Genomic DNA, 57,671 nt, shown 5'->3' with positions numbered 1-57,671 from the left:
CAGCGAATATCATCAACAACTACAAGATTCAACTGGTCATCAGTTATTTAGTTTGGACGAGTTCAGCGATAATGACGAAGTCCATGCCCGCCCGATATCATCAGGTCCTGCCGCTCCCGAGGAGGAAGTACAGCAAGATGACTTCCAACAAGCCATGGTTCGGGCGATTGATAGTCTGCCTGAACGCGAGCGATTGCTGATGAGCCTGTACTATAATGATGAGCTGAATTTGAAAGAGATTGGAGAAGTTCTCGGTGTCAGTGAGTCGAGAGTCAGCCAGATTCACAGTCAGACTGTGATCAGGCTTCGATCCAAACTTCGTGATTGGGTTATGTGAAAATTGGAGGTTAGACTTGGATAAAAATATGAAGATCCTGATTGTGGATGACTTTTCCACAATGCGACGGATTATAAAGAACCTGTTACGTGATTTGGGCTTTAATAATACGCTGGAAGCTGATGATGGCATCACAGCACTCCCCATTCTGGAAGCTGGTGGTATCGACTTTCTGATTACCGACTGGAACATGCCCGGTATGCAAGGTATCGATTTGCTGAAAACAGTACGTGCAGATGAAAAGCTGGCGACACTTCCGGTACTAATGGTAACGGCCGAAACCAAACGTGAACAGATTATCGAAGCTGCCCAAGCCGGGGTAAATGGTTACATTGTCAAACCATTCACTGCCGCGACTTTGAAGGAAAAAATCGAAAAGATTTTTGAACGACTCAACGCTTAAGGGACAACGTTATGGCTTCGCATAATAAACAGCTGCAGCTAGACGCTGCCCATGCACTCATCGATGCGCTAGAAGCAAACAATGAGACTGCGGTTCACCAGCAACTCACTATCCTCACCCAATCACACGAAAATGAATTATTTCAGGAAGTAGGCAAACTCACACGGGAGTTGCATGAAGCACTGAATAATTTCAATATCGACTCGCGTCTAGTCGATATGGCACAAAACGATATGCCCGACACCCGTGAGCGTCTGAACTACGTCATCACCACAACAGAAGAAGCCGCCCACAAAACCTTGGGGTATATCGATAACACCTTACCTTTGGCTCAAGAACTCCGCGAAACTGCCGAAAAGATAGATGAGAGTTGGCAGCGTTTCCGCAATAAAGAAATGACGGCGGATGAGTTCCGAGTTCTGGTTAAAGAAATCGAAGCTTATTTACCTACCGTCAAGCAACATGCCGATCAGGTGCATGCAAATCTGTCGGAAATGACGTTAGCTCAGGGCTTCCAGGACTTAACCGGACAAGTTATTCGTCAAGTTATTGCCTTGGTAGAAGAAGTGGAAAGAAATCTGGTGCAGCTGGTCAAGGTAGCCGGTAAGCAGCAGACAGCTGAAGCTAAAAAAGAAAAAGTTGACCCTATTAAAGCCGAAGGCCCGCAGATAAATTCACAGGACAAACATAACGTGGTGAATAACCAAGACGATGTGGATGACTTGTTATCTAGCCTCGGTTTCTGAGGATGTAATGCATGACGCTGGATACAGATGACGAAATCCTGCAGGACTTTCTAGTCGAAGCGGAAGAAATTTTAGAAGGCCTGAATGAGCAATTGGTCGAGCTGGAAAACCAGCCACAGGATGCTGATTTACTCAACGCCATCTTTCGCGGCTTCCACACCATTAAAGGGGGAGCCGGCTTTTTAAGCCTTGATGCCATGGTGGCCTTGTGCCACAAGGGTGAAGATGTTTTTAACCTGCTTCGGCAGGGGGAAAGAGTTGTCGACGCCGACATGATGGATACCTTTCTGAAGGTACTCGACAGTCTAAACAGCATGTTTTCCGAGTTAAAAGCTGGGGAGTACCCTACCGCTGCCGATCCTGCCATTTTGAGTCAATTAGCCACCTATCTTAATCCAGATAAGGTTGCATTTACTGCACCTGAACCCGAGCCAGAACCCGCTGTGATAACTGAATCTAAATCCGCCCCATCCGATAGTGATGAAATCACAGATGACGAATTTGAGTCATTACTCGATCAATTGCATGGAAATGCTGCTCCGGGCAGCCAGGAGGTAGCTTCCGAAACAAAAGCAGCGGCCAGCCCTGCTAAAGCGTCATCACAGTCTGACAGTGACGATATTACTGAAGAAGAATTTGAAGCCCTACTGGATGAACTACAGGGTAAAACTAAATCAACCTCCCCTGCACAGACAGCAGCTCCCATCGTAGAGAAAACGGCTGAGCCTGAAAAAACACAGCCCGAACCTCAAAAATCAGCAGCCGCAGCAAATACTGAAACCAAAAAAGACAATACAGCGCCGAAAGCTGCACCCGCTAAACAAACAGCAGATACCAGTGTTCGCGTAGATACCAGCCGCCTTGATGAAATTATGAATATGGTGGGTGAGCTGGTGTTAGTAAGAAATCGAATCAACACGCTCGAAGCCGCATTCGAAAATGAAGACATGGCCAAAGCTGTGAATAATTTGACGGTGGTGACAGGTGATTTGCAAAGTGCGGTAATGAAAACCCGCATGCAGCCTATCAAAAAGGTGTTCGGCCGTTTCCCCCGCGTTGTTCGCGACCTCGCCCGCAGTCTCAAAAAAGATATTAATTTAGAGCTACGCGGTGAAGAAACCGATCTGGACAAAAACCTAGTCGAGGCGCTGGCAGATCCACTGGTGCATTTAGTTAGAAATGCCGTCGACCATGGGGTTGAAATGCCTGATGTGCGAGAAGCCGCAGGCAAACCAAGACAAGGTAACATCGTGCTTGGTGCCGCTCAGGAAGGTGATCATATTCTGCTGACGATCACCGATGATGGTGCGGGTATGAACCCAGAAGTATTGCGCCGTAAAGCCGTTGAAAAAGGCATGATGGATGAAGACAACGCATCAAGACTGACTGAATCAGAATGTTTTGCTCTGATATTTTCACCCGGCTTTTCAATGAAACAGGAAATCTCTGATATCTCTGGCCGCGGCGTGGGTATGGATGTGGTTAAAACCAGCATATCCAAACTCAATGGCGTGATTGATATCAAATCAGAAATCGGCATCGGCACCACTTTATCAATCAAAGTACCGCTTACTTTAGCGATTATGCCTACGCTTATGGTCATGTTGGGCGATCAGATTTTTGCGTTTCCACTGGTTAACGTCAATGAAATTTTCCATCTGGACTTGAGCAAAACCAATGTCGTCGATGGTCAACAAACGATTATGGTTCGCAATAAAGCGCTACCATTATTTTATTTACGTAAATGGCTGGCAAAGAATTTCAACGAAACAGATAAACCTGAAATCGAGCATGTTGTCATCGTCAATGTCGGCACACAGCGAGTTGGTTTTGTTGTTGATCAACTGCTAGGTCAGGAAGAAGTGGTGATCAAACCTCTGGGTGCTCTATTACATGGTACAAAAGGACTGGCAGGTGCCACCATAACGGGTGACGGCCGTATTGCTTTGATTCTTGATTTCCCCGAGCTTATGAAAGCCTATGCAAATCGCGGTTACTAGGACATATCGTGACGGTTAAGGTGCTCATCGTTGATGACTCAAGTTTCTTTCGCAAGCGTCTGGCTGAAATTATAGATGCCGATCCTCGCTTGGAAGTAGTCGCCACAGCTAATAATGGTGAAGAAGCCTTAAAACAACTGCAGATTCATAAGCCTGATGTGGTAACCATGGACCTGGAAATGCCGGTGATGGATGGCATCACCGCTGTACGCAAAATCAAATCCCTTCGTGCCACCCCCGTTTTAATGTTATCTACATGGACTACGGAAGGTGCCAAAACCACATTAGATGCATTAGAAGCCGGTGCTACTGACTTTTTGCCAAAACGATTTGAAGATTTGTCCAGCGATCGTAGTGAAGCACAGAGAAAATTGTGCCAACGTGTTTATCAGTTAGCCAATGGCTTTCATGCCAGTCTACAAACACCGTTACAACAAGACATTGTCACACAAACAGCCACTGCGCCGGCTCGTAATAACGCGCCGATTAACAAGCCTGATCTGGTGTTAATCGGGACTTCAACAGGTGGCCCTGTCGCATTACAGAAAGTGTTAACCGTATTACCGGCATCGTTTCCCTGCCCTATCCTGTTGGTACAGCATATGCCTGCCAGTTTTACGCCGTCATTCGCCGAACGACTGGATGCGCAATGCCAGATTCACGTCAAACAGGCCGTAAATGGTGAATCATTGCAAGCCGGTACAGCCTATCTGGCACCTGGTGGCCAACAGATGCTGCTGAAAGGCCGGCCGCAACGACTCTATCTGAGCATAGAAGATGGCCATGATGCGCAGACGTATAAGCCTTGTGTGGATCTGACGTTTAATTCCGTCGCGCCTATTTGTGGTGATAAAACGCTCGCCATTATTCTGACGGGTATGGGCAGTGATGGTAAAGAAGGATGCCAATCCATTAAAAACAAAGGCGGGGAAATCTGGGCTCAGGATCAAGCAACGAGCACCATTTATGGTATGCCTATGGCGATTGCCAAGGCCGGCTTAGCGGATAAAATTCTCGATCTAACGTCGATAGGCCGACAACTCGGAGAGCTACTTTAATTATGGATATTCTGAGTATTCTCGGCCTGATCGTTGGTTTTGGTGCCATTTTGCTGGGCCAACAACTTGAGGGTGGTCATCTCGATACCATTCTCAATGCTGTTGCTATGCTTATTGTTCTGGGCGGTACGCTCGGCGCTGTCATGCTGCAAACACCAATGAATACTTTTGTTCGTGCCATGCGTATGTCGATATGGATTTTCACGCCTCCCTCGCAATCTCCCAGTGTGGTGTTAGAAAAAATACTGGAATGGAATCAAATTGCGCGTCGTGAAGGCTTGGTTCGGCTCGAATCTGTGGCGATGGATGAAACCGACCTTTTTGTACAAAAAGGCTTACAACTGATTGCTGACGGGGCTGAACCTGAGTTGATTCGAGAAGTGATGGAGAATGATCTCGACATTCAGGAAAGTGACGATATTCAGGCTGCGAAAGTATTTGAAGCCATGGGTGGCTACTCCCCCACGATTGGTATTATCGGCGCAGTGATGGGCTTAATTCATGTGATGGGTAATCTTGCCGATCCATCATCGCTAGGTTCGGGGATTGCTGTTGCTTTTGTCGCAACCATTTACGGTGTTGCACTCGCTAATCTGTTATTTCTGCCGATGGGCAATAAACTAAAATCTGTCGTGGCGCAACGCAGTCGCATACAAATGATGATGATTGAAGGCCTGATTGGAGTCGCAGATGGCGATAACCCTCGTAATATCGAAAGTCGTCTTCAGGCCTACCTGAACTGAGTGGCTTATGGCGCGCCGGAAGAAACATGAAGAACATGAAAATCACGAACGTTGGCTGGTATCCTATGCTGACTTCATCACCTTATTGTTTGCTTTTTTTGTTGTGATGTACTCAATTTCTTCTGTTAATGAAGGAAAATACCGGGTGTTATCGGATACCCTCGAAGCGGTATTTTCCGATCCTGTGCGCAGTAAAAATCCAATTCAAATTGGCGAAATCAGCCGTGGCGAAGGCAAACTTACTGCTGAACCTGGAGAGCCAGAAAAAGCCGATTACAAAATCGATCTACCAGAAATTCCTCATCGACCGCCCCCTGCTACAGAGAACGATATACGCACTATTAAAGAATTAACAAAACAACTTAGCGGTGCGTTGGCTGATATGATTGAAACGGAAGACGTCATCATTAAGCAGGGTGAAGACTGGCTCGAACTGGAAATCAAGTCACGCGTTTTATTTGAAAGCGGTGAAGCCAGACTGGAACGTGCTGCTGTCCCTGTCATTGGTAAAATCGCTGATATTTTGCAAACCTCTGCCAATCCCATTCAGGTAGAAGGCTTTACCGATAACAACCCCATTAATACCAGTCGTTTTCCCTCGAACTGGGAATTGTCGGCAGCGCGTGCCGCCAGCGTTGTACATTTATTAGACCGCTATGGCATTCAGCCTGATCGTATGTCGGCCATCGGTTACGGCGAATACAAACCCATTGCAGATAATGCAACCGAAGAAGGACGTCAGAAAAATCGACGGGTTGTCTTAGTCGTATTAGGTAGCGATAAAAGTCGCCGTGATCTTGATATTTTTGATACCAATGCAGGCCAAGTCATCAGTTCAGAAAATAACATTGATAACAGCAGCTCACTGCCCCCGATTAGTATGATTGAATTCCCCGAACCAAACACACAAGCTGAGGCTCAGCCATGACTGTTTGGGCGATATGTAATCAAAAAGGCGGGGTCGCCAAAACCACAACCGTGATCTCTTTAGCGAGCTTACTGGCACAGCGTGGCGAATCAACCTTAATTCTTGATCTGGATCCGCATGGCTCACTCACCACTTACCTCGGCTATGACCCGGATGTCATAGAAACCAGCATCTACACTTTGTTTCAGAAGCTCGACAACACACCTAAGGACGCGATATTCCAGAGTCTGAAAAAAACGAGACATGACAATTTGTTCTTATTGCCCGCATCAACGGCAATGGCAACACTTGATCGCCAACTTGGGGCGCAACAAGGCAAAGGATTGATTATTCGCAAAACATTAAGCTTCTTTAAGGATCGATTCCAGCACGTGTTTATTGATTGCCCACCGATGCTTGGCGTGTTGATGATTAATGCTCTGGCAGCCTGCGATAAATTGCTGATTCCGGTTCAGACCGAGTTCTTGTCACTGAAAGGCCTCGAGCATATGTTGCACACCGTCTCGATGATCAACCATTCACGTCACACTGAGCTACCCTACCTGATCGTGCCAACTATGCACGATAATCGAACAAAAGCTGCGAATGATTGTTTACAACAGCTCTATCAGCAGTATGGAAAACACGTCTGGGATCATGTGGTGCCCGTTGATCCATCGTTCCGTGAAGCCAGCAAACTGGGCATGCCACTGCCTGAAATGAATATCAATGCAGAAGGCAGTCAGGCATACCAGCAACTACTAACCGAGTTAATACAGCCTCAAGCTAAGTTTTCTCATGGCTAATAAACCAATCCACGAACAAAGTCAGGCGTTGAGTGCCTACTTCGACGACATGTTGACAACGCCGGCCACGACAACTGAAGCCACATCAGCCACAGAATCAGTCATAACGGAAATACCTTCAAATGACTCAGCGGCACAGCCTGAAATGGTTAATGAGACGCCACTATCAGAGGTTGACGAACAGCCGGAAAACCTCAGAGTCTTACTTTGTGATATTGACGGGCTTAACTTAGCCGTGCCCGTCTCCGAAGTTAATAATATTGTACGCTGGCCTCAGCAAGGTCTGAACGTGCTGCCGGAAAAGCCTAGTTGGCAACTTAGCGTTATCAACCAGCCACAAACTAGTCAGGTTATTGATATTCGTCACTTGCTCCAGACAGAAACCCGGTTGAAGCCTATACAAGCGAATTATATTGTTCTTATTGATGATCATCGCTGGGGCATTGCTTGCCATCATATACAACACATCATCACCTATCAGGCCGATAGCATCAATTGGCTCGATCAGCAGTCACAGCCTAGTTGGCGTCGAGGCGTTATCACTGAAGGTGATTATCAGATTATTGATATTCCAGCGCTTTTGCTCACATTAAAGCAAAGTTAACTGGCATGAAGTCTGCATTGATTTTATTATGCGTTGTCAGAAAAATGACAATATTGAGTAAGGGTAATACGGCATGAGCCAAAACGAAAATACAGCTGAAGACCCAATGTTGCAATGGGTAACCTATCAGTTAGAAGACGAATTTTACGGCATCAACGTAATGCAGGTTCAAGAGGTCTTACGGCTGATGGAAATTGCCCCAGTGCCCGGTGCGCCATCTTATGTGCTGGGTATTATTAACGTTCGCGGTAATGTCGTAACGGTGATCGATACACGAGCCCGTTTCGGCTTGAGCACAAAAGAGCCAGATGAAAGCTCTCGCATCGTTATCGTTGAGGTATCTGGCCACGTGATTGGTATGTTGGTTGATAGCGTTGCTGAGGTGGTTTATTTACGTCAATCAGAAATTGATACTGCCCCCAACATCAGTGACGACAGCTCACGGTTTATTCAGGGGGTCTGTAACAGAGAAAAGTATCTTCTTATTCTGGTCGATGTGAATAAGTTGCTGAATGATGAGGAAATATCAGATATCAACGAATTATAGGCTTCCCCCTTGGCTGATGAAATAAAACCCACCCAGCCAAGTTCGCCCAGTCCTCTGGTGTCCCCCTCGCCAGAGGACGATCGGCGTAAACAAAGACGGCCGCAGCAGCAAGACGCTGAGGATAAAAAAGATAAGCCGAAGCCAAAAGATGATGGCAAAGGCGGACAAATAGATGAGTATGTTTAACTGCGCCCGAGTAGCGCAAGGAGCTAAATCATGACGATATATGTTGTGATCACTGTAATGAGTGCTGTGTTTCTCGTCCTTGGATTGGCAACCATGCGCTTGCTCAAACTGTATCAACTGCAAACGGAACGAATTCGAACACTGCAAAACCAAATGTCAGCCTTGTGTGAAGGTGCATCTGGTACCGATGAACGGATTTTACAATTCGAGCAGACCTTAATTAAAATTCGGGATCATCAGCACTCTCTGGATCTTCGTGCGAATAGCCAGCCGGGCTATGATCATGCTATCCGATTGGCACGAAAAGGAGCCGGTGTTGAACAGCTTATTGATAACTGTAATTTAAGTGATGAAGAAGCACATTTGATCAGCCGTCTGCATGGTCGTGATACTGATCATGCTGGCATGCACTAGTCTTTGTCAGGAATGATGGATTGCGGCTTACCGACTAAGTACCCTTGCACAAAATCGACACCGTAGCCTTTTAACAGGTTAAGCGTGCTTTCGCGTTCAACAAATTCAGCGACTGTTTTTTTACCTAGGCTATGGGCTATATCAATCATTGATTTAACCAGTAATTGATCAACGGGGTCGTTATCCAAGTCAGTGATGAAACCGCCATCAATTTTTAAAATATCGACCGGGAAATGTTTCAAATAACTGTATGAGTTAAAACCAGCACCAAAGTCATCCAAGGCGAAACGACAGCCCAGTGAACGTAGGTTTGTCACCATGCGTTTGGTTTGTTCAAAATTTGATATCGCCGAGGTTTCAGTGATTTCAAATACAATGCGTTCGGGATCAATCTCCGTCTCTTTCAGTTTTTGCTGGATCAAGCGATACAAGTTTTCATCCAGAAACACATTACCCGACAGATTAACCGCAAACGAAATGCTGTCAGGCATACCGCAAAGTAAATCAAACGCTTTGGCGACCACCCAGAAATCAATCTGATGAATGAGTCCCATCGCCTCAGCAACCGGTATGAATTCCTTCGGATAATAGACCACACCGCCGTCACCACGCATCCGAATCAAACATTCATAATGCGTTATAGCACCGCTATCTAAAGCAAAAATCGGTTGAAACTCTAGTAAAAAGTTTTCCTCTTTAAGCGCAGCTCTGATACGCGGTGCCCACTCCACACTGTGTCTGAGCGTATGCATTTCGCGATCTTCCGGGCTATAGAGATGCACACGATTACGGCCGCGTTTTTTGGCCGTATAACACGCCTGATTAGCATGGGATAATACCTCGCCGACCGTTGTCGCATCTTGACGCTGAATCAGTTTAATACCGATACTGGCGGACAGGTGGTAATGATGGCCGTGATGTTCGAAGCTATAACCATCAAACAAATTACGCAGTCCTTCTGCTTGCTGTATAGCCATTTTTTTATCGGTATTATCAACCAGTACCGCAAATTCATCTGAGCCAATACGAACGAGGGTATCGTTCACTCGAAAATAACGTCTCAGTGAGTTAGCCACCTGCACCAATAAAGTATCGCCTGCTTCATGACCTTCTGCATCATTTAGCACTTTGAAGCTGTCCAAATCGATATAAAACAAAGCGCTGGTGCTCATGAAGTTACGCACTTGCGTCAAACTCAGCTCCAAAGCCTGCTCAAGTCGACGACGATTAGCCAAACCCGTAAGATCATCGTGACTAACCGAAAACTGTAATCGCGCTTCCATCACTTTCAAATTAGCGAGCTCATCTTCCAGATCTAACTGCTGACGATAGCTGATATCGCGTTCGCGTTTTACTGCCAACGCCGTCATTATTGCTGGCGGTAAAGACTCTGCAGTGAGGGGATGGTACAGCATTGATGTCACGCCATGCCCCAGATCAGTCAATACCTGCGCATGATCCCACTGTGATTCTTTGCACAAACAAATGATGGGAATTAAGCGCCATTCATCAAATTGATCCATGACCAGACGTAAATCCTGAAGATTTAGATCGGGCATGTCTTTATCTAGGATTAACAAATCAATATCGCAAATATCGTTTGCTATGCCCTGTCGCATCAGCTGCATAAGCCCATCAAGGCTAGTGGTTGTTTGTATATTGCTGAAACCACTGACTTCAAGCAATGTTTTGGTGAAGGCTGTTTCAGCAAGTGCTGTGCCGCCAATGATAATTTTAGCGTCAAGGAGATCAGAGACGGCTTCGGTAGATGCCGGGTCGCTGATTGTCTGGTTTGGTGCTGTTGTCAGCGCCAAACTATCCCTGATTTTCGTATTCATCTGAATATCGTTCGCTATCTCATGTCGACAGAATGTTGTACATGAAATCGACGATATCGGTTTTATTTATAAAAATCAACACTTAATGCTATTTTCATAATGCTATTTATAAAGTGTTGCAAATATGTCACGTGATGCATAACTACTATTTTGTCTGTTGCAGGGTAAGCCTAATTCGTATTTTCCCCTTTCTTTACAGGAACTTTGCCCGAAACCAGATAGGCATATGCAATGACTTCTGCTATAACCCGATACAGCATGGGGGGAATTTCTTCGCCGAGATTTAAATCACTTAATAATTCAGCAAGCAGCGCATCTTCTTTTAATGGAATATTGTGTTCTCGAGCGATCCGCAATATCTCTTCAGCGATGGCTCCTTCGCCAGACGCGGTGACCGTGGGCGCATTGTCACCATCATATTGCAGGGCAATGGCTCGTAGAATATCGTCGTTCTTATTCATACCGAAATATCCAGTAAGTGTTCACCCTGTGAAGGCTGAATATCAGTGGTTAAGGGGCTAATAGCCCCCTGTCGGCAACTTAAATGACTGATTGAAATATCAAGTTTCTGTAAACGCTGATTCAACTCATCAAGATACTGAGATAAAACAGTCGCACTCTCCTCTCGCTCAGCCAGAATCACGACTTTGATATCTTGCTTATGTAGGCTGATGCGCGCTTGCATCGGGCCAAGATTTTGCGTTTCCAGATTAAGTTGCACCTGCCAAATAGCCTCTTCTCCGGCGGTTAAATCGGGAGAATGTTGTTCCAGCCTCAATTGCAGCATTTCCAGTTGCTGTTTATCTTTAACCGGCAAATCAAACAGCCAGACATTGACGTTATTTGGCAGATCACTCTCTCTTGCCATCGACAGTTGATTAAACTGGATGCGCGCAGTGGCTGACTCCACTTCACGTAATAAATCACGCATCATCTGCCATTCCACAAACCGGACTGCATTCTGTGCTTGTGAAGTCTGACCATCTCGAGCATTGATAAACGCTTGTACACCGCTTAGATTCTGATTTTGTGTGGTGGTTAAAGACAAAGGTGCCAATGAGGTTTCACTGCTGCTAGTAGCACCTCGCAAGCTCGATAATAAGCCTAATAGTAACTGCATCGGTGTCTGGCCTTTACTCGCTAAGGCGGCTTGTACCTGTGCTGGAAGTTGACGTAAATCCTGAGGGGTGGTGGCGAGTTGTTTCAGCGCTGATTGCACCTCAATGGGCAATTTTTTCATAATATCGGGACTATCCACTAACCGGTTCAATGCAGGTTGTTGGACCTGCTGTTTTAATACTTCAGCCAATTGCAATAAATTGGCTTTAAAATCTTGGCCCGTGGTGACAGATCGCGGATTAGTTTTTAAAAAGCTTTCTAAAAACACACCACTATTGTTAATGGTTTGTTTTATGGCCTCGGGCTGCTGCAACGCTGTTTTATCAGTCACCCCTTGAAACAGTCGTGTTATTTCTTGTCTTATTGCTTGCGGTAATACTGGTTCTGTAATTGATTTATTCAGCGTCGCTAACGGCGTTGCCGTTCGATCAATCTGCGGTATCAAACGACGCTGATAACTTTGTATCTGCTCAGCCCGTGTTGGACTATCAGAGCGAAGCGTTATTGTTAGTGGTTGAGTTTGCATGACTTCAATAGCAAGCTTATCGCCTAGTTTGAAGCTTTGTTTTAGTGCGCTGATATCCACTTCAATTTGTCGTGGCAATGTCTGAGCCAGTGACATATGAGTATTGGCTGGAGTTGATTTTGCAACGCTGCCGCTATTTGTTATCAAGCTGGGACTAACCAGTAGTCGGTTTTGCGCCAACAACTTGATAACGTCGACTGCAAGCTGCTGGCCCGGCTTTAGGCTGGGATTGAGGCTGGCGAGACGTTCAGCGCTGAGAGTCGTTTCGGCAGGAACAATTGCCAACACAGCACGACCGGCTTCAACAGTTCGTTGTAACTCTATCTTTTGCCCCGGCTGCAGAGGCTGCTGACTGACAAGCTGCAAAACGCTATCTCGTACCTGAAGTTTGACTGACTGGCCACTTAGCTTGGCAATCACCGTCGCTTGTACTCGCTCACCATCGGCCAAACTAGCTAATAACCGAGCCGGTACATCACGGATAACCTCAGCAGAGTTTTGCTGTGAGGAATTTATCTGCATGGAGACACCACAAATTGCAACATGGTGCTAGTATAGCAATGAGATGATTGCTCAGAGCAATGGCAATGAAACCCAAACATGGACAATGGTATATCAGAAAGGATGGCGAGATATCGGGGCCCTTTAATGGGTCGGTAATCATCAACCACCTCATTGTTGGCCGCCTGTCGATGAGAGATGAAGTCTCCGCGGATAAGCGGCACTGGTTGCCGTTACAACATCAAACCCCTCTTCACCCAGATACACCGGATACCGATAAAGCAAAACGTCATTTAGATGAACGCACCGGGCTGGATCGTCGTGAACAGCAGGTCACTCTTCCTCCCGAGGCCAAACAACGCCGGGGAGAACGACGTGCTGATGAGGCCGACATCGAGCTGGAGCGGCGCGAACTGAGACGGATGTTGATGCAAAAGTATCGTAATCGCCATGAGCGTATGTGGTGGCCTTTAGTGATCACTTTTCTGGCTTTAGTTGCGATCACCTTTCTGGCTGTGTTCTATCCAACAACGATTCCTGTGCCACTTCCCAACTGTGCAGCGCCACCGTCGCCTGAAGTTAACTGGAATAACTGTCTCAAATCTGACAGCCAACTGGCTGGCGCAGACCTCACATTAGCCAAGCTGAGAAACGCTGATTTGACCGGTGCTAATATGAGCAATGCAGCCCTTTTCGGTGCTGATATCGCTTATTCAAATTTGCGGTTTTCTGATTTAAGTTACAGCAATATCGAGAAGGCTATTTTGATAGGGAGCAACCTGACACAAGCGGATTTATCCTATGCCAATTTAACTCAGGCAGACTTATCCTATGCGGATTTAACCAATGCGAATTTAAGTAATGCCGTTTTAGATGGCGTACGCTTCGATCATGCCATCTGGCTCAACGGCCAAATATGTGCACCCGAGTCTCTCGGTCAGTGCTTGCCATTAGTCGAGTAAATCACGAAGCTGCTTATCCTGAGTCGGTGCCAAACTGAGTTGGGCAACAATGCTTCCCATCAAGGCAAGGAACATATCCCATTGTGTATCCCAATTATCACCTTGCGTACCGAGAAAGGCCTCTGCGGCCTGCGCATTAATAATAGCCGCCCACCACTCAATAAACTCATAACAGGCACTGATAGCAAGACTCACTGCACAGATTAAGAAAAATAGCCATTTACCGCGTTGTAGTAGTGTTGTTCGCAGCAACAACTCTCTGGCTATCAAAGCAGGCACTATACCTTGCACAAAATGCCCTAGCCGATCATAGTGATTACGGGCTAGATCGAAACTGTCTTGAATCCAGTTGAATAAGGGGTTTTCAGCATAGGTGTAATGGCCACCGACGATCAGAATCAAGGCAAAAACTGCAATCAAACGAATGCTTATCAGTGTTAGCGGGAAAGACTTATGGGTAATCAGCAGAATTGGAATAGCAATCATCACCGGCACAGTTTCCATAAACCAGGTCAGACGATCTGCGACAGGATCCATCGATGAGTAGACCAGACAGGCCACCACAAGCAACAGCCAGAGTAGTTTTTCTTGTTTTTGCGTCATGTGCTTCAGGCTCCTTCCCGGCCTCAGCAGTGACGACTCACCGTTGAGACAAACTCAGTGTAAGGTTCTGGGTACTGCGAGTGTGAAGGCAGGAATATCAACATCAAATTTATTGCCATTGTCCCCCACCATTTTGTAGTGGCCCTGCATCATGCCTACTGGTGTATCCAGCATGGCAGCGCTAGTGTAGGTAAATTCCTGCTCAGGCGCCAGATAAGGGTGCAGTCCGACCACACCATCACCTTCGACTTCTTGTTCATGACCATCACCACCGGTGATTTTCCAGTAACGCGACAGTAAACGCGCCGCTTCCTGACTCTGGTTTTTAATCGTAATGGTATAGGCAAAGAGATATCGTGCTTTTTCAGGATCAGACTCCTGATCCAGATAGGTTGTTTCTACATCAACGAGGATGTCGCTATTAAATTCAGTCATAACTTAATTATACATGGCTTTGCTGGCTAATAAGCGAGCACCGTTTAAACCCACCTCAGGATCAAGGATAACTTTGACTGGAATACGCTCCAGTAAGGCTTGCATTCGACCTTTATTTAAAAAAGCCGTCATAAACTCCGCTTTCTCGAGTAGTTCTAGGTTTTTAGCAGCAATGCCTCCCGCAATATAAAGTCCCGCTTTAGGCATCACTGTTAGCGCTAAATTACCTGCCTGTGCACCATAAATCGAAAAGAATAAATTCATCGCTTCTTTTGCCAATGGCTCACCCTTGCGGGCGAATTCACTAATAACGCTGGCTGCATCAGCTTTCATCATCGCCAAGCGGCAATCCGAATCTTCTTCGTACTGACGATAATCGCGCAAAAAATGATAGATCGTTTCCAAACCACTGCCTGACACCAGACGTTCATAGGAAACATGGCCAAAGCGTTCAAACAGATGTTCTAATAAACGCACTTGCGTTCGATCAGTCGGCGCAAAATCGGTATGCCCTCCCTCCGTTGCGAACACCTGCCATTCATCTGCTTGTTGAACTAGATAAGCTTGACCTAAGCCTGTACCTGCGCCGATCAGTGCACGAGGACCTGGTGCTGGTTGCCCGGCATGTAAAGTCAGGAGATCATGCTCTTCCAGCGCCTCGACGCCATACCCGACCGCTTCAAAATCATTGCACAAAATGACCCTAGCGATATCAAAAGTAGTGGTGATCTTATCAGCGTGAATCTGCCAGGGCAGATTTGTCACTTTAGCGCTATTAGCGTTGACAGGACCAGCAATAGCCAGACAGGCAACATCAATCTGATATTGCCCACCAGCTTGTGCCAGAAATGCCGTTAAAATCTGCTCAAAGTCTCGATAGTCAGCGCTGACATAACGTTGACTTGCCAACACCTCGCCTGACACAGCACTGAGCTGTAATAAGGTTTTGGTACCACCGATATCGGCTGCGAGCAGATAGGCCATTATTTACTGTCCTGCTGCGGCTTTGTCCATAAACCAATAATAATCGTTTTCCGGCGCCAAACGCTGAACCGGCAATCCTGTCACTGCTTCCGTCGTTATGTCATTAACAATAGCGGCTTTGGCTTCACCGGCAATAAACACGATGACTTGTCTGGCAGCATTGATGACCGGGTAAGTCATGGTGACGCGCCATGAATCGAATTTCTCAACATAAAGATGAGCGGTTAAGCTATCAGTCACATCCAAAGCAGGCGTTTCCGGGAATAGCGAGGCAATATGACCATCTGGGCCTAGGCCCAACAACAACAAGTCAAATGCTGCGCCATCCATCACTGTTTGCATGGTTTCTGCATAACGTTTAGCTACCTCAGCAGGCTCACCACTTTCTGTTGGCATACGATGGACATTTGCCGCTGGAATGGGAATCAAATCAATCATCGCCGTACGAGCCATTTTGAAGTTACTGTCATCATGGGTTGGCGCAACGCAACGCTCATCACCAAAAAATAGATGAACGCGAGCCCAGTCGATTTGTTCAAGGTACGGTGATGTTGCCAGCTTTTGATACAGACCTTTTGGCGTCGACCCACCTGCCAAAGCCACATAGAAGACACCTCTTTTGGCAATGGCAGCACGTGCCGTCGCAACAAAATGTTCAGCAGCAGCAGTGATAAGGCTAGCCGAATCAGGCAGGATTTTTTTTTCTGCTTTCATGAAATTCCTCAATACTAATAAAAATTATTTTGTTATATCTTAAGCGGCAGTAACGGCATGTTGACCCAGAAGCCATCACCTTTTTACCATCAATTGTGATGTGTGCATGATATATGAAAACTTACTGTAATTGAGATAGTCTTAAAAGCAAATCGGCCTCAAGACAAGGATAGACAAATGAAAAAAGCCCTTTATTTTGCATGCTTCATCATGCTTAGCTCAGTCACGTTGGCAGATGACCACACCAAGCAATACGGTATGGTAAATCTTGACGCTAGCGCGACTAGTGATGTGGTTAATGATGAATTGATCACTCGCCTACAGGTCATTGAAGATGGTCGCGACCCGGCCAAACTCACCAATCTGGTTAATAAAAAAACAGCACTAGTATTGGATGCGGTAAAAAACTTCAATGCGATTAAAGCTGAAACATCGAGCTATAACACACGTCCACTGTATAACGATGGTGAAATCAGCTCATGGCAGGTTACCCAGCAATTAACTCTGGAAACAGGCAACTTTGAGCAGATGAGTCAGTTCATTGCAGACATCAGTTCACTAGCCAATATTCAATCGATGCACTTTCAGGTTTCCGATGCCAAAGCTGAAGAAGTAAAACAAACCTTGCTTAAACAAGCCATCGTTAACTTTAAAGATAAAGCGTCACTGATTACTTCTGAGTTCAACCGTAAAGGCTACGATCTGGTATCACTCTCCATCGATGGCAACCACTTTACCCCAATGCCGGTGATGGAGCGAAGCGCAATGATGTCAGCAGACTCAATGCGTAAAGGTGCTCCAGCCGCTTTATCAGGCGGTAGCAATGAGGTTAGCGTTCAAGTGCGTGGCACCATACAGCTCAACGCTCACTAGATTTGCTTTGCCCTGCCTGCTGGAGCAGGTGGGGCAGCAATGGTGCTTGCACAAAAAAGGTAAATAACACCACACCAAACGCCATCGATTGAATGGTCCACCAATAACTTAACTCGGTGGGTAACGATAACACCAGTGCTAAGGTCACAGCGCCCCTCAAGCCACCTGTTAATAACAAACGCTGATCCATCATGGTCAATCGTGCTTGCGACTTCACAGGTAATAACAAGACTGCGCCCGTCGCTAACAACCCCACTCTGGCAATCAATACTGCTGCAATCGCAATCAACATCGCCAGCCAGTTATCAATAAACATTGTGACCGTTATGGTGACGCCCATAAACAAAAACATCAGCGCCTCAGCAACAAACACATTGAACTGCCAGAAATCATCAACAAATAAAGAAGCTTTAGTCTTGTTCCGTTGCTTAGACAGTTTGTGACTAAGCATCAAGCCTGCCACCAGCACCGTGATGACACCTGACACAAGCAGCACCTTCTCGGCAAGTAAAAAACCCAGATAGGCAGCGACCATGGTGACAACAGCCTGCGAGATATTATCCTGAAAATAGTTCAGCAATAATGCGCCTAATACCCCCATTACGACACCGAATAACAATCCTCCGAAAAACACGGAGAAGAAACGTAATGCAACATCCGGTAGCGACAGCATGAAATCTGGCATCAACGCTAATTGCAGCAACACAGTAAAAGTGACAATAGCCATCGCATCATTCAATAGCGATTCCCCTTCAAGCACAATGCACAAACGTTTGGGAGCACCTAGATCTCGCATCATACCGACTACCGCTGCTGGATCCGTGGCAGACAACAAGATCCCCGTAAGAAGCGCTGCTATAAAGGGAAAGCCTGACGGATGACCAATGCCCCAATATATTAACAACGCGCTGATAGCGGTCGCCAACAGCATCAATGGCAAGGCAAATAGCACGATAGGCAGCCAATGTGCTTTTAATTGAGTGAGGTCGAGAGTGAAGGCTGCCTGAAAAATAAGCAGCGGCAGAAAAATATAAAAAATCAGATCATGAAAAGAGTCATAGCGAATTCCGGTATCAAAGCCAGCTTTCACCACTAACTCACTTCCGATAAAACCTAACGCTATCAGCACAGAGGCAAACGGCATATGCCACTTTTCAGCAATGGGCTTCACCAGCATCGCAAAAAGCAGTAGTCCAGCCAGCCACATTACCGCGATGCTGACTGTCATTCGCTTACGCTCTCATCAAGGAGCAGCCCTAAACATAGCAACATGGCTAACCGCCTGTTTCAAAAAAGAAACTATATCCCTAGCAAAACACAGCCGGGTTGCTTAGGCAAGCCTGATAGATAAACGTTTGCAGCGCTATTTCAGAAACAATTGATAAGCCGGGTTGTCAGTCTCTTCCCAATAACTATAGCCCAGTGAGTCAAGGAAAGTCTGAAAGTCGTGCTGGTATTGGTCTTCGACTTGTATGCCGACTAAAACGCGACCATACGCAGCGCCATGGTTCCGATAGTGGAACAGACTGATATTCCAACGTTTACCAATACGGGTCAGAAACCGTAACAATGCCCCTGGACGCTCAGGAAACTCAAAACGAATCAGACGTTCATTTTCAACTTGTGGTGCATGCCCACCCACCATGTAACGCACATGCAGTTTCGCCATTTCGTTATCAGTGAAATCGACCCAGTCGTAACCGGCGCGATCCAATATTTCAAATAGCCCTTTTCGCTCTTTATCTTTACCATTAATTCTAACGCCAACAAACACTTGCGCCTGCTGGTCATCGGCATAGCGATAATTAAACTCGGTGATGCCACGATCACCCAACGTTTTACAAAATTTTTGGAAACTGCCCGGCTCTTCATCGATCTTGGTGGCAAACAACACTTCACGTCGTTCACCAATTTCAGCCCGTTCCGCCACATGGCGCAGTCGATCAAAATTGATGTTGGCACCGCTATCGATGACAACCATTTTCTGATCCTGCATCGGATTTGTGGCGAGATACTTCTTCACACCAGCAACGGCCAACGCACCTGAAGGTTCTGCAATCGAACGAGTATCTTCGAAAATATCCATGATCGCGGCGCATAGCTCATCACTATCAACCGTGATGACTTCATCCACCGTTTCACGACAGATTCGAAAAGGCTCCTCGCCCACTTGTCTGACAGAAGTTCCGTCGGCAAATAAGCCAACCTGATCCAGTTTTACTCGCTCACCGGCATCTAATGCCGCTTTCAGACTGGCAGCGTCGGCTGGCTCAACAGCAATAATTTTAATCTCAGGCCAGAATGCTTTGATATAAGCGGCGACACCTGCAATCAGGCCACCACCACCGACAGGGACAAAAATCGCATGCAGTGGCTCCGGATGCTGACGAATGATTTCCATCGCAATGGTACCCTGCCCGGCAATCACTTCTGGGTCGTCATAAGGATGGATATAGGTGCGGCCATCCTTTTGCGCAATATCTGTCGCATAAGCACCTGCATCATCATAGCTGTTGCCATGTAGATTAATTTCTGCACCTAAAGCACGAACCGCTTCCACCTTGATTGGCGGTGTCGTCTTTGGCATGACGATAAGTGCAGAAATGCCCATTTTTTGAGCCGCAAGTGCTACACCTTGCGCATGATTACCAGCAGAGGCGCACACCACGCCGCGCGCACGCTCTTCATCATTGAGCTGACTCATTCGGTTATACGCGCCGCGTAACTTAAACGAAAATACCGGTTGTAAATCCTCACGCTTAATCAAAATCGTGTTGTGTAGCCGTTTACTTAGTCGTGGCATCACATCCAACGGGGTTTCATTGGCTACGTCATAGACTCGCGCCTTGAGAATTTTTTCTACGTATTCAGTTAGCATTGCCGCCCAAATCAGTTAGTTATCGTTATCAAAGCGCTTACGTTACCATTGACGGTCATTTATCTCTATAATTGCCGGGATTATTTTTTACGCTATTGCGAACAAGAGGACGCTGACTATGAATGCTGATGAAATGAAAAAACAAGCCGCGTGGGCTGCACTGGAATACATCAAAGGTGATGGCATCGTGGGTGTCGGTACCGGCTCAACAGTGAATCACTTTATCGATGCTTTGGCGACCATCAAAGGCCGTATCGAAGGTGCGGTTTCCAGTTCAGAAGCTTCTACCAAAAAAATGCAGGAATTAGGCATAAAAGTCTTCGATCTCAACGAGTGTAATGAAATTGAAGTGTATGTTGATGGCGCTGATGAAGCCAACTCGCTGCTTGAGCTAGTAAAAGGTGGCGGCGGTGCGTTAACTCGTGAAAAGATCATTGCGGCCGCCAGCAAACAGTTTGTTTGTATCGTCGATGCGACCAAGCAAGTTGATATTTTAGGCAAATTCCCTTTGCCTGTTGAAGTGATTCCGATGGCTCGTAGCTATGTGGCTCGCGAAATCGTCAAACTGGGCGGACAGCCTGTCTACCGTGAAGGCGTTATCACTGACAACGGCAATGTCATCCTCGATGTCCACGGCATGGATATCATGGAACCGATTAAGCTTGAAAAAACATTGAACGATATCGTTGGTGTGGTGACTAATGGCCTGTTTGCGATGCGTCCTGCGGATGTGCTGCTGGTGGGCTCGGAAGATGGTACGCAAACCGTTCACGCTAAATAGTAAAACCCTATGCGCTGACCCTGCCCTGCGGGGTCAGTTTCTTTACCCTTTTTGATTGGCGCTACTATGTTCAGACCGCTCAGTCTTTATATCGGCACACGATACACCCGAGCAAAACGCCGTAATCACTTCATTTCCTTTATTTCTTTAACGTCAATGCTAGGCGTTGCGCTTGGTGTCGCAGCTCTGATTACGGTGTTATCCGTGATGAATGGCTTTGAAAAAGAGCTGAAAGAACGCATTCTTGGTATGACCTCACATGCCTTTATCACCGGTCAAGACGGCACGTTAAGTGATTGGCAACAACTGCAAGCATCATTGCAGGATAATCCGGACTTAGTTGATTCCGCGCCTTTTGTTGAGGGTCAGGCGATGCTGAGCCAAGGCAGCCGTGTGCGAGGCACGCTGGTCAGAGGAATTGACGTTGAGTTGGAAAAAACGGTTTCAACGATTGGTGACAAGGTCATTCAAGGTGAGCTTGAAGCGCTGACTGATGGCAGTTTTGGCATTGTCTTGGGTAAAGATTTGGCTATCGCAATGGGTGTCGCCACCGGTGACAAAATCACGCTTATCACACCCCATGTCAGTCCAACCCCAGCTGGTGTCATTCCACGTCTGAAACGCTTAACCGTTGTCGGTGTATTTGAAATCGGCATGTATGAATATGACAGTTCTTTAGCCATTATGAATATCACTGATGCCGCTAAACTCTTCAAAATTCCGGGCAAGGTGACAGGGCTAAGACTGGAATTTGATGATGTATTCAAAGCGCCGCAGTTACTCCGCAATGTGATGCAAGATGTGTCGACTCAATATCGGGGAGCAGACTGGACTTACCAACACGCCAATTTCTTCCGCGCGTTGAAGACGGAAAAAACCGTGATGTTTGTGATTCTGCTGCTGATCGTCGCTGTTGCCGCCTTTAACATCGTTTCGACCTTAGTCATGATGGTGACCGATAAACACCCTGATATCGCTATTCTACGTACGCTAGGCATGACGCCGGCCAGTGTCATGGGCATATTTATGGTGCAAGGCACCCTGATTGGCTTAATCGGAACCGGTTTAGGGGTGATAGGCGGCGTTGCTTTGGCATTAAATGTGGAAACATTGATTGCCAAACTGGAAAGCCTGATTGGCTACCAATTTCTGCCCGCAGATGTGTATTACATCAGCAGTCTTCCCTCGCAATTACAGTGGCATGATGTGAGTGTCATTGCGATTACCGCGTTTGTTTTATCGATTCTTTCTACCTTATACCCATCCTGGCGAGCATCCCAGGTCAAACCGGCTGAGGCATTGCGCTATGACTGATCAGGCAGTAATTTCAACACAGCAGTTAGCCAAATCGTTTAGTGATGGTGATTTGCAGACTCATGTTTTGGACAATATCAGTCTCACTGTAAACAAAGGTGATCGTGTTGCCATCGTCGGGAGCTCCGGTTCTGGTAAAAGTACCCTGCTTCATATTATGGGCGGCTTAGATTCACCCACAGCCGGACACGTGTGGGTCAATGGTCAGGATATTCATGCCATGCGCAGTAAGGCCGCTTCTAAACTGCGTAACCAGCAACTGGGGTTTGTCTATCAGTTTCATCACCTATTACCCGAGTTCACGGCCGTTGAAAATGTCGCGATGCCGCTTGTGATTGGTGGCATGGCACCGAAAGCAGCTCAGGAAAAGTCACAAGCCTTATTGGAAAAAGTCGGGCTTAGCCATCGCCTGCTTCATAAGCCGAGTGAATTATCCGGTGGTGAACGACAGCGTGCCGCCTTGGCACGTGCATTGATTACGGAACCAGCATGTTTATTGGCAGATGAACCAACAGGTAATCTGGATCATCGTACCGCGCAATCTATCTTTGATTTGATTTTGCAATTAAATGAAGATTTAGGCACGGCATTAGTGATTGTTACCCACGATACTGAATTAGCAGGAAAAATGGACCGTGTGATGACGTTGATGGATGGTCAGTTACAGTCAGGATCGTGATTTATTTTTATGCTGGCGCTGTAACCAACTACGAATAACCACTAAGCGCCAGCCAAGCCTGACAAAAAGTATACCGAGAATGGCAGCAATCGTTCCGCAGATCACACAGCCCACAAGCAGTGGCTGCCAAATGCTCAAAAACTCTTTGCTAAACCATTCCCAAGACAAGCTGAATGCATATTGCCCTACCGGCACCTGCAATACCCAAGCCCCGAGTTTGTAGGCATAAAAGTAAATCGGTGCAACGGTAAATGGGTTTGTAATCCATACCGCCATTGAGGCCACAGGTAGATTGACTCTAAACCAAATGGCTAAAGCAACAGCAAGAAACATTTGCCCCAGAATGGGCATAAAACCAATAAATAGGCCCAACGCCATCCCGCCAGCTACTGAACGTCGGTTCAAGTGCCATAGTCGTGGTTCTGTCAGCCGCTGACCAAACTTACGCAGGTGGGGATGTTCGCGCATCGTGTTGTGATCTGGCATGATGCGTTTTAGGAATCTACGAGGCATCGTGTCTCAGTAACATGCAAAGTCGGGCGTCATTATAGGGATATATGATTAAAACTGCCATGGCATTTTTGCTGGGCTGTCTGCTTTGTCTAAGTCTAAAAGAAATGCCAGCGCCAAATGGTTTCTTGCTGTTGGTCGTCATTATCGTTCTTTGGCTCAGACATACGGTTGGTCTAGCCTTCATTGTCGGCCTGTTGTGGGCAGGATTTCAAGCGCAATCGCAATTGGCTGATCGATTACCCGAGACGCTAGCCGGGAAAGACATTGTCATCAGCGGCGAAATTACGACGATACCGACGGTTCGCGATCGTCTTGTTCGATTTGAGCTTGCTCCCGACTCGTCGGCATATCCCCGTCGCATTCGTTTAACTTGGTATCGCGCTTCAAATCCTTACCCCAACGCCGGTGAACACTGGCAATTCACGGTCAGACTAAAGCCTCCTCGCGGCATGAGCAATCCGGGGAGTTTTGATTATGAAAAGTGGTTATTCACGCAAAGAATCGGTGCCACAGGTTATGTCCGTGACAGCACTTCCAATCAGCTTTTACAACACGCTTCGGTTTGGGACGTAAACAGGCTTCGTCAGCAACTGCAAGTCAGATTAAAAAAACTACTCCCGGACGCTGAACAGCTACCGTTGTTACAAGGATTAGCCATCGGGATTCGTGATGATTTAGACGACTCTCACTGGCAAACGCTCAGACAAACCGGTACCAGTCATTTGTTAGCAATATCCGGTTTACACATCGGACTCGCAGCTGCAATCGGTTTTTTCCTATTGCGGTTTTTATGGAGCTTAATGCCCAGTTTATTACTTCGAGTACCGGCGCACTATGTCGGTGCCTTAGGTGGTGTCATATTAGCTGCATTCTATGCCTGTCTGGCAGGGTTCACTGTCCCTACACAACGCGCTTTTGTGATGGTTGCCACCATCATGTTGGCTTTAGTCTGGAAGCGACCGCTTTACCCTCTGCATGTGCTGGCAGTCAGTTTATTGCTGGTATTGTTCATCGATCCGTTTGCCGTCATCAGTGCTGGGTTTTGGCTTTCCTTTTCGGCTGTCGCCCTCATTGTCTTTACCTGTAGCAATCGCTACCCCAAACAGCGCTGGAACTGGGCTGGCATTCATCTTTGGATCGCCGTCGGCTTGATTCCATTGTTGGTATTGTTCTTTGGACAAATCTCCGTCATCTCACCCATTGCCAATTTTATTGCGGTACCTTTAGTGAGTTTTTTAGTCGTGCCAATCATTTTATTTGGCATGGTCATGCTGATCGTGTCTGAACCCTTGGCGAGATGGCTGTTAAATAACGCCGATTATTTGCTCGATCTCATGTGGCAATGGTTGCGTTTGTTGGCAAACAGTCCTATTTCTGACTGGCATTCGCCTTTTTTACCCATTGTCATGATTGGCTTTGTGGCGATTGCCGTCATTCTGATATTGCTACCTCGTGGCTGGCCGGCAAAATGGTTGGCATTGATTCTGTTACTTCCTATCTGGTTTTATCAACCCGATAAACCAGAGTCTGGTGAATTTTATCTTAGCGTCTTGGATGTAGGACAAGGATTAGCGACAGTTATTGAAACCAAAGATCATGTTTTAGTATTTGATACCGGTCCCAAGTACAGTGCCTACTTTGATACTGGCAAGGCCGTAGTGGCTCCCTATCTAAAGCATCGAGCTATTAACAACGTTGATAAACTTATTGTCAGTCATAGCGACAATGATCATATCGGTGGTGTCGACAGTCTGGCAGACTTGGTAACCATTAATGAGACCTACAGCAGCGATCTGGAAGCACTACCAAACGCAACGCCGTGTCTTGCAGGCCAAGTCTGGTTTTGGAATCAGGTCAAGTTTGAAATATTGCATCCGTTTGAGACCAAGCTTACTTCTAACAATAATAATCGTTCTTGTGTCCTCAAAGTAACGGCCAACAATCGTAGCGCCTTATTACCGGGTGATATTGAAAAAGAGAGCGAATACCGTTTACTAAACCGTTATGGAAAGGCATTAAAGGCGGATATTCTTGTCGTGCCACATCATGGCAGCCGCACATCATCGACGATGCGATTTATTCAGACCGTGGATCCTGAGTATGGCTTGCTTGCTGTCGGCTACCGGAATCGCTATAGATTCCCTGTTGAATCTGTTTTAAAGCGTTATCAAAAACAAGGGACAAACCTACTCAGAACCGATCATCATGGTGCTATATTGTTCCGTGATGAGACGCAGCCGATACGCTGGCGACAACAAAACGCAAAGCTATGGACATCCAAAGCTACTGAGTAGCGTCATTTTCACGTATCATGAGCGCTGTCTAATTTAAACAACAGAGACTGAACTATCATGCTGGAATTGTTTAAAGCTGGCGGTTGGTTAATGATACCGCTGTTCATTTGTTCGGTAATTTCGATTGCCATCATCGCTGAACGTTTTTGGAGCCTACAACAAAAACGTATTGCGCCACCGGAGCTGGTTACGCAAATCTGGCAATGGCTGAAATATAAACAGGTCGATGCCAGCCGCATCAAAGCCTTACAAGCGAATTCACCATTGGGTCAAATTCTCGCTTCCGGCCTGATAAACCGAAACAGCTCACGCGAAATTACCAAGGAAAGCATCGAAGATATTGGTCGACATGTCACTGTCGCTTTAGAGCGAAACCTCAATACGCTTGGAACCGTCGCTGCGATTTCACCACTGATTGGCTTGCTCGGAACAGTTATCGGCATGATTAAAGTCTTCGCCGTGATCACCGCTGAGGGCGTAGGCAACCCGGAAACACTGGCTGGCGGTATTTCTGAAGCCTTAATCACCACCGCAACAGGCTTAGTCGTCGCCATTCCCAGCCTGATTTTCTATCGTTATTTCCGCGGTAAAATCAGTAAACTCGTGGTGGGCATGGAAGAACAAGCCATGCAGTTAATCGAAATTCTGCACGGTGATCGTCAATTTGATCCTGATGAGGAAGTAAGACGTGAATCTATCACCACAACGGTCTGAGGATCCTGATGTCAATCTGACCCCGATGATTGACGTCGTCTTTCTGTTGTTGCTGTTTTTTATGGTATCAACCAGCTTCATCCGTGAAAGCTCACTCAAAGTCAATCTGCCGGAAGCGACGGGTGAAGCGATGGTCGAACAGGATAAGCCAGTTGATATCGTGATTCAGGCCGATGGACAATTTCTTGTCAATGAAGAATCTTTGCCGGTGGTCAGCAGGGAGATTTTAACAAGCGTCCTGAAGCGTGTAGTGGGAGAGCGTGACGATCCTCATATCATTATCAGCGCTGACGCCAATGCTGAATATCAACATATCGTTACCGCGATGGATACTGCTCAACAGCTTGGCTACACCAAACTAACATTGGCGACCAGACAAACCAAACAAGAGACTCCATGACAGAAAACAGTGTCGAGATAAGCGCAGTACAACTGTACAAGCGCCTACTACGCTATGTGAAACCCTATTGGCTGGCATTTAGTGCCGTAGTGCTAACAATGATTGTTTACGCCGCTACCGAAACCGGTGTCGCTGCGTTGATGAAACCACTTATGGATGGCAGCTTCGTTGAGCGTGATCCTGATATCATCAGGCTGATCCCGTTTGCGATTATTGGCCTGTTTATCATTCGTGGTCTCGCTGACTTTTTTACCACCTATGGCCTTGGTTGGATTTCACGTAATGTCATCAAAACTTTACGTGAAGAAATGTTTAACAAGCTACTGGTATTACCGGCGAGCTTTTACGACCACAGTACCTCTGGGCAGTTGATGTCCAAACTGCTCTATGATGTTGAACAAGTTGCCAGCGCAGCCACAGACGCAGTGCTCACCATTATTCGTGACAGCCTGACTATCATCGGGCTTCTGGCGTGGATGTTTTATCTCAACGGATTTTTGTCTTTATTCATCCTAATCACGGTGCCGTTTATTGCTCTATTGGTGTATTTCGTCAGCATCCGTTTTCGCCGAATCAGTAAAAATATCCAGAACTCCATGGGCAATGTGAGTCATGTTTCCGGTGAAATTATTGAAGGTCACCGCGAGATTAAAACATTTGGTGGTCAGGAGTATGAAAGCAAACGTTTTGATAAGGTCAATCAGGGCAACCGCCGCCAGCAAATGAAAAAGATCGCTACCGATGCCATCAGTCAGCCGTTAACAGCATTGATCGCAGCAGTAGGTCTGGCATTGGTAATATACATAGCCACGCTGCCAGAAATGCTGGAAAAAATAACGGTTGGTGGCTTTATCTCGTTTATTACTGCGATGATGATGTTATTAACCCCACTGAAACGTTTAACCAAGGTTAATGCCAAATTACAGGCTGGTGTGGCCGCAGCCGAAAGTATCTTTAAGCTATTGGATGAGAGACCTGAGGTTGATGACGGTCAATTAAGTCTTGAGCGTGCCGAAGGTCATATTGAATATAAAGACGTTAGTTTCAGCTACAGTGATGATAAAGGCAACGTTCTCGATAGTGTCAGCGTCGAAGCCAAAGCCGGACAAACTGTCGCCTTTGTCGGGCACTCAGGAAGCGGGAAAACTACCTTAGTCAGCTTATTAGCACGTTTCTATAATATCCAGTCTGGCGAAATTAGCATTGATGGTTTTGACATCAAACAGCTCAAGCTGGCCGATCTGCGCCGTCAAATTTCACTGGTGAACCAGCAAGTCGTATTATTCAACGATACGATTGCAAATAACATCAGTTACGGCCAAGCTGAAGAAGTCAGCGAAGAAATGATTATTGAGGCTGCCAAATCTGCCCATGCCTGGGACTTTATTCAACGCTTACCTGACGGCTTACACACCCAAGTGGGTGAGAATGGTGTACTTCTGTCGGGGGGGCAGCGCCAACGATTGGCCATTGCTCGTGCATTACTGCGTAACGCGCCTATTCTTATTCTCGATGAAGCCACCTCAGCCTTAGACTCAGAAGCAGAGCGCCACATACAGGCGGCGTTAGAAACACTGATGCAACAACGCACTACGCTGGTCATTGCGCATCGCTTATCGACCATCGAAAAAGCTGATTTAATAGTGGTGATGCATAACGGTGAGATTTTAGAAATGGGGACTCATTCAGAACTGTTAGCGAAAGGCGCGCATTACGCTGAATTGCATCGTTTACAATTTCAGGAACAGTAATCGTTGTCATGCGGTGGTTGACTGACAGTTGGTATCAAACACATCCGCTACGCTGGTTGTTATTGCCGTTAAGCTTCCTCTACCGTCTCGTTATTTTTGTTCGTAAGCAAGCCTATCAACGTGACCTACTGACACGCCACAAGATGCCTGTGCCCGTGATCATTGTCGGTAATATCAGTATCGGTGGTACAGGCAAGACACCCTTTGTTATCTGGCTGGCTGAGCAACTTAAACAGGCAGGCTTTCAACCGGGCATTATCAGCCGTGGCTATGGTGGCCATTCCCCCATCTACCCGTTAGACGTCTCGCCGGACAGCAACGCGAGTCACTCGGGTGACGAGCCATTATTAATTTGTCGCAGAACACAATGTCCGGTAGTCGTTGACCCCAATCGCAGTCAGGCTGCGGTACATCTATTAAGCCAACATCATTGTGACGTGATTATTTCAGATGATGGTCTGCAACATTACGCTTTGCAACGTGATATAGAAATTACCCTTGTTGATGGCTCGCGGCGGTTTGGTAATAAACTCTGTCTCCCCGCAGGACCATTGCGTGAACCAATGTCACGACTGAGCTCTGTCGACTTTGTGATCTATAACGGTGGAGAATCAAACCCGTGTTATCAAATGCAATTAGTTGCAGAGGAATGGATAAACCTTGCTCATCCCGACCAACGCATGCCTTTGGATGCTTTTGCCGGAAAAGAGATCCACGCGATGGCAGGCATTGGTCATCCGCAACGCTTTTTTGATCTGTTGTGTGACTATAAAATGATTGTTCATCCCCATGCGTTTGACGACCACCATGCGTTTAAGGCCAGCGATGTAAACTTTGCCAATGACTTACCGCTTCTGATGACAGAGAAAGATGCGGTAAAATGCCAGCCATATGCACAAAAAAATCACTGGTATTTACCGGTTTCAGCGCGTCTCGATGACAGTCTGATTCAAGCGATTATAAAGAAAATAAAGGATCCAGCTAATGGATAATACGTTACTCGAAATTCTTGCCTGCCCTTCTTGTAAAGGCAGTTTGGCCTATCTCAAAGTGAAGCAGGAATTGGTTTGCAAAGGTTGTCGTTTAGCGTACCCGGTGCGCGATGCTATTCCTGTGATGCTTACCGAAGAAGCGCGCGAGCTTGCCGTAGACGAAGAGGTATAAATGGCTTTCAAAATCGTCATTCCTGCGCGCTATGCATCAAGCCGATTACCAGGTAAGCCTTTACTGGATATTGCCGGTAAACCGATGATTCAGCATGTCTATGAACGTGCTTCGGAGAGTGATGCCGATAGCGTGATCATTGCCACAGATGATGAACGGATTGAGCAGGTGGCGTCACACTTCGGCGCCGATGTCTGTATGACTGCGGCTGATCATCGCTCGGGCACAGATCGTCTAGCAGAAGTCGCCACACTTCGTGGCTTTGCAGATGACGATATTGTCATCAACGTTCAAGGCGATGAACCGTGCCTGCCGGCACTATTGATTAATCAGGTAGCCGCTGATTTAGCCGAGTATCCACAGGCAGATATGGCATCGCTTTTCAGCCGTATTAAACAACAAAAACAGGTGTTTGATCCAAACGTAGTCAAAGTGGTGATGGATGCGCAAGGCTATGCCTTATATTTCAGTCGCGCCCCTATTCCGTGGATGCGAGATCATTTTGATCAAGATAAGCCTTTACCCGAAGAGCTACCGCACTACCGTCATATCGGTCTGTATGGTTACCGTGCGAGCTTTCTCAAATCATATGCAGATATGACACCGTGCTTTTTAGAGACAGAAGAGTCATTGGAACAATTAAGAACCTTGTTTCACGGCAACAAGATTCATATGTCAGAGGCACTGATAAGTGCCGGACATGGTGTTGATACTGAAGCAGACTTAATTGAAGTTCGACAGGTGTTTGCTGAGTAACTTATCTAAACCGGCTGCCACTAATTCGGCATGCAAGTCACCTTCGCCATCAAACACCGGCAAGGTATAGGTTTTTGGCACCGTCCGATGCCCTTCTCCATATTGCGTTGGCTGAATATTGTGGTCATCTTCCAATACTTGCAAGACCAGCTCACAATCATCCAATAACTCAATAATTTCACAACGATGTTGGTGATACGTTACCTGCTGGCCGATTAAGGCCAGCAGATCGGTAGATGGAATATTACTCTTCCTGGGCATGTGTTTTAGCACTCGCTTCGGTTTTGGCTTTGTCTTGATTGCCATTATCATCCGATGCGGATTTTTTTTCTACTTTTGCTTCGTTTTTCGGCTTAGCTTGTTTATTACTTTCACTCGGCGCCGGCTGTTTTTCTTCGCCTGCTTGAGCCTGTTTTTTCTCAGCGGCACTCGCTGCTTCAGCCTTATCTTTTTCGCTCGGACGGCGACGACGGTTACTACTACCACTCGAAGACCGTGTCCGCTTCGGCTTATTAGCTGGCACCTTGTTACCATCAATTTCCGGTTCTTTGTCCGGCTTGATGAGATTACCGTTCACCTCTGGTTCTGGTGACGGCACCGCATTACCATCGACTTCCGGTTTCGGTGTCGGAATAACATTACCTTTATCCGTCTCATTTTTAACAGCATTATCCGCATTGTCTGGACGTGGACGACGACGACGGCCACCACGGCGAGAACGTCTGCCATTGTTACTACGTGGCTTATTTTCTTCACCTTCCGCTGTTTTTGGCTTATTCGGTGTTGCAGGCTGCTGCTTTTCTTCAGCCTCTGCCGTTTCTGGCGCTTTCTCATTACGACGACGAGGCTTACGACGCTCAGCATTATTACTATTGTTGCCGCCATTATTATTGCGACCACCACGACTACGACGATTCTGAGAACGTTTCGTCGTGTCTTGCTCTGATTTTTGCTCAGTCTTTGGTGTCTCGATAGTTTCTTCCTCTTCAGCTTTGCCCGTCAGCACATTCATCAGACGTTTGAGCAGACTAGGTTTTTTCTCCTGTTCCTGCTCACGCTTATTGACAACGGGTGCGGGCGCTGCCGGCGAAATGCCTGTCACTGCGGGTTGCTCCAACACAGGTTTATCACGCAAAACAACTGGTGTTTCCTGATCGGGGGATGAAATCATCTGGTGACTGACTTCACTTTTCACATTGCCATCTTTAATGCGCTCAATCTCATAATGCGGCGTATCTAGATGAGGATTTGGAATCAGCACGATTTTGACGCTGTGGCGCTGCTCAACGGCTTCAACCTGCATACGTTTATCATTGAGAATAAACGTTGCAACAGGTACCGGGAGTTGAACTACTAACTGCGTAATACGATCTTTTGTCGCTTCTTCTTCGACCAGACGTAATACCGCCAGGCCTAATGATTCAACGCCACGAACATGGCCAAGACCGGCGCAACGCGGGCAGATCTCCTGATGTGCTTCTCCCAACGCCGGACGTAATCGTTGACGTGACATTTCCAACAGACCAAAACGTGAAATACGACCGACCTGCACGCGTGCACGGTCAGCTTTTAAGTGTTCACGCAGACGGTTTTCAACTTCACGCTGATTACGACTTGGCCCCATATCAATGAAGTCAATCACTACCAGACCACCCAAATCACGCAGGCGCAATTGACGTGCAATTTCTTCCGCCGCTTCTAGGTTGGTGTTTAACGCAGTCTCTTCAATGTCACCGCCTTTATTGGCGCGTGCTGAGTTCACGTCGATAGAAATCAACGCTTCCGTCGGGTCGATCACTAATGCGCCACCTGATGGCAGACGTACTTCATGACGGAACGCACTTTCAATCTGACTTTCGACTTGATAGCGGGTAAAAAGCGGAACTTTGTCTTGGTATAGCTTGAATTTACTTAGTTCATGCGGCATCACCATGCGCATGAAGTCATAACCTGTTTGGTAAACCTCAGGCGAATCGACCAGAATCTCGCCAATGTCTTTGCGCAAGTAATCACGCAAAGCACGAATGATGATATTGCTTTCCTGATAGACCAAAAACGGTGCACTGCGGTCTTTCGTAGCAACATCAATAGCTGTCCACAACTGAACAAGGTATTCCAGGTCCCACTGCAGTTCTTCTGTCTGTTTTCCAACACCCGCGGTACGCACAATCATGCCCATGCCTTCAGGCACTTCCAATTGACGTAGAGCATCTTGCAACTCAGCCCGATCATCGCCTTCGATACGGCGTGATATGCCACCTGCACGCGGACTATTTGGCATCAAGACCAGATAACGGCCGGCCAGGCTGATGAAGGTCGTTAAAGCTGCGCCTTTGTTACCGCGCTCTTCTTTTTCAATCTGAACGACCAGTTCCTGTCCCACTGACAAGACATCTTGCACGTTAAAACGGCCACTAGAGTCATCACCATTTTCGCGCTTTTTAAAGTAGCTTTTTGAAATTTCTTTGAGCGGCAGAAAACCTTGTCGCTCGGCGCCGTATTCAACAAAAACAGCTTCAAGACTGGGTTCTACGCGGGTAATTTTACCTTTATAAATGTTGCCTTTCTTTTGTTCCCTAGAAGGCGTATCAATATCCAGATCAAACAGGCGCTGGCCATCGACCATTGCCACACGCAACTCTTCTTCATGGGTTGCGTTAATTAAAATTCGTTTCATGCATTAACCTCAAATTGAGGTCCGCATGTCCTATGCATGCCACTTGTAGTGGACGCTGAGCCAATCGGGCTATACAGAACGACACTGTCTGTTTTCAGTAATTAATTGTAAAAATTTTTCCCCATCATGCGCCCTCCATTAGGCGTTCATGAGTTATCCCGTTTCGTTTCGTTTGTCGCAATAGGGTTCTGCGATCCTGACGTTGATACCGGCTTTTTCAGCCGCTTAATTAATTACTTTGTCGCCCTGTCTGTTGCGTCTTTCTAATCATTCTGATGGCAATCAAGACATGGGAACCTGATGTTCTTCAAGGACTCCCGATGAGTCCGCCTGCTGAACCCCTGTTCAGCCGATTCATATTTCTTTACCGGGCGCCGCATCAACCTCAACCCGAGGGCGCGACGCATTTTTAGGTCTTCGTGGTCAAAAGTCGGTATACTGACCTCATTTTACGCACGGACCAACGTCCGAATATAGCAGTCTATTGCCATCTCAGCAACTTCAAATTAAACCAATTCTATGGCAGCCAGCAAACCGCAGTCGCAAAAAGTCCAATTTATCGAGATAAGTCCATCGCAAGCTGGACAGCGCATCGATAATTTTCTTTTAACCTTGGAAAAAGGTGTACCTAAAAGCCGTATCTATCGCGCGATTCGCAAAGGCGAAGTGCGCGTCAATAAAGGCCGAATCAAGCAAACTTATAAAATCCAAGCTGGCGACATAGTACGAGTCCCTCCCTTGCGTGTGGCTGAACGTGAAGCCCCAACGCATGTCAGCGAGTCGCTTAGACAGCAGCTGCTACAGGATATCATTTTTGAAGATGACAGTATGCTGGTACTCAACAAGCCATCAGGCTTGGCCGTCCACGCCGGTAGTCAAATTCAGGTAGGTGTCATTGAGGCTTTCAGAATCATCAAACCGGAGTTAGCATTTCTGGAACTCGTGCATCGTCTGGATCGTGATACGTCTGGTTGCCTGTTGTTGGCTAAAAGCCGTGATAGCCTGCTCAATCTTCAGCAACAGATGTTGTCCGATCAGATAGACAAACGCTACCTGACGCTTCTCAAAGGCATCTTGCCCAATGCTGAAGAATTGGTAGAGCAGCCTCTATTAAAGAATACGGTGTCTTCGGGCGAACGCATGGTAAAGGTGACTCCTGATGGTAAGCGCGCCAAAACCCTGTTTATTCGCCAACAAGATTTGTCGCTGGCCCAGTTAACTGAGGTCAAATTGTATACCGGCCGAACACACCAGATTCGGGTACATGCGGCATGGACGCAGCACCCAGTAGCGGGTGATGATAAATACGGTGACCGTGAATTTAATAAAACACTAAAATCTTTCGGTTTAAAACGTTTGTTTTTGCATGCATGGCGCCTGGGTATTCGGCATCCTGTGAGCGGGGAACCCATGCAGCTAGAAGCCCCCTTACCCACTGCCTTGCAGCAAGTCATCACTAAGCTGGAGCTCACATGAGCAACTATCAACTCATTATCTTCGATTGGGATGGGACCTTAATGGACTCAACCGGTCATATCGTTAATTGCATGCGTCAGGCTATTACCAAACTAGGTCTGGCCCCACTGACTGACACGCAAATCAGTCATATTATCGGTTTGGGTCTCAACGAAGCCGTACAGACTTTATATCCGGCAGGTAATAGTACTTTGTGGACAAGTCTGGCCGATTGTTATCGTGAGATTTGGCTAAAAAATCCTGAACAATCCCCCTTATTCGACAATGCTCGCGAATTACTCCACCACTTGACTGCTCAGGATATCTTCCTCGGCGTTGCCACTGGCAAAAGTCGCCGTGGTCTGGATAAGGTACTTGATGCAACAGGACTGAAAGAATTATTCGTAGCGACACGGTGTGCCGATGAGTGCCACTCTAAGCCACACCCACAAATGGTTACAGAATTGATGGACTTTGTTGGTGTCAATGGCAGCGACACCATCATGATTGGTGATACGGAGTTTGATTTATTAATGGCCAGCAATGCTGGGGCAGATGGGCTCGGTATCACGCATGGCGCGCATGCTGAAAGTACATTGACCGCTTGTGAGCCCAAAGCGATTGTGCATGATTTACACCAAGTTCAAACATGGTTAACTAATCCGCACTCACAGTTTTGATATGATGTAATCTTTTTATTTATTTCAAGGCAGAAACTATGGCGACATTTGGAGATTTTCCGCCAGAACAAGGTGGAAATGAGCGACATACCCCAGCAGGTGATGTCAGTTGGGAGCGTAATGTTTTAAGGGATCTTGCTTTTGCCGCTATTAAAGAACAACGCGCTAAACGCCGTTGGGGCTATGTATTCAAGGCTTTTATTCTGCTCTATCTGGTGGCATTCCTGATATTGAGTTTCAAACCAGCCGGTCTCAAAACAGTTACTGACGCCCACACCGCTTTGATTGATATCAATGGTGTGATTGCCGCTGATGCTGAGGCAAACGCTGACGCCGTAGTCACTGGTATTCGTGAAGCCTTCGACAGCGAAACCGCCAAAGGTCTTATCCTCAGGTTGAACACACCAGGTGGAAGCCCGGTCCAAGCTGGCATCATTAATGATGAAATCCGACGCCTGCAAAAAGAAAAACCTGATTTTCCTGTCTATGCAGTCGTACAGGATGTATGCGCTTCCGGTGGTTATTATATTGCTGTTGCCGCGGATGAAATTTATGCCGATAAAGCCAGCATCGTAGGTTCTATTGGTGTGCGCATGGACAGCTTTGGCTTTACCGAAGCCATTGAAAAAATTGGTGTTGAGCGACGCTCTCTGACCGCAGGTGAAAATAAAGCTTTTCTCGACCCGTTCTTGCCGATGAAAGCGGCCGATGTTGATCATGCCCACGACATGCTTGATAACATTCATCAACAATTTATTACTGTTGTTAAAGAAGGTCGCGGTGAACGCCTGAAAGATAATGACGAGTTATTCTCTGGTCTGTTCTGGTCTGGCGAACAAGCCTTAGAACTGGGGCTTATCGATGGCCTTGCCAGTAGCAGTAAAGTGGCTCGTGAGCTAATCGGTGCTGAAGACATCATTGATTACACGCCAAGACCTAACTATCTGGATCGTTTTGCTGGCAAGCTCGGCGCTGTCATGGCAAATACAATCACAGAAAAATCAACCTGGAGCCTTCAGTAATGAGTGAACCAACCACAACTGATGCACAACAAGCAGATAAAGAAGAGCGCTTTCGTTACGTTGATTTGAATCATCCTCTGATGCAAGTATTGTTTAACCTAGAGCTCAAAACCGCCCAACAACAGGAATCAGATGTATGAGCTTGACCCCGGAATCATTGGTAAATCGGTCACTCGAGCTGGTCTCTCCCCCAAACACCTATCTGCAGTTAAATGCGCTGATTCAAGACCCTAACAGCGCGATTGATGATATCAGTGCGGTGATCAATACCGATCCAGCATTGGCAACACGACTGCTTAAAATCGTTAACAGTCCGTTTTATGGTTTCCCTTCTCAGATTAATACCATTTCCCGGGCCATCACGATTGTCGGTACCCGTGAACTCACCCACTTAGTGCTGGCAACGTCGGTATTAAACTCGTTCAAAGGTATTCCAGATTCGATCATCAATATGGATCAGTTCTGGAAGCACTGCTTTGCCTGTGCTATCACCAGCAAACTGCTGGCCGAAGAGGCTGGTCAACGTGCTACTGAGCGTTTTTTCATTGCCGGCTTGTTACACAACATCGGCAGTTTAGTGTTGTATAAATCAATGCCCGAACTCGCCGGTGAGGCAATCCGCAGTGCTGAATTTGGTCATGAGGTACTGTTCAAGGCTGAACAACGTGTCATTGGCTTTGATCACACTGAAGTCGGTCAAGCACTGGTAAAAGCATGGCGTTTACCGCATTCGCTGGAAGAAGTGGCGCGATATCATCATACGCCCTCCGAGGCTGAAAATTTTCCACTTGATGTGGCCATTGTTCACATCGCTGACATCTTGGTATCAGCGGTCCCGTTTGGGCATAGTGGTGATAATCATGTGCCACCACTGGATCCTGCTGCATGGGAATTACTGGGATTGGATGAAAATCAAATCCCTGATTTGCTACAACAAGTTGCCGTTCAGATAGAGCAACTGACGTCGGTCATGCTGTCTGGCGATTAATCCTTTATGATCTCGCTTTAATTGATAACTTTAAGAGGCTAACAATGAGAACCGTTCTACTTGGTGCCCCTGGCTCCGGTAAAGGCACACAAGGTGTCGTGCTATCCAAAAAATTCAATATTCCTCAAATTTCAACGGGTGACTTGCTGCGTGCTGCAGTCAAAGCTGGAACGGAATTAGGTAAACAAGCCAAAACAGCCATGGACGCGGGTGCATTGGTCTCGGACGATATCGTCATTGGCCTTATTCGTGAGCGTCTGTCACAAGAAGATGCACAAAACGGTTACATTCTGGACGGTTTTCCACGCAATATTCCGCAAGCCGAAGCCTTAGACGCAATGCTCGACCAATTAGGTCAACCACTGCAAGGTGTCGTACTCCTCGATGTGCCTTTCGAAGAGCTGATGCAGCGCCTCACTGGACGCCGTACCTGTAAAGATTGTGGCGCGATTTACAACATTCATTTGTCTCCGCCTAAAAGTGAAGACCAGTGTGATCGCTGTGGTGGGGAGTTATTCCAGCGCGAAGATGATAATGAAGAAACCATCGGCAATCGTTTAAAAGTGTATGAAGAGCAGACTGCGCCACTGATTGGTTTTTATCAAAAACAAGCCAAACTACACAGCATTGCAGGTACTGGCGATATCGATCACATTACCGACCAAGTCGGCGCTGTTTTCGACGAAATTTAAGATGAATCGATCCAGCTCCATGTCGGAGCTGGATTCTTTCTATGGCTACTATTCTCGCTGTCGGTATTGCGACACTCGATATCATCAATACTGTTGCCTGTTATCCCGCAGAAGATGACGAGGTCAGAGCGTTATCACAACAACAGGTCAGAGGTGGTAATGCCACCAATACACTGACTGTGCTGAGTCAGCTTGGCCATCAAAGTTACTGGGCCGGGGTTCTGATTGATGAACCTGATGCCGACATTATCAAACAAGCACTGCATCGTTATCAGATCGACTTCAGCCACTGCCAGTACCTCACTGAAGGTAAGGTGCCCACATCCTACATCACGCTGAATGAGGCAACGGCAAGCCGCACAATTGTCCACCATCGTGATTGCCCAGAGCTTAGTTTCAACCACTTTAAAACACTAAAGCTGGAGCAGTTTGATTGGGTTCACTTCGAAGGACGAAATATCAGTGAGTTGAAAAAAATGTTGGTCTGGCTGAAACAGCATTATCCGGCACTGCCTTGCTCCTTAGAAATCGAAAAGCCACGCAATGACATTGAAGCCTTATTTGAGCTGCCAGACGTGCTTATGTTTTCAAAACCTTATGCCCAAAGTCGAGGCTATGATGATGCGGCGACGTTCCTAGGCAGTCTCGCTGAGACCGCAATAATGAGCTGCAGTTGGGGCGAATCGGGTGCATGGCTGAAACATAACAATGCCATTGTGCATAGTCCCGCCTTTCCCCCTGAGCGAGTCATTGATACCCTAGGCGCTGGTGATACTTTTAACGCTGGTCTGATTTCGGCCTTAGTTCAAAAGCAAACAGCACAACAGGCCTTAACCTACGCTTGCCAACTGGCCGGCAAAAAGTGTGGTCAAACTGGTTTCGATAACTTACTCGCATCCTCATGAAAAAAATTTATTTGTGTCAAAAAAACGAGCTCAAAGAATATCAAACTCGCGGCTTTACCGTAGAGGTTGGAGATGATTCACTGGACTTCTTTCTGCTCAAGCAAGATGGCGGAGTCAGCGCTTATTTGAACTACTGTCCGCATCTGGGTATTCCGCTTAACTGGCAGCCGGATGAATTTATGTCGATGGAAGGCACGCATATTCAGTGCTCGACTCATGGTGCCTTGTTTCAACTTGAAGATGGTTACTGCTTTTCAGGCCCTTGCCGCGGCGAAAGTCTGACCAAACTTAACGTCGAAATCGCTGATGACGATAAGGTTTATTTAGTATCGACGGGTGAAGCCGCTGATAACGCTTCAGAAACCGCCTGACGAAGCACAGCAAGCAGTTCACCGCGACCACTTAACCCCAAGCTAATGGCAACATCACTGATATCACGTTGCTGCATTAGCACAAGCATTAGCGCAGTCTTGGCTTTTGGTTCAACTTTTTCTAAAGCTTGTTTTCCTATGGCGCTACTCAACCACTTCCATAATGCAATCTCTGTCGATTCTAAACTCCGCTGAGCATAAGCGAAGCATTCAATTTGTAACTGTTCGCTGTCTGTTACATGCTGTTCAAACGCTAAAACAGCCTGATTCAGACAAATCAGCTGATTGACTGGCAGCCACTTTAGCTGACGTTGTATTAAATACGGCCATTGCTGACTGAGTGCGTGTTCTGCTTTATCAAATAATGCCTTCCCTCGGCCTGAAATAGGCAACAGCATAAGCACAGAAACACTGCCCGTCACCTGATCCAGATGTTGCCCCAGACGTACTGGCTTGAGACCGTTTTTCAGCCAGAACTCACAGACACGTTCATCCATCGCATAGCTGGTACCAATCAGATCCGTTTTTCCCCGCATCGCTTGTTTTAATTGTGTGAGAAAGAAACTACCTAAACCTTTGGAGTGAAGCTCAGGATGTACGGCAATACGAATGATACGTTTGTAATGATAGTCTCCGGCATCTGGCAAGCCGGCATGCGCTAATAAAGATTGTGGTAATAACTGGCCTTTTAAACGACGTTCACCGGCAAATACCTTGCCTGCCAGATCGGCATCAAGCGCTGGTTCATCGACTAACCATACGGTCGCAACAACGTTATCCTGATAGCGCAGCACTGCGATGCTGATATCGTCACGGTCCAGCATCATCTGTAAATCAGAAGGTCGAGTACGATAATGCGCCAACACCATGAGCCCGAACACTTGTCTTAACAAGGTTTCATTCGCTAACAGCTGCGCTCGCGATAACCACTCAAATTGAACGTTTTGCATGTTAGCTGCAGCCACGGACTCAGCCGCAACAGGTTCGGCATTGAGCAGTAAGGCATCAAAACTAAACTTTTCCAAACGATCATTATCTGCCCAGCGTATCGGCTGGGTGAGAGATAGAGATCGCCAGTCAGGTGTATGCGTATCCAACGTTTTTTTAAACGCTAAAGCAAAGCCGCGACCGGTGCCTTCATAGCCATGTAAGGTGGAGGCAAAGACGACTCGAGCGTAGCTTTGTAAAAGCTGTTCCAGCATGTGTAAGGGAATAGCTGCGGCTTCATCAACAATCAGTAAATCGGCAGCAGGTTTGGTTTTGAGCAATAAGTCAGGGGCGACAAATTCAATTTCACCGTCCTGCCAGTGCAAACCTCGTGGCGTTTTCATTGCCGCTGGCAGTGCCAGGCTAGCATGCTCAAACAAGGCGTCACTATTCGCTTTTGCCGGACCGGTAACGACGAGTTTCGTTTTACCCAGTTTTAATAATGCTGCCGCTGCCATACCCAACAAAGCTGTTTTGCCACGCCCGCGATCAGATGAAATCAGTAACGGGCGACGACGATGCCCAGATACCACTTTTAATACCGCTTCGATCGCTTGCTGTTGCTCAACACTGGGCTGCACGGAAGTGGGTTCTGACGTATCGATATCCAACGCCAGCATCGGTAACGATTCAGGTTGCTTAACATGATGAATACTTTCTGCGTAATCTGCAGCAACCTCAATTAAACGTGCTAACCACAGGCTGTTAAAGGTATTCGGAACTAGCAAAATCAATACGCCACCAGCTTTCAGGCAACCGATGATTGCACCGAGCGCGTCGGCGGAAAATGGCTGACAACAATCAAACACGACCAAGGCCAGCTCACGTCCCAAATACTGTGTTGCTTGTTTTATGGGAACGGCAACACTGCCCGCTTGGTCTGTATCGGAAAGATACAAACGCTGGGTGTCTGAAGCCTTATGATAAAGCGCTAAAGCCTGCTCATTTAACCAGAGGCTTTCACCTTGCAAAATCAGACATTGGCGCTGTTGCATGGAGGGTTAGTCCAGATTAATAGTGTGGTGGTGGTGGTTCATCACTCTGAGCAATCATTTGGGTATGTTGTACCGTCTCTAACTGGGCTTTTAATGCCGCTAACATCAACTCCAGGCGATCAATTTGTTTTTGTTGATCCGTCACTACTTGATTCAGCTCTTCGAGCAAGCCATCCTGAAATGCGAGACGAGTTTGTAAATCCACAATATCGTCATTCATTAGATATCTCCATCATAGGACAGAGCAGGTCCTAACCAGCGTTCAGCGGTTGGTTTATCCCAGCCTTTACGTTGGGCATAATCTTCAACTTGATCCTGATCAATCTTACCCAATCCAAAGTAGCGTGATTCAGGATGAGCGAAATAAAAACCACTGACAGCCGCCGTGGGTAACATTGCATAAGATTCAGTAATCGTCATGCCCGCATTGTTGATGGGATCAATCAAATCCCACAGTAAGCCTTTTTCAGTATGATCAGGACACGCAGGATAACCCGGCGCCGGTCGAATACCTTGATACTTTTCATCAATCAATGCGTCATTATCCAGCTGCTCGTCCTGAACATAGCCCCAGAATTCTTTACGGACTCGCTCATGCATGCGCTCAGCAAACGCTTCAGCTAAACGATCCGCCAAAGCTTTGAGCATGATGCTGTGATAGTCATCATGATCTTCATCAAAGCGCTCGACATGCTCATCAATGCCAATCCCGGCTGTGACCGCAAAGGCACCAATATAATCATCCACACCGCTATCTTTAGGCGCAATAAAGTCAGCCAAGGCAGCATTCGGACGACCAGGTGGACGTTCGGTTTGTTGACGCAGGCTATGTAACGTCATCAACACCTCATTACGACTATCGTCGGTGTAGACTTCAATATCGTCATCATTAATGCTGTTGGCAGCAAACAAACCAATGACCGCTCTGGCTTTTAACCATTTTTCATCAACGATCTGTTTGAGCATTTTTTTGGCATCTTCAAACAGGTGCGTGGCATGCTCACCGACAATTTCATCTTTCAGAATACGGGGGAATTTACCGGCCAGTTCCCATGATTGGAAAAACGGAGTCCAGTCGATGCGTTCAACCAGTTCATCCAATGGATAGTCGTCAAACACCTCTAAGCCTAACTTAGCGGGTTTTGTCGGCTGATAGGCCTGCCAGTCAATCTTGGTTTTATTAGCGCGAGCTTCCGCAATCGGTAATTGTCTGCGCGTACTCTTACGCCCTTTATGACGGGCACGTTTTTCTTCGTAGTCTTTTTTCAGCTCAGCAATAAAGGGCACGCTGGCCTCTTTACTCACCAGCTTTTGCGCCACACCAACAGCACGTGATGCATCTTTCACATAAATACTACAACCGTGATAATTGGGCTCAATCTTAACGGCTGTATGGATCAATGAGGTAGTGGCACCGCCAATCATCATGGGTGTTTCAAAGCCCAGACGTTCCATTTCTTTGGCAACATGCACCATTTCATCAAGTGAAGGCGTGATCAAACCTGACAGACCGATAATATCGACGTTTTCTTCTCTGGCCACATCCAAGATTTTCTGCGCTGGCACCATAACCCCAAGATCAATCACCTCAAAGTTATTACATTGCAATACAACACCGACGATGTTCTTACCAATGTCATGCACGTCGCCTTTAACGGTAGCCATCAGAATCTTGCCGTTATTCTTGCTAGTGTCACCCTCTTCTTTGGCAGCTTCAATATACGGCATCAGATAGGCAACGGCTTTTTTCATTACACGGGCTGATTTGACCACTTGGGGCAGGAACATCTTGCCTTCACCAAACAAGTCTCCCACCACATTCATACCATCCATTAATGGCCCTTCGATCACTTCCAAAGGTTTCGGAAATTGTTGTCTGGCCTCTTCAGTATCATCTTCAACATAATCGGCGATACCTTTGACCAGAGCATGTTCAAGCCGTTTACTGACCGGTAATTCACGCCAGCTTAAATCTTCCTGCTTAGCGGCTGTACCACCCTCACCCTTATATTTTTCTGCCAGTTCCAGCAGCCGGTCGGTTGAGTCGTCACGTCGATTAAGAATGACATCTTCCACCACCTCACGCAGTTCATCTGGCAAATCATCATAAATCGCTAGCTGTCCGGCATTGACAATCCCCATATCCATACCGGCTTTGATCGCGTGGTAAAGGAAAACGGCATGAATCGCTTCACGGACCACATTATTACCACGGAATGAAAATGACACATTCGACACACCACCACTTATCATTGCATGTGGCAGGCTTTGCTTAATGTCATGTGTGGCTTCAATGAAATCAACAGCGTAGTTATTGTGTTCTTCAATACCGGTTGCAACTGCAAAAATATTAGGGTCGAAAATAATATCTTCCGGCGGGAAATGTACTTTTTCGGTTAATACTTCATAAGAACGGGTACAAATTTCACGTTTACGCTCGCGAGTATCAGCCTGTCCCGTTTCATCAAACGCCATCACAATAACGGCTGCGCCATAACGACGAACCAGCTTGGCCTGTTCGATAAAGTTCTCTTCACCTTCTTTCAGACTGATTGAATTGACGATGCCTTTGCCTTGAATGCATTTTAGCCCCGCCTCAATGACTTCCCATTTAGAGGAGTCGATCATCACTGGAACCCGACTAATATCCGGTTCAGCTGCCAATAGATTAAGGAACGTGACCATCGCCTCTTTCGAGTCGAGCATGCCCTCATCCATATTGATATCAATGATCTGAGCGCCATTTTCAACTTGCTGCCGCGCCACTTCCAAGGCGGTGTCGTAATCGCCTTCTTTGATTAAACGGGCAAAACGCAATGAGCCGGTGACATTGGTACGTTCACCGACATTCACAAACAAGCTATCTTCAGTGATATTGAGTGGTTCCAAACCACTTAAACGACAATGATGCAGGTTTTCTTTTGGTTTACGTGGTGTGATGCCCTCAACCGCTTCGGCAATCGCTTTGATATGCGCCGGCGCTGTACCACAACAGCCACCAACGATATTCAAAAATCCAGCCTCGGCCCATTCCTTAATCTGCGCAGCCATCACTTCAGGCGATTCATCATACTCACCAAACTCATTCGGCAGCCCGGCATTAGGATGGGCACTGACGTACGTGGTTACCACATTGGAGAGTTCTTCAACATACTGGCGCAATTGCTCAGCACCTAAGGCACAGTTCAGACCAATACTGATCGGTTGAATATGAGACAAGGAGTTCCAGAACGCTTCTGCAGTCTGACCTGATAAGGTGCGACCGCTGGCATCGGTAATGGTGCCGGATATCATCACCGGCAGGTGGATATCATGATCTTCACAGAATTTATCAATGGCGAATAATGCCGCTTTCGCATTTAAGGTATCAAATACCGTTTCCACCAGTAGTAAATCCGCCCCGCCATCGACCAGCCCGCGAATAGCTTCCGTGTATGCAACCACCAGCTCATCAAAGTTCGTATTACGAAAACCAGGATTATTTACATCGGGTGAAATACTGGCGGTACGATTTGTCGGGCCTAATACACCAGTCACAAAACGCGGTTTCTCAGGGTTTTTGGCAGTAAACTCATCAGCGACTTCTTTCGCTAATTCGGCCGAGACTTTATTCAGTTCATAAACCAGATCTTCCATCTGGTAATCCGCCATCGCGATTGAGGTGCCATTGAAGGTATTGGTTTCGACAATATCCGCACCGGCTTCGAAATAAGCACGATGAATATCACGAATAATCTGTGGCTGAGTTAATGACAATAAATCGTTATTGCCTTTGACATCACAGGGGTGCTCTGCAAATCGTTCGCCGCGAAAGTCTTTTTCTTCCAGCTGGTAGCTTTGAATAAGCGTTCCCATACCACCATCAAGGATCAGGATTCTTTGTTCTAGCTGGGTGCGAAGTTGGTGAAAAGCGGTCATTAAAACGATGTTCCTGTGTGCAGATTAATCTTTGAAAAACCGTGAATTATAACAAATTATCCCCCGCACTATCGCCTTATTCATATAAGCGCATGCCCACTTTGAGGATCGTATCACCATCCACTTCATTCACGACCCAGTGAATGCCATGCCAATCAACTTCATCCCCTACCACGGCATGACCACCGACGCGACGCGAGATAAAATCAGCCAAAGTCAGATGCTCCTGGCGCGCACTCATCGTCAACCCGTAGGCTTTGGCAACGTCTTTCAACATGGCATCGCCATTGAGTACAAAAGCGCCGAAGAACGCTTCAACTTGACGCAGCTGCATTTCGCCGTTGAACAGCTGATTCAAACTGTCCAAGTCTTCTTCACGGCTAATTACACACAAGACATCCCCCATTTTTAAAGTGGTATTGCCTTTGGGGTGAATCATCGCTTTGCCACGGAATAGGCCTGAAATTAAAGCACCAGATGGAAACTTCAGTAAACGGATAGGTTGACCATCCAGACTCTGATTTTCCACTTTATAGACAAACATTTCATAGTCCTGCTCCTGCAGAATACCCAGTGCGCCACGCTGTTTAGGGCTGACTGATTGAGGCACCTGAACCCGCATCCATTTTGCCATGACAGACAACGTCCCTCCCTGGATGAGTAATGACAGCAATACCACCACAAAAGCGACGTTGAAATAGAGTGTGGCATTCTCGACGCCACCAATAACGGGAAAAATGGCTAATACAATCGGCACGGCGCCACGCAGCCCTACCCAGGAAATAAAACTGATTTCACGCCAGCGAAATTTAAAGAAAGGTTTTATCGTCAGTAACACCGCCAAAGGACGGGCAATAAAAATCAGTCCGAGCGCAATGACTAAGGAAGGCAGAGCATAATGAAGCAGTTCATGGGGCGTCACTAATAAGCCCAGCACCAAGAATAAACCTATCTGGCTGAGCCATGCCAAACCATCGTGCACAGGCAAAATATGTTGTATATGTCGACCCGGCTGATTACCAATCAATAAGCCACACAGGTAAATAGCCAAAAAGCCACTGCCACCAATCACACTCGCCAAACCAAACGTTGAAAAGCCCATTGCCAGCGCTAACAAAGAATACAACGCCGGAGCCAGTTCAACTTTACTGAGCATGCGGGCCGTTAGCCAACCACCAGCCAGACCGACGGCAATACCCAGACCAAACTGTTGAATAAAAAAGAAGAAAGAATCCAGCGGCGTTGTAAAATCCCCAATCAGGATTTCAATTAACAGTAAGGTCAGAAAAATCGCCATCGGATCATTAGTACCCGACTCAATTTCAAGTGTCGCGCCAACCCGCTCGTTGATGCTGATACCTTGTCCGCGAAGCATTGAGAACACAGCCGCCGCATCTGTGGAGCCCACAATAGCGCCAATCAACATGCCCTCAAGCAAGCTCAACTCAAACACCCACATGGCAATGGCACCAACCACACCACTGGTCAGAAACACGCCCAAGGTAGCTAATGATAACGCTGGTTTAAAGCCAACCCGGAACGTTTTCAACCGAGTTCTAAGACCACCATCAAGCAAAATCATCGCCAATGCCAGATGACCGATGATAAAAGCTTGTGAGTAATTATCGAACTGAATACCCAGCAGACCATCTTCGCCTGCTAGCATACCCAGCACTAAGAAAATGATGAGTAATGGCAAGCCAAACAATGACGATAGTCGGCTAGCCAGGATACTGAGGGCAATGAGAAACCCACTGAGTAGAAATAAAGTGTTGATTGAATCCATATAGAGGCTTTTAATTTGAGACCTCTCGATTATGCCATAACAGCCTTATTTCATCGTCTATTAACCCGCATTAATGAATTAAATCGTGGTGTCTTCGCTGCCCGTGCCAAAGCTGATCACGCCCTCTTCTTCAACGGTAATAAATGGCAATAAACTTCCTACATCCAGACGTGCTTTAAAGCGGTATGCCAGCGAATCACGTTGGCCAGAGAGTAACTGATTTAATAAACGAGCACTTCCAAGTAAATCCGGACTTGCCTGAATAGAAATATCGGCTGTGCCATAGCCTGGAATATGGGGCAATTCGGGTTCGGCACCACTGAGAATACGCTGACCATCGACTTCCAACGAGTAACTCATCCCTTGCAAGGGTAGATCACGGCGGTTGGGATTGATCACCTGTAAACCAATCCGAAAGCTTGGGGTAGAAGATTTTGTCTGCGGTGCCAGGCTAATTGAGGTGATATTTACCTGTGGCGTTTCGTAACCAGACCACAAGCTCGCACATGCGGTAAGGCTGATAACCACCAAAAACATCAGAAACCGGCTTAAATAGGTCATAAACGTTTCTCTCTTTTGACTGGCACCAGTTTACCTAAGATAAGCAAGGTGAGTCTGATTAAAGCGGATTATACGAACAAAAAAAAGCGCTGCATAAGCTAATGTAAGGCATATGCAGCGCTGATTATTTTTGACGCGTTACTCAGTGAATGTTTGAGGTCAAATCATTCACTCAGACTTGCTTATTCACCCATTTCATGAGCAGGATGTGGGGCATTGGCAGCGTCTTCAGCCTGCTCCACATTCTCTTTATAGTCTTCACTCAAGGGAGCTTTTTTATCTGAATCAGACAATGCTGCCTCACCCATCTCATGGGCTGGATGCTCAGACCCTTTATGGGTATTTTCATGCCCCATTTTATGGGAAGGATGCGGCGCGTTAGCAGCCTCTTTTGCCTCTCTCAGATTTTGCTTATATTCATCACTGAGTTGCTCTTGTTTATCCGAGTCAGACAATGCTGCTTCACCCATTTCATGTGCTGGGTGTGACGCTCCCTCATGTGACTCATGATGTTCTGCGAATGCAGGCGTTGCTGCAAAAAGCAAAGCGAGCAGTGTTGTCATAAATCCTTGTTTCAACATGTTACCTCCTAGTTCGATATTTCAAACATTGTGGTAAGAAACTGATTAACTTCTAACAATTAATCAGCATGTGTCAGTATCCTAACGAAGACTTAAGTTGACTTCAAATTACACAAAAACATCACTTTTTTATTTATAAACAATAGCTTGAACTATTTTTTAGCCTGAATTCAGAAATATCCTGACTCAATTCAAGCGGTGTTTCCCGTTCTCATGAGACAGCTTCCTGCTTAGCTGTTGCCAGCTCAGGAGCATGCCCTATCAGTAAGCGATTAACACCATTGATTAAGGCCTTAATCGCCGCTGTGGTGATGTTTTTATCTTGACCAACCCCAAACACCGTGTCGTTATCGCCTACTTTAACTTCAACATAACTGACTGCTGCCGCATCAGATCCGGCGCTCATACCATGTTCGTGATAATCCGCTACCGTCACGGTCACGCCCAAGTGCTGACTGATAGCTTTCGCGGCCGCATCCAGTGGCCCATTGCCCTGACCGTGCAGCTCTATACGCTGCTCGTCATAGTTGGCAACAATTTTGGTAATCACATTGCTGGTTTCCTCATCAATCACATGACTACTCATGTAGTTGTAGGGCGCTGCCACTTGTAAATAGGATGATTCAAACAAGCTGACGATATTGCTGCTGTTAACCTCTTTGCTGGTTTCATCACTGACTTTTTGCACAATTTTGCTGAACTCAATCTGCAACCGTCGTGGCAACTCAAAGCCCGCAGCCTGTTGCAGTAAGAAACTGACACCGCCTTTACCAGACTGGCTATTGACTCTCACCACCGCATCGTAGCTACGGTTCAAGTCAGCAGGATCAATGGGCAAATAAGGTACTTGCCAATAAATAGCGTTCGTTTGCACGGCAAAGCCTTTCTTGATCGCATCCTGATGCGAACCAGAAAATGCTGTAAACACTAATTCCCCAGCATAAGGGTGTCGGGGGTGAACCGGTAACTGCGTGGTTTCCTCATACATCTGACGAATTTGATCAATATGCGAGAAATCGAGTTCGGGATTAATACCTTGTGAATAAAGATTTAACGCCAACGTCACCAAATCAACATTACCCGTTCGTTCGCCATTACCAAACAAACAACCTTCCACTCGGTCTGCGCCTGCCATGACAGCAAGCTCTGCCGCTGCCACGGCGGTGCCACGGTCATTGTGTGGGTGCACACTCAAAATAATGCTGTCACGATTGTTGAGGTTACGATGCATCCACTCAATCTGATCGGCATAGGTATTCGGTGTCGACATCTCCACGGTTGCCGGCAAGTTAAGGATCATTTTATGCTCCGGCGTCGGCTGCCACACCGCAGACACCGCGTCACAAACTTCTTTAGCAAACTCAACTTCGGTACTGGAAAAGACTTCTGGTGAGTATTGATATACCCATTCGGTTTCAGGCTGCGCTGCCGTCATCTCTTTAACCCAGCGCGTCCCGCGCTCAGCGATAGCTTTAACACCTGCTTTGTCGCTCTTGTAAACCACCTCACGGAAAGTGGGTGAAATCGGGTTATACATATGCAAAATCACACGCCGGGCACCTTTTAATGACGCCACGGTGCGTGCAATCAGATCTTCACGTGCCTGAGTAAGCACCTCAATAGTCACATCATCAGGAATCCGATTTTCTTCGATCAAACGGCGTACAACGTTGAAATCAGTCTCTGAGGCAGAAGGGAATCCCACCTCAATTTCTTTAAACCCAATTTTTACCAATTCGTCAAAATAGCGCAGTTTGGTGTCCACTGACATGGGATCAATCAAGGCCTGATTACCATCTCGCAGATCCGTACTCATCCAAATGGGTGCTTTATCCAGAGTAGCATTTGGCCACTGTCGATCCGTTAATTGAATGGGCTCAAAACGACGGTACTTCTGAGCAGGATTGGTAATCATGGTTGACTCCTGATTGTCATCATCAATGGTTAGCTGAGAAACCTTTCGCGAGTTACTGACATTTCCTGTCGGGTTAACAGGAGGGCTACGAAAATCGACCATCACTTGTGGTGATGTGAGAGTTATCGTGCCAGCGAGAGCTTGTGACTCATTCGCTACCGGTTTCAGGCATGGAGAATAGTATAAAGATGTTCTACTGGAATTAAATTGCTAACATTCTATATAATTCAATTTTTAAGGAATAATATTTCTATAAAATAACTTTTTTTGATATAAATCACCTTACAACCCTGTTATTGGAGAATATCATGTCCAACAAACTGGATCGTTATGACCAGATGATTCTGGATACCTTGCAAAAACAAGGGCGAATTACCAATCAAGAATTAGCAGAAGCAATTAAATTATCGCCCTCCCCCTGCCTGCGTCGGGTCAGACAAATGGAAGAGGAAGGCTTGATTGATGGTTACGTCGCTTTACTCAATGCCAAAAAGCTGGGGCTGACTCTGATGGCATTTATCGGCATCAGCATGGATAAACACACACCCGAACGCTTTGAAGCGTTGGAATCAACGCTTGCCGACTATCCTGAGGTACTTGAGTGCCACCTGATAACTGGCCAATCTGCGGATTACTTACTCAAAGTGATCGTGAAAGATATGGATGCCTACCAGCAGTTTTTACTGAATAAACTGACCCGTATAGAGGGCGTCACCGGTGTACATACTTCATTTGTGATGAAGTCGCCCATCAACAGTACGGCGTTATCTGTCACTTAACTGCTTAGTGAAGACTGCTTTTGCCGTTGCATTTGCCATAAACCGGACACGAACAACAACAGGGCTAACCAAACCAGAATAAAAGTGACTAAACGTGCTTCTGGAAAGTGCTCATCCAACACGAACACACCGATTAAGAACTGAATAGTGGGATTGATATACATTATGAATCCGACAATCGATAAATTGATGCGGCGCGTCGCCATTGCAAATAACACTAACGGCAGCGCTGTTAGAAAGCCTGAGCAAATAAGTAAGAGCGTTGTTTGATTATCTAAACCAAAGCCCATCTGGCTATCTGAAGTAAACAGCTGCCAGGCAATAAACCCCAGCGCTAAAGGTAATAACCAGAGCGTTTCAATGGTAAGGCCATTCAGTCCATCAATCGGATGAACTTTTCGCACCAGCCCATAAAAACCAAATGCAAACGCCAATACGACGCCCACCCAGGGCAGTGTGCCAAATATCCACAACTCCCACATCACGGCGATAAGGGCTAATCCTCCCGCCCAGGCTTGTAACGGGTGTAATGGCTCCTTCAATAAGATTCTGCCCATCAGAAGACTTACCACCGGCATAATAAAATAGCCGAGACTGGCTTCTAATACACGGTGTTGCCCTACCGCCCAAATATAAACCAGCCAGTTCACCGCAATCAGTAGTGAAGAAACACCCAGCCAAATTAGCGTTGTTTTGTCTTGCAGTGCTTTTGCCAGTAATCGGCCACGTAGTAACAGCAAGCTTAGTGACAGCGTAGCGACCAAAGACCAAATAATCCGGTGAGATAATACCTCCACCGGTGACACATGGTTCAGGTAGCTAAAGAAAAGTGGGAATAGGCCCCAGATAGAGTACGCCAGAACAGCGAGCATCAGACCTTGCATAACGATCCTGATAAATTAAACGCTTATGGTATCAACTTTCTCATCAGGGTTCGCTGACAATACCATCCCAAGCGTACTGTTTTAAGCTAATGCTTCCAGCAATAACTTTCACTCCTTCATCATGCAAACGCATTGCTTGAGATTGAAAGGCTTGTGTATTAACAGGAAAAGCTATTTTCCCCTTGGCATTAATCACTCGATGCCAGGGTAACAGGGTATCCTTTGGCAATTGTTTTAATGTCTGTCCGACATATCGCGCATAGCCCGGATACCCACATAGCTTAGCAACCTGTCCATACGTTGCCACTTTGCCTTCGGGGATGAGCGCCACGATCTGCCAAATCATCTGTTTCAGTTCAACTGCAACCATTTACTTATATCCTCAATACGGCCAGATCACCCTTTTTTAGCCTATATTCAAACTGTGCCAGATATTGCATGATAGTTATCAAATAACCAAGGACGACAATGTAATGTCTGAGTCTTTATCTCTCACTATTGGTCAACATTCCAACGCCGGCCGCAAGCCAATAAATCAAGATCGATATGGTCTGTTCATCCCCTCTGAACCTGAGCTGACTACGAAAGGGATCACGGTGGCCTTGGCGGATGGTATCAGCACAAGTGATGTCAGTCAGGAAGCCAGTGCAACATCGGTTAACAGTTTTATTGCAGATTACTATGCAACCCCCGACTCATGGTCAGTGCAAACCTCGGGACATCGTGTCTTACAATCCATTAACTCTTGGCTGTATGGACAAACCCGCAATAGCGAGTTCCGTTATGACATGGATCAAGGTTATGTTTGCACGTTTAGCGGTCTGGTGTTCAAAGCGAATAAAGCGTATTTGTTCCACATCGGCGATAGCCGCATTTTTCGGCTGAGAAATAATCGTCTTACCCAACTATCGATTGACCATAAAAAAGCAGGCGATCAGGAAAACAGCTATCTGACCCGTGCGATGGGGCTGGAACAACAATTTCACTGTGACAGTAAAACGTTTGATGCCAATTTGGGCGATATCTTTATTCTGGCCACAGATGGAGTCTATGACTTTATCAATGAAAACCAAATTATTGCTGCCATCAACACGCATACTGATGACTTGCAAAAAGCCAGCGAAAGCTTAATTCAACGAGCTTTCGATGCCGGTAGTGATGATAATCTGACTATTCAGATCGTGCGGGTTGAAACGCTACCGCCACTGGGCATGCCGAATCTACAACATGCAAGTCTTTTACCTGCCCCCCCCGCTCTCACGCCGAAAATGGAGTTTGATGGCTTTGAGATACTGCGTGAGCTTTATGTCAGTAGCCGTAGTCATGTGTTTTTAGCAAAAGACATGAATACGCAAGAAAATGTCGTGCTCAAAGTCCTATCCACCGATCTGGAGGACGATCAGGAGGCGATTGAACGTTTTCTGATGGAGGAGTGGATTACACGCAGGCTGAATAGTGTGCATTGCCTCAAAGCGATAGAAAGCCAGCGCCAACGTCACTTTCTCTACAGTGTCACCGAATTTATTGAGGGCCAGACCTTAACGCAATGGATGCAAGACAATCCTCACCCCAGTCTGGATCAAGTCAGGCGCATCGTTGAACAAATTGCCAAAGGTCTGCAAACAATGCATCGCCGCGAAATGATTCATCAGGATATTCGTCCTGACAACATCATGATTGATAGCTCAGGTACCGTAAAAATCATTGATTTTGGCTCAACCCGCGTAGCAGGCGTGGCAGAATTAGGCGCCGAAACCGATTTAATTCTAGGCACAGCCCAATTCACTGCGCCTGAATATTTTCTTGGTTATCAGGGTACAGCTCAATCCGATATTTTTTCTTTGGCTGTGCTGACCTATCACTTGCTCTCTCATGAACTGCCTTATGGCTCATCGGTATCAAAAGCCTATAGTGTGGCGGCGCAACGGAAACTCAGTTATCGCTCCTTAGTTCGGGAAGAACACAAAATTCCCTTCTGGGTCGATGACACGATTCGCAAGGCTGCTAGTATTCAGCCTCACAAACGTTATCAGGAAGTCGCCGAGTTTGTGTATGACCTGGGTCATCCCAATAAAGTATTTTTGAATAAAGCCAAACCGCCATTGATTGATCGTGACCCTGTACTATTTTGGAAATGTGTATCAACGGGTTTAGTACTGATCGTGCTGTATCAGACTCTGGCGGATTACCTTTAGCTCGTTGCGGGAAACTATCTGCCGATTAGGTCGATTTTTTCCATGGCGACGACTCACTAAATGTCGTGATATACAAAGCCTCGACTTTATCTCTTGCCCAAGGCGTTTTACGTAAAAATTTCAGCGATGATTTCACCGATGGATCACTTTTGAAACAATTGATGTTGATTCTATCTGCCAAACCCGACCAACCATAATGGTCGACTAAGTCTGTCACTACTTTTTCAAGCGTTATGCCGTGTAATGGATTATTAGCTTGTTGTTTTGTCATTTATGAATAGGCTTTTTATTAAAAATCAAATTTACATCAATCACTGATGATGTCGTAATGCGTATCAAACATAAAGTGATTTTGTTAACACAACAAGCGGTTTCTGTTGGGAGCTATTTGTAGAATGGTATTGTCCACATGGAGTTGCTATTGATGAGGAGTAACTAAATGTTTGACACACGATTGACGTCTTCCTACAAAACCCTACTCACTGTATTACTGAGTAGTTCATTGCTAATCTCGACCAACAGTTTTTCCGATGAACAAAACTCAACCTTACCCAACACATTAGCATTCACCGAATGGACAGTACCATGGGAAAACTCGCGGCCTCGCGACCCCTATGTTGTGGAAAATGGTGCTGTGTGGTTTGTCGGTCAGGTTGACCATTATGTTGCTCGCCTCAATCCGGAAACAGGCGAAATGAAAAAATTCGATATTCCTGGTACCGGCCCTCATACCGTTGTCGTCAGTGAAGATGGAACGCCATGGTATGCGGGTAATAAAGATAAACATATTGGCAAAATGAATCCTGATACAGGCAAAGTCACACGATTTGATATGCCTGAAGCGATAAACGATCCACATACGATGGACTGGACAGCTGATGGTAATCTCTGGTTTACCGCCCAATGGTCAAACACTATCGCGAAGCTCAACACAACAACCGGCGAGGTGAATAAAATATCTCTGCCTGACAAAAACATGCGGCCTTATGGCCTTGTGGTTGATGGAAATGACAGACCATGGGTAGCGCTGATGGGCAGTAACGCTATCGCCACGATTGATCCTGATACGATGCAGTTAGAAATAATTCAGACACCGACACAAGATAGCTTGATTCGCCGCCTTGATATCACATCTGATGGCCGTATCTGGTGGGGCGATAATGCAATGGGACATATTGGCGTGTATGACCCTAAAACAAAAACGATGCGGGAATGGGAAACACCCGGTGGTGAGGCGGCCGGAATTTATGCTTTAGCTGTCGATAACAAAGATCGTGTTTGGTACGTTGAAACGGGCATACAACCTAACCGCTTTATTGGCTTTGATACTAAAACCGAACGCTTTATTTCAAAAGATGACGTTCCGTCTGGAGGGATTACTATTCGCCACATGGTATTTGATGACTCTTCCAACGCCATATGGTTTGCTACTGATGCAAACACCGTGGGTAAAGCCGTCGTGCCTGATTAAAAGCTCACGAACTGATGGTGACTCATGCCAGCATAACGATGCTGGCATGACAAGCCATTGTCATCTGTTGTCATCAGAATGAAATGCTCGCTACAAAAAAATGTAACGCCCCATCATCTAAAACAATAAGAAAGCCCAACCACTAATCGCAGCGGATTTGATACCCGTCTTCCACGCGGTTAAACTCAAATTGTTTGTCAGTCCCTTTCTTTTGATATGCCAATACATCACCGTTTAGATTCAGTTCGGTGTATGTCTGAGTAACTGTCTTACCTTCTGGTACTTGCTTTTTACCATTCATATCTTCCATCGAGGACACGTTTTCAACCAATTCCCCGTTTTCAAGCTGCCAGTCACCCGTCTCTTTTTGTACCCAAGATAGATCTTTACCGTTACAGACTAAAAATAAAGCAGCATAGCGATTGTTATCCATTCGTCGGGTTAACCATTTCATTGTCTCGTCATCTTGTTGCTGCTCACTGTACCAAGTACCCATGAGATCATTGCTTGAAGGAGCGGCATGGACTGTTGCCGTCATAGTTAAACCAATCAGACAGCCAAGTGTCACACGATGAAATACAGACATAATTACCTCTAGATTTAATAGTCGGGATGAACATCTAATAAGGGCGAAATAAGCGATCAGTAACGCTGATGTACAAGTTCACCTGTCGTTTTGACCACTCACACTATGCATATTTTTAAGGGCTAACAAGGACTCATAGCAACACTCAGGAAATATTCCCACTTATGACATAGCTCTGCGCAAAATGAGGCAAGTTGGCCGCTTTTTTCATTGTTATCTGTACCCACCAACAGGTCTGGGTAATTTTTCCTGAGCCGCTGTAAAGCAGCAGAATCAGTGGCATATAACGGCATAGCGCGGTCAGGTATTGAGTGTGCGTTTATTCGCATTGACGGTGACTCACGCATCGCTTGTCGAAGACAAAAACTTGTTATTGTTAGAGTAAGTGATAAAACGCGGGAAACGGCGCTATTAATAGCAATGTCAAAGACAGACACCGTCAATTCAAGAGGGGGATTTGTTATCTTAACACTATTTTTCAGCTTGTGAAGTAGCACTTTTTGACAACAGCTTGAGCAATACATTTTCTGCTTTATAGCTCTTTGCAGACCGTTATTTCTCGATCATAATCGAACTCAGGCACTCCCCTATCCACAAGAGGACTTCTTGCAGATGATTAAACGACCCGCCGCTGGAAAACGCCTGTTCATACTTGACACCAATGTGCTGATGCACGACCCCACTGCCCTGTTCCGCTTTGACGAACATGATATTTATCTTCCCATGGTGGTACTTGAAGAGTTGGATCGTGGCAAAAAAGGCTTGTCAGAAGTATCTCGCAATGTTCGCCAAGTCAGTCGTTTCCTTGATGAAATGTTATTAATTGCCGAAGACAGCGATGCCATCAGTAACGGTATTCCATTACCTAGCGTAAATAATGGCGATATGCCTGCTGCCACTGGGCGTTTATTCTTCCAGACCACGCAAATGCAAAGGGATTTACCGAAAGAGTTGCCAAGTCATCAGGGTGATAATGCCATCTTGAGTGTCGCGATTGCCTTGCAACAAACCATTACTGATCACACCATCATTCTGGTCTCAAAAGACATCAACCTTCGCATTAAAGCAACAGTGCTGGGGATCTGTGCTGAAGATTATTACAACGATAAAGTCTTAGATGATGTCGATCTGTTGTATCGCGGCTCCAGTGAATTGACGGCGGACTTTTGGGATGACTTAAATCGTCTGGAGTCATGGACTGCTGATGGGCAGACCTTTTACCAAGTCGAGGGTGATGTGGTTAAAGACTGGTATCCCAACCAGCTCATTTTTTCACCTGGCGAAGATCACAATATCGAAGCCGTAGTGAGATCGGTGACAGAAAACAGCTCCGATATCCAACTGATCAATGATTATCGAAAAGACAATCATGCTGTTTGGGGTATTACGGCACGCAATCGCGAACAAAACTTTGCGTTGAATTTATTAATGGATCCCGAAGTCGATTTCGTGACTTTATTGGGACAGGCAGGTACGGGTAAAACGCTGCTCACGCTGGCGGCGGCATTAACGCAAACCATCGAGCATAAGCGCTACTGTGAGATTGTTATGACGCGTGTTACCGTGCCTGTAGGCGAAGATATTGGCTTTTTGCCGGGTACCGAAGAAGAAAAAATGACACCGTGGATGGGTGCCCTGATGGACAACTTGGAAGTACTGAATAAAACCGAGGG

58 protein-coding genes (2 of these 58 running past the window's edge) are annotated in these 57,671 nt (G+C 46.5%); 35 read left to right on the top strand and 23 right to left on the bottom strand.

Annotated features, from left to right (window positions below; all coding sequences use genetic code 11):
- The 11 genes from MDMS009_RS09945 to MDMS009_RS09895 form a co-directional block, all read left to right on the top strand.
- Nucleotides 1-337, top strand: partial view of an RNA polymerase sigma factor FliA gene (locus MDMS009_RS09945; protein ID WP_043888170.1) — the 3' end only. Its footprint begins 386 nt before the window's first position; the window shows 337 of its 723 coding nt (coding positions 387-723); its start codon lies off the left edge, out of view; the stop codon is at nt 335-337.
- Between the two features lie 28 nt (nt 338-365).
- Nucleotides 366-740 (top strand): chemotaxis response regulator CheY, encoded by a 375-nt coding sequence (gene cheY / locus MDMS009_RS09940; protein WP_008291646.1) that lies wholly within the window; start codon nt 366-368, stop codon nt 738-740.
- An 11-nt stretch (nt 741-751) separates the two neighbouring features.
- The gene (locus MDMS009_RS09935) at nt 752-1,486 is read left to right on the top strand and encodes a protein phosphatase CheZ (protein WP_008291505.1); all 735 of its coding nucleotides are present in this window, start codon (nt 752-754) and stop codon (nt 1,484-1,486) included.
- A gap of 11 nt (nt 1,487-1,497) precedes the next feature.
- Entirely contained in the window at nt 1,498-3,486 is a 1,989-nt protein-coding gene (locus MDMS009_RS09930) for a chemotaxis protein CheA (protein WP_008291642.1), read from the top strand.
- Between the two features lie 8 nt (nt 3,487-3,494).
- Nucleotides 3,495-4,544 (top strand): protein-glutamate methylesterase/protein-glutamine glutaminase, encoded by a 1,050-nt coding sequence (locus tag MDMS009_RS09925; protein WP_043888169.1) that lies wholly within the window; start codon nt 3,495-3,497, stop codon nt 4,542-4,544.
- Nucleotides 4,545-4,546: 2 nt separating this feature from the next.
- The gene (locus MDMS009_RS09920) at nt 4,547-5,287 is read left to right on the top strand and encodes a flagellar motor protein (RefSeq protein ID WP_008291452.1); all 741 of its coding nucleotides are present in this window, start codon (nt 4,547-4,549) and stop codon (nt 5,285-5,287) included.
- A 7-nt stretch (nt 5,288-5,294) separates the two neighbouring features.
- Nucleotides 5,295-6,215, top strand: a complete 921-nt coding sequence (motD, locus tag MDMS009_RS09915; protein WP_008291595.1) for a flagellar motor protein MotD — start codon at nt 5,295-5,297, stop codon at nt 6,213-6,215.
- Nucleotides 6,212-7,000 carry a ParA family protein gene (locus tag MDMS009_RS09910; RefSeq protein ID WP_008291440.1) on the top strand — a complete coding sequence of 263 codons (789 nt, stop codon included), beginning with the start codon at nt 6,212-6,214 and terminating at the stop codon, nt 6,998-7,000. The genes motD and MDMS009_RS09910 overlap by 4 nt, the downstream gene beginning before the upstream one ends.
- Complete coding sequence (locus tag MDMS009_RS09905) at nt 6,993-7,604, top strand: chemotaxis protein CheW (protein WP_008291718.1); 612 nt, start codon at nt 6,993-6,995, stop codon at nt 7,602-7,604. The genes MDMS009_RS09910 and MDMS009_RS09905 overlap by 8 nt, the downstream gene beginning before the upstream one ends.
- A 73-nt stretch (nt 7,605-7,677) precedes the next feature.
- A complete protein-coding gene (locus tag MDMS009_RS09900) occupies nt 7,678-8,151 on the top strand; it encodes a chemotaxis protein CheW (protein WP_008291338.1) in 474 nt (157 codons plus the stop codon).
- A 216-nt stretch (nt 8,152-8,367) separates the two neighbouring features.
- Nucleotides 8,368-8,751: a DUF2802 domain-containing protein gene (locus MDMS009_RS09895; RefSeq protein WP_036312521.1), complete on the top strand. Its 384-nt coding sequence runs from the start codon at nt 8,368-8,370 to the stop codon at nt 8,749-8,751.
- Here MDMS009_RS09895 and MDMS009_RS09890 read toward each other — a convergent pair.
- From MDMS009_RS09890 to fliK, 3 genes are all read right to left on the bottom strand, one after another.
- Entirely contained in the window at nt 8,748-10,589 is a 1,842-nt protein-coding gene (locus tag MDMS009_RS09890; protein WP_154647014.1) for a two-component system response regulator, read from the bottom strand. The two genes, MDMS009_RS09895 and MDMS009_RS09890, sit on opposite strands and share 4 nt — an antisense overlap.
- A gap of 170 nt (nt 10,590-10,759) precedes the next feature.
- Nucleotides 10,760-11,050: an EscU/YscU/HrcU family type III secretion system export apparatus switch protein gene (locus MDMS009_RS09885; RefSeq protein WP_008291264.1), complete on the bottom strand. Its 291-nt coding sequence runs from the start codon at nt 11,048-11,050 to the stop codon at nt 10,760-10,762.
- Nucleotides 11,047-12,756 (bottom strand): flagellar hook-length control protein FliK, encoded by a 1,710-nt coding sequence (fliK, locus tag MDMS009_RS09880; protein ID WP_008291362.1) that lies wholly within the window; start codon nt 12,754-12,756, stop codon nt 11,047-11,049. The genes MDMS009_RS09885 and fliK overlap by 4 nt, the downstream gene beginning before the upstream one ends.
- A gap of 65 nt (nt 12,757-12,821) precedes the next feature.
- Between fliK and MDMS009_RS15855 the strand changes: the two genes are divergently transcribed.
- Nucleotides 12,822-13,697: a pentapeptide repeat-containing protein gene (locus tag MDMS009_RS15855; protein ID WP_008291364.1), complete on the top strand. Its 876-nt coding sequence runs from the start codon at nt 12,822-12,824 to the stop codon at nt 13,695-13,697.
- Here MDMS009_RS15855 and MDMS009_RS09870 read toward each other — a convergent pair.
- The 4 genes from MDMS009_RS09870 to pgl are packed head-to-tail and all read right to left on the bottom strand — an operon-like array spanning nt 13,686 to nt 16,433.
- Nucleotides 13,686-14,300: a DUF2238 domain-containing protein gene (locus MDMS009_RS09870; protein WP_043888168.1), complete on the bottom strand. Its 615-nt coding sequence runs from the start codon at nt 14,298-14,300 to the stop codon at nt 13,686-13,688. The two genes, MDMS009_RS15855 and MDMS009_RS09870, sit on opposite strands and share 12 nt — an antisense overlap.
- A 54-nt stretch (nt 14,301-14,354) precedes the next feature.
- Nucleotides 14,355-14,735, bottom strand: coding sequence for a Co2+/Mg2+ efflux protein ApaG (apaG, locus tag MDMS009_RS09865; protein WP_008291287.1), 381 nt, complete (start codon nt 14,733-14,735; stop codon nt 14,355-14,357).
- A gap of 3 nt (nt 14,736-14,738) precedes the next feature.
- Nucleotides 14,739-15,719: a glucokinase gene (locus MDMS009_RS09860; protein WP_008291643.1), complete on the bottom strand. Its 981-nt coding sequence runs from the start codon at nt 15,717-15,719 to the stop codon at nt 14,739-14,741.
- Between the two features lie 3 nt (nt 15,720-15,722).
- Nucleotides 15,723-16,433: a 6-phosphogluconolactonase gene (gene pgl, locus MDMS009_RS09855; protein WP_008291492.1), complete on the bottom strand. Its 711-nt coding sequence runs from the start codon at nt 16,431-16,433 to the stop codon at nt 15,723-15,725.
- Nucleotides 16,434-16,610: 177 nt separating this feature from the next.
- On the opposite strand from pgl, the gene MDMS009_RS09850 reads away from it, so the two are divergent.
- The gene (locus MDMS009_RS09850) at nt 16,611-17,306 is read left to right on the top strand and encodes an SIMPL domain-containing protein (protein WP_008291610.1); all 696 of its coding nucleotides are present in this window, start codon (nt 16,611-16,613) and stop codon (nt 17,304-17,306) included.
- On the opposite strand, the gene MDMS009_RS09845 is transcribed toward MDMS009_RS09850, so the two are convergent.
- Nucleotides 17,293-18,534: a cation:proton antiporter gene (locus MDMS009_RS09845; protein ID WP_008291399.1), complete on the bottom strand. Its 1,242-nt coding sequence runs from the start codon at nt 18,532-18,534 to the stop codon at nt 17,293-17,295. The genes MDMS009_RS09850 and MDMS009_RS09845 overlap by 14 nt on opposite strands.
- A gap of 135 nt (nt 18,535-18,669) precedes the next feature.
- Nucleotides 18,670-20,184 carry a threonine ammonia-lyase, biosynthetic gene (gene ilvA / locus MDMS009_RS09840; protein WP_008291556.1) on the bottom strand — a complete coding sequence of 505 codons (1,515 nt, stop codon included), beginning with the start codon at nt 20,182-20,184 and terminating at the stop codon, nt 18,670-18,672.
- Nucleotides 20,185-20,302: 118 nt separating this feature from the next.
- On the opposite strand from ilvA, the gene rpiA reads away from it, so the two are divergent.
- The 3 genes from rpiA to lolD all read left to right on the top strand — a co-directional run bounded on the left by rpiA (nt 20,303) and on the right by lolD (nt 22,958).
- Nucleotides 20,303-20,965, top strand: coding sequence for a ribose-5-phosphate isomerase RpiA (rpiA, locus tag MDMS009_RS09835; protein WP_008291779.1), 663 nt, complete (start codon nt 20,303-20,305; stop codon nt 20,963-20,965).
- Between the two features lie 66 nt (nt 20,966-21,031).
- Nucleotides 21,032-22,279, top strand: coding sequence for a lipoprotein-releasing ABC transporter permease subunit (locus MDMS009_RS09830; protein ID WP_043888166.1), 1,248 nt, complete (start codon nt 21,032-21,034; stop codon nt 22,277-22,279).
- Nucleotides 22,272-22,958 (top strand): lipoprotein-releasing ABC transporter ATP-binding protein LolD, encoded by a 687-nt coding sequence (lolD, locus tag MDMS009_RS09825; RefSeq protein ID WP_008291227.1) that lies wholly within the window; start codon nt 22,272-22,274, stop codon nt 22,956-22,958. Before MDMS009_RS09830 ends, lolD begins: the two co-directional genes overlap by 8 nt.
- Here the strand turns inward: lolD and MDMS009_RS09820 are convergent.
- Nucleotides 22,947-23,471, bottom strand: a complete 525-nt coding sequence (locus MDMS009_RS09820) for a DUF2062 domain-containing protein (protein WP_043888164.1) — start codon at nt 23,469-23,471, stop codon at nt 22,947-22,949. The genes lolD and MDMS009_RS09820 overlap by 12 nt on opposite strands.
- 44 nt (nt 23,472-23,515) lie before the next feature.
- Here MDMS009_RS09820 and MDMS009_RS09815 point away from each other — a divergent pair, with 44 nt between their 5' ends.
- Genes MDMS009_RS09815 through kdsB form a run of 7 tightly spaced genes read left to right on the top strand, consistent with a single transcriptional unit; the run spans nt 23,516 to nt 30,550 of the window.
- A complete protein-coding gene (locus tag MDMS009_RS09815; protein ID WP_008291408.1) occupies nt 23,516-25,765 on the top strand; it encodes a DNA internalization-related competence protein ComEC/Rec2 in 2,250 nt (749 codons plus the stop codon).
- 57 nt (nt 25,766-25,822) lie between these two features.
- Nucleotides 25,823-26,479, top strand: coding sequence for a MotA/TolQ/ExbB proton channel family protein (locus tag MDMS009_RS09810; RefSeq protein ID WP_008291654.1), 657 nt, complete (start codon nt 25,823-25,825; stop codon nt 26,477-26,479).
- 25 nt (nt 26,480-26,504) lie between these two features.
- Complete coding sequence (locus MDMS009_RS09805; protein ID WP_008291400.1) at nt 26,505-26,879, top strand: ExbD/TolR family protein; 375 nt, start codon at nt 26,505-26,507, stop codon at nt 26,877-26,879.
- A complete protein-coding gene (gene msbA, locus MDMS009_RS09800; RefSeq protein WP_008291502.1) occupies nt 26,876-28,630 on the top strand; it encodes a lipid A export permease/ATP-binding protein MsbA in 1,755 nt (584 codons plus the stop codon). The genes MDMS009_RS09805 and msbA overlap by 4 nt, the downstream gene beginning before the upstream one ends.
- Before the next feature lie 8 nt (nt 28,631-28,638).
- Nucleotides 28,639-29,622, top strand: coding sequence for a tetraacyldisaccharide 4'-kinase (gene lpxK, locus MDMS009_RS09795; protein WP_008291628.1), 984 nt, complete (start codon nt 28,639-28,641; stop codon nt 29,620-29,622).
- Nucleotides 29,615-29,794: a Trm112 family protein gene (locus MDMS009_RS09790; protein ID WP_043888162.1), complete on the top strand. Its 180-nt coding sequence runs from the start codon at nt 29,615-29,617 to the stop codon at nt 29,792-29,794. Before lpxK ends, MDMS009_RS09790 begins: the two co-directional genes overlap by 8 nt.
- Nucleotides 29,795-30,550 (top strand): 3-deoxy-manno-octulosonate cytidylyltransferase, encoded by a 756-nt coding sequence (gene kdsB, locus MDMS009_RS09785; RefSeq protein ID WP_008291363.1) that lies wholly within the window; start codon nt 29,795-29,797, stop codon nt 30,548-30,550.
- Here kdsB and MDMS009_RS09780 read toward each other — a convergent pair.
- Together MDMS009_RS09780 and MDMS009_RS09775 are read right to left on the bottom strand one after the other, a co-directional pair.
- The gene (locus tag MDMS009_RS09780) at nt 30,518-30,811 is read right to left on the bottom strand and encodes a hypothetical protein (RefSeq protein WP_036312499.1); all 294 of its coding nucleotides are present in this window, start codon (nt 30,809-30,811) and stop codon (nt 30,518-30,520) included. The two genes, kdsB and MDMS009_RS09780, sit on opposite strands and share 33 nt — an antisense overlap.
- Nucleotides 30,795-33,227: an Rne/Rng family ribonuclease gene (locus MDMS009_RS09775; RefSeq protein ID WP_008291237.1), complete on the bottom strand. Its 2,433-nt coding sequence runs from the start codon at nt 33,225-33,227 to the stop codon at nt 30,795-30,797. Before MDMS009_RS09775 ends, MDMS009_RS09780 begins: the two co-directional genes overlap by 17 nt.
- A 519-nt stretch (nt 33,228-33,746) precedes the next feature.
- Here MDMS009_RS09775 and rluC point away from each other — a divergent pair.
- From rluC to MDMS009_RS09740, 8 genes are read left to right on the top strand one after another with little or no spacing between them, the layout of a single operon-like run.
- The gene (rluC, locus tag MDMS009_RS09770) at nt 33,747-34,703 is read left to right on the top strand and encodes a 23S rRNA pseudouridine(955/2504/2580) synthase RluC (RefSeq protein WP_008291542.1); all 957 of its coding nucleotides are present in this window, start codon (nt 33,747-33,749) and stop codon (nt 34,701-34,703) included.
- Nucleotides 34,700-35,362 (top strand): HAD-IA family hydrolase, encoded by a 663-nt coding sequence (locus tag MDMS009_RS09765; RefSeq protein ID WP_008291616.1) that lies wholly within the window; start codon nt 34,700-34,702, stop codon nt 35,360-35,362. The genes rluC and MDMS009_RS09765 overlap by 4 nt, the downstream gene beginning before the upstream one ends.
- 38 nt (nt 35,363-35,400) lie before the next feature.
- Nucleotides 35,401-36,384: a S49 family peptidase gene (locus tag MDMS009_RS09760; RefSeq protein ID WP_008291447.1), complete on the top strand. Its 984-nt coding sequence runs from the start codon at nt 35,401-35,403 to the stop codon at nt 36,382-36,384.
- Complete coding sequence (locus MDMS009_RS16280; protein WP_154647013.1) at nt 36,384-36,524, top strand: hypothetical protein; 141 nt, start codon at nt 36,384-36,386, stop codon at nt 36,522-36,524. The genes MDMS009_RS09760 and MDMS009_RS16280 overlap by 1 nt, the downstream gene beginning before the upstream one ends.
- Nucleotides 36,521-37,372, top strand: coding sequence for an HDOD domain-containing protein (locus MDMS009_RS09755; protein WP_008291262.1), 852 nt, complete (start codon nt 36,521-36,523; stop codon nt 37,370-37,372). Before MDMS009_RS16280 ends, MDMS009_RS09755 begins: the two co-directional genes overlap by 4 nt.
- Before the next feature lie 44 nt (nt 37,373-37,416).
- Nucleotides 37,417-38,064 carry an adenylate kinase gene (locus tag MDMS009_RS09750; RefSeq protein ID WP_008291331.1) on the top strand — a complete coding sequence of 216 codons (648 nt, stop codon included), beginning with the start codon at nt 37,417-37,419 and terminating at the stop codon, nt 38,062-38,064.
- 41 nt (nt 38,065-38,105) lie between these two features.
- Complete coding sequence (locus MDMS009_RS09745; RefSeq protein ID WP_008291649.1) at nt 38,106-38,969, top strand: PfkB family carbohydrate kinase; 864 nt, start codon at nt 38,106-38,108, stop codon at nt 38,967-38,969.
- Entirely contained in the window at nt 38,966-39,340 is a 375-nt protein-coding gene (locus MDMS009_RS09740; protein ID WP_043888161.1) for a Rieske (2Fe-2S) protein, read from the top strand. The genes MDMS009_RS09745 and MDMS009_RS09740 overlap by 4 nt, the downstream gene beginning before the upstream one ends.
- Here the strand turns inward: MDMS009_RS09740 and MDMS009_RS09735 are convergent.
- From MDMS009_RS09735 to leuA, 7 genes are all read right to left on the bottom strand, one after another.
- Nucleotides 39,289-41,322, bottom strand: a complete 2,034-nt coding sequence (locus MDMS009_RS09735) for a tRNA(Met) cytidine acetyltransferase TmcA (protein ID WP_008291332.1) — start codon at nt 41,320-41,322, stop codon at nt 39,289-39,291. The genes MDMS009_RS09740 and MDMS009_RS09735 overlap by 52 nt on opposite strands.
- Nucleotides 41,323-41,338: 16 nt before the next feature.
- Entirely contained in the window at nt 41,339-41,542 is a 204-nt protein-coding gene (locus tag MDMS009_RS09730; RefSeq protein ID WP_008291523.1) for a SlyX family protein, read from the bottom strand.
- Nucleotides 41,542-45,240: a methionine synthase gene (metH, locus tag MDMS009_RS09725; RefSeq protein ID WP_008291651.1), complete on the bottom strand. Its 3,699-nt coding sequence runs from the start codon at nt 45,238-45,240 to the stop codon at nt 41,542-41,544. Before metH ends, MDMS009_RS09730 begins: the two co-directional genes overlap by 1 nt.
- Nucleotides 45,241-45,316: 76 nt before the next feature.
- Nucleotides 45,317-47,026, bottom strand: coding sequence for a potassium/proton antiporter (locus MDMS009_RS09720; protein WP_008291538.1), 1,710 nt, complete (start codon nt 47,024-47,026; stop codon nt 45,317-45,319).
- A gap of 78 nt (nt 47,027-47,104) precedes the next feature.
- Nucleotides 47,105-47,587 (bottom strand): LEA type 2 family protein, encoded by a 483-nt coding sequence (locus MDMS009_RS09715; RefSeq protein ID WP_008291721.1) that lies wholly within the window; start codon nt 47,585-47,587, stop codon nt 47,105-47,107.
- Between the two features lie 182 nt (nt 47,588-47,769).
- Nucleotides 47,770-48,168, bottom strand: a complete 399-nt coding sequence (locus MDMS009_RS09710; protein ID WP_008291274.1) for a hypothetical protein — start codon at nt 48,166-48,168, stop codon at nt 47,770-47,772.
- A gap of 211 nt (nt 48,169-48,379) precedes the next feature.
- Nucleotides 48,380-50,083: a 2-isopropylmalate synthase gene (gene leuA / locus MDMS009_RS09705; RefSeq protein WP_043888160.1), complete on the bottom strand. Its 1,704-nt coding sequence runs from the start codon at nt 50,081-50,083 to the stop codon at nt 48,380-48,382.
- A gap of 308 nt (nt 50,084-50,391) precedes the next feature.
- Between leuA and MDMS009_RS09700 the strand changes: the two genes are divergently transcribed.
- A complete protein-coding gene (locus MDMS009_RS09700) occupies nt 50,392-50,862 on the top strand; it encodes an Lrp/AsnC family transcriptional regulator (protein WP_043888159.1) in 471 nt (156 codons plus the stop codon).
- Here MDMS009_RS09700 and rarD read toward each other — a convergent pair.
- A complete protein-coding gene (rarD, locus tag MDMS009_RS09695) occupies nt 50,859-51,746 on the bottom strand; it encodes an EamA family transporter RarD (protein WP_008291552.1) in 888 nt (295 codons plus the stop codon). The genes MDMS009_RS09700 and rarD overlap by 4 nt on opposite strands.
- A 43-nt stretch (nt 51,747-51,789) precedes the next feature.
- A complete protein-coding gene (locus MDMS009_RS09690) occupies nt 51,790-52,116 on the bottom strand; it encodes an MGMT family protein (RefSeq protein ID WP_008291473.1) in 327 nt (108 codons plus the stop codon).
- A gap of 103 nt (nt 52,117-52,219) precedes the next feature.
- Here MDMS009_RS09690 and MDMS009_RS09685 point away from each other — a divergent pair, with 103 nt between their 5' ends.
- The gene (locus MDMS009_RS09685) at nt 52,220-53,941 is read left to right on the top strand and encodes a bifunctional protein-serine/threonine kinase/phosphatase (RefSeq protein ID WP_043888158.1); all 1,722 of its coding nucleotides are present in this window, start codon (nt 52,220-52,222) and stop codon (nt 53,939-53,941) included.
- A 25-nt stretch (nt 53,942-53,966) separates the two neighbouring features.
- Here the strand turns inward: MDMS009_RS09685 and MDMS009_RS09680 are convergent, their stop codons facing one another.
- Nucleotides 53,967-54,212 (bottom strand): VF530 family protein, encoded by a 246-nt coding sequence (locus tag MDMS009_RS09680; RefSeq protein ID WP_008291504.1) that lies wholly within the window; start codon nt 54,210-54,212, stop codon nt 53,967-53,969.
- 168 nt (nt 54,213-54,380) lie between these two features.
- On the opposite strand from MDMS009_RS09680, the gene MDMS009_RS09675 reads away from it, so the two are divergent.
- On the top strand, nt 54,381-55,412 hold the full coding sequence (locus MDMS009_RS09675; protein WP_008291352.1) for a Vgb family protein: 1,032 nt from the start codon (nt 54,381-54,383) through the stop codon (nt 55,410-55,412).
- 142 nt (nt 55,413-55,554) lie between these two features.
- Here the strand turns inward: MDMS009_RS09675 and MDMS009_RS09670 are convergent, their stop codons facing one another.
- On the bottom strand, nt 55,555-55,998 hold the full coding sequence (locus MDMS009_RS09670) for a hypothetical protein (RefSeq protein WP_008291387.1): 444 nt from the start codon (nt 55,996-55,998) through the stop codon (nt 55,555-55,557).
- Between the two features lie 612 nt (nt 55,999-56,610).
- Here MDMS009_RS09670 and MDMS009_RS09665 point away from each other — a divergent pair.
- A protein-coding gene (locus tag MDMS009_RS09665; protein ID WP_008291319.1) for a PhoH family protein crosses the window boundary here: on the top strand, nt 56,611-57,671 show its 5' portion. Its footprint extends 349 nt past the window's final position; only the first 1,061 of its 1,410 coding nucleotides appear in the window; the start codon lies at nt 56,611-56,613; the stop codon falls past the right edge of the window.

This window comes from Methylophaga thiooxydans DMS010 (assembly GCF_000156355.1).
In the GTDB taxonomy this organism is placed as follows: domain Bacteria; phylum Pseudomonadota; class Gammaproteobacteria; order Nitrosococcales; family Methylophagaceae; genus Methylophaga; species Methylophaga thiooxydans.
Note: the sequence above shows the minus strand (reverse complement) of the source record. Positions and strands in the feature narration are given on the sequence as shown.

Excerpts from the sequence above, each read along its gene's own strand:
- cheY (WP_008291646.1), top strand. The coding sequence starts at position 366 with ATGAAGATCCTGATTGTGGATGACTTTTCCACAATGCGACGGATTATA.
- MDMS009_RS09935 (WP_008291505.1), top strand. The coding sequence starts at position 752 with ATGGCTTCGCATAATAAACAGCTGCAGCTAGACGCTGCCCATGCACTC.
- MDMS009_RS09930 (WP_008291642.1), top strand. The coding sequence starts at position 1,498 with ATGACGCTGGATACAGATGACGAAATCCTGCAGGACTTTCTAGTCGAA.
- MDMS009_RS09920 (WP_008291452.1), top strand. The coding sequence starts at position 4,547 with ATGGATATTCTGAGTATTCTCGGCCTGATCGTTGGTTTTGGTGCCATT.
- motD (WP_008291595.1), top strand. The coding sequence starts at position 5,295 with ATGGCGCGCCGGAAGAAACATGAAGAACATGAAAATCACGAACGTTGG.
- MDMS009_RS09910 (WP_008291440.1), top strand. The coding sequence starts at position 6,212 with ATGACTGTTTGGGCGATATGTAATCAAAAAGGCGGGGTCGCCAAAACC.
- MDMS009_RS09905 (WP_008291718.1), top strand. The coding sequence starts at position 6,993 with ATGGCTAATAAACCAATCCACGAACAAAGTCAGGCGTTGAGTGCCTAC.
- MDMS009_RS09900 (WP_008291338.1), top strand. The coding sequence starts at position 7,678 with ATGAGCCAAAACGAAAATACAGCTGAAGACCCAATGTTGCAATGGGTA.
- MDMS009_RS09895 (WP_036312521.1), top strand. The coding sequence starts at position 8,368 with ATGACGATATATGTTGTGATCACTGTAATGAGTGCTGTGTTTCTCGTC.
- MDMS009_RS09890 (WP_154647014.1), bottom strand. The coding sequence starts at position 10,589 with ATGAATACGAAAATCAGGGATAGTTTGGCGCTGACAACAGCACCAAAC.
- MDMS009_RS09885 (WP_008291264.1), bottom strand. The coding sequence starts at position 11,050 with ATGAATAAGAACGACGATATTCTACGAGCCATTGCCCTGCAATATGAT.
- fliK (WP_008291362.1), bottom strand. The coding sequence starts at position 12,756 with ATGCAGATAAATTCCTCACAGCAAAACTCTGCTGAGGTTATCCGTGAT.
- MDMS009_RS15855 (WP_008291364.1), top strand. The coding sequence starts at position 12,822 with ATGAAACCCAAACATGGACAATGGTATATCAGAAAGGATGGCGAGATA.
- MDMS009_RS09870 (WP_043888168.1), bottom strand. The coding sequence starts at position 14,300 with ATGACGCAAAAACAAGAAAAACTACTCTGGCTGTTGCTTGTGGTGGCC.
- apaG (WP_008291287.1), bottom strand. The coding sequence starts at position 14,735 with ATGACTGAATTTAATAGCGACATCCTCGTTGATGTAGAAACAACCTAT.
- MDMS009_RS09860 (WP_008291643.1), bottom strand. The coding sequence starts at position 15,719 with ATGGCCTATCTGCTCGCAGCCGATATCGGTGGTACCAAAACCTTATTA.
- pgl (WP_008291492.1), bottom strand. The coding sequence starts at position 16,433 with ATGAAAGCAGAAAAAAAAATCCTGCCTGATTCGGCTAGCCTTATCACT.
- MDMS009_RS09850 (WP_008291610.1), top strand. The coding sequence starts at position 16,611 with ATGAAAAAAGCCCTTTATTTTGCATGCTTCATCATGCTTAGCTCAGTC.
- MDMS009_RS09845 (WP_008291399.1), bottom strand. The coding sequence starts at position 18,534 with ATGACAGTCAGCATCGCGGTAATGTGGCTGGCTGGACTACTGCTTTTT.
- ilvA (WP_008291556.1), bottom strand. The coding sequence starts at position 20,184 with ATGCTAACTGAATACGTAGAAAAAATTCTCAAGGCGCGAGTCTATGAC.
- rpiA (WP_008291779.1), top strand. The coding sequence starts at position 20,303 with ATGAATGCTGATGAAATGAAAAAACAAGCCGCGTGGGCTGCACTGGAA.
- MDMS009_RS09830 (WP_043888166.1), top strand. The coding sequence starts at position 21,032 with ATGTTCAGACCGCTCAGTCTTTATATCGGCACACGATACACCCGAGCA.
- lolD (WP_008291227.1), top strand. The coding sequence starts at position 22,272 with ATGACTGATCAGGCAGTAATTTCAACACAGCAGTTAGCCAAATCGTTT.
- MDMS009_RS09820 (WP_043888164.1), bottom strand. The coding sequence starts at position 23,471 with ATGCCTCGTAGATTCCTAAAACGCATCATGCCAGATCACAACACGATG.
- MDMS009_RS09815 (WP_008291408.1), top strand. The coding sequence starts at position 23,516 with ATGATTAAAACTGCCATGGCATTTTTGCTGGGCTGTCTGCTTTGTCTA.
- MDMS009_RS09810 (WP_008291654.1), top strand. The coding sequence starts at position 25,823 with ATGCTGGAATTGTTTAAAGCTGGCGGTTGGTTAATGATACCGCTGTTC.
- MDMS009_RS09805 (WP_008291400.1), top strand. The coding sequence starts at position 26,505 with ATGATTGACGTCGTCTTTCTGTTGTTGCTGTTTTTTATGGTATCAACC.
- msbA (WP_008291502.1), top strand. The coding sequence starts at position 26,876 with ATGACAGAAAACAGTGTCGAGATAAGCGCAGTACAACTGTACAAGCGC.
- lpxK (WP_008291628.1), top strand. The coding sequence starts at position 28,639 with ATGCGGTGGTTGACTGACAGTTGGTATCAAACACATCCGCTACGCTGG.
- MDMS009_RS09790 (WP_043888162.1), top strand. The coding sequence starts at position 29,615 with ATGGATAATACGTTACTCGAAATTCTTGCCTGCCCTTCTTGTAAAGGC.
- kdsB (WP_008291363.1), top strand. The coding sequence starts at position 29,795 with ATGGCTTTCAAAATCGTCATTCCTGCGCGCTATGCATCAAGCCGATTA.
- MDMS009_RS09780 (WP_036312499.1), bottom strand. The coding sequence starts at position 30,811 with ATGCCCAGGAAGAGTAATATTCCATCTACCGATCTGCTGGCCTTAATC.
- MDMS009_RS09775 (WP_008291237.1), bottom strand. The coding sequence starts at position 33,227 with ATGAAACGAATTTTAATTAACGCAACCCATGAAGAAGAGTTGCGTGTG.
- rluC (WP_008291542.1), top strand. The coding sequence starts at position 33,747 with ATGGCAGCCAGCAAACCGCAGTCGCAAAAAGTCCAATTTATCGAGATA.
- MDMS009_RS09765 (WP_008291616.1), top strand. The coding sequence starts at position 34,700 with ATGAGCAACTATCAACTCATTATCTTCGATTGGGATGGGACCTTAATG.
- MDMS009_RS09760 (WP_008291447.1), top strand. The coding sequence starts at position 35,401 with ATGGCGACATTTGGAGATTTTCCGCCAGAACAAGGTGGAAATGAGCGA.
- MDMS009_RS16280 (WP_154647013.1), top strand. The coding sequence starts at position 36,384 with ATGAGTGAACCAACCACAACTGATGCACAACAAGCAGATAAAGAAGAG.
- MDMS009_RS09755 (WP_008291262.1), top strand. The coding sequence starts at position 36,521 with ATGAGCTTGACCCCGGAATCATTGGTAAATCGGTCACTCGAGCTGGTC.
- MDMS009_RS09750 (WP_008291331.1), top strand. The coding sequence starts at position 37,417 with ATGAGAACCGTTCTACTTGGTGCCCCTGGCTCCGGTAAAGGCACACAA.
- MDMS009_RS09745 (WP_008291649.1), top strand. The coding sequence starts at position 38,106 with ATGGCTACTATTCTCGCTGTCGGTATTGCGACACTCGATATCATCAAT.
- MDMS009_RS09740 (WP_043888161.1), top strand. The coding sequence starts at position 38,966 with ATGAAAAAAATTTATTTGTGTCAAAAAAACGAGCTCAAAGAATATCAA.
- MDMS009_RS09735 (WP_008291332.1), bottom strand. The coding sequence starts at position 41,322 with ATGCAACAGCGCCAATGTCTGATTTTGCAAGGTGAAAGCCTCTGGTTA.
- MDMS009_RS09730 (WP_008291523.1), bottom strand. The coding sequence starts at position 41,542 with ATGAATGACGATATTGTGGATTTACAAACTCGTCTCGCATTTCAGGAT.
- metH (WP_008291651.1), bottom strand. The coding sequence starts at position 45,240 with ATGACCGCTTTTCACCAACTTCGCACCCAGCTAGAACAAAGAATCCTG.
- MDMS009_RS09720 (WP_008291538.1), bottom strand. The coding sequence starts at position 47,026 with ATGGATTCAATCAACACTTTATTTCTACTCAGTGGGTTTCTCATTGCC.
- MDMS009_RS09715 (WP_008291721.1), bottom strand. The coding sequence starts at position 47,587 with ATGACCTATTTAAGCCGGTTTCTGATGTTTTTGGTGGTTATCAGCCTT.
- MDMS009_RS09710 (WP_008291274.1), bottom strand. The coding sequence starts at position 48,168 with ATGTTGAAACAAGGATTTATGACAACACTGCTCGCTTTGCTTTTTGCA.
- leuA (WP_043888160.1), bottom strand. The coding sequence starts at position 50,083 with ATGATTACCAATCCTGCTCAGAAGTACCGTCGTTTTGAGCCCATTCAA.
- MDMS009_RS09700 (WP_043888159.1), top strand. The coding sequence starts at position 50,392 with ATGTCCAACAAACTGGATCGTTATGACCAGATGATTCTGGATACCTTG.
- rarD (WP_008291552.1), bottom strand. The coding sequence starts at position 51,746 with ATGCAAGGTCTGATGCTCGCTGTTCTGGCGTACTCTATCTGGGGCCTA.
- MDMS009_RS09690 (WP_008291473.1), bottom strand. The coding sequence starts at position 52,116 with ATGGTTGCAGTTGAACTGAAACAGATGATTTGGCAGATCGTGGCGCTC.
- MDMS009_RS09685 (WP_043888158.1), top strand. The coding sequence starts at position 52,220 with ATGTCTGAGTCTTTATCTCTCACTATTGGTCAACATTCCAACGCCGGC.
- MDMS009_RS09680 (WP_008291504.1), bottom strand. The coding sequence starts at position 54,212 with ATGACAAAACAACAAGCTAATAATCCATTACACGGCATAACGCTTGAA.
- MDMS009_RS09675 (WP_008291352.1), top strand. The coding sequence starts at position 54,381 with ATGTTTGACACACGATTGACGTCTTCCTACAAAACCCTACTCACTGTA.
- MDMS009_RS09670 (WP_008291387.1), bottom strand. The coding sequence starts at position 55,998 with ATGTCTGTATTTCATCGTGTGACACTTGGCTGTCTGATTGGTTTAACT.